The organism is Lamprobacter sp., assembly GCF_034860625.1.
Classification (GTDB): domain Bacteria; phylum Pseudomonadota; class Gammaproteobacteria; order Chromatiales; family Chromatiaceae; genus Lamprobacter.
On sequence record NZ_JAYESN010000030.1, the window covers coordinates 1 to 50,067 of the forward strand.

At 61.7% G+C, this 50,067-nt stretch carries 49 protein-coding genes; 17 read left to right on the forward strand and 32 right to left on the reverse strand.

Features of this window, described 5'->3' with window-relative positions:
• The 6 genes from VBE63_RS10030 to VBE63_RS10055 form a co-directional block, all read left to right on the forward strand.
• A partial coding sequence (locus tag VBE63_RS10030) for a ZrgA family zinc uptake protein (RefSeq protein WP_323682884.1) occupies window positions 1–236 on the forward strand: 236 nt, incomplete at its 5' end.
• A gap of 120 nt (window positions 237–356) precedes the next feature.
• The gene (locus tag VBE63_RS10035; protein WP_323682885.1) at window positions 357–1,160 is read left to right on the forward strand and encodes an ABC transporter ATP-binding protein; all 804 of its coding nucleotides are present in this window, start codon (window positions 357–359) and stop codon (window positions 1,158–1,160) included.
• A 36-nt stretch (window positions 1,161–1,196) separates the two neighbouring features.
• The gene (locus tag VBE63_RS10040) at window positions 1,197–2,456 is read left to right on the forward strand and encodes an ABC transporter permease (protein WP_323682886.1); all 1,260 of its coding nucleotides are present in this window, start codon (window positions 1,197–1,199) and stop codon (window positions 2,454–2,456) included.
• Between the two features lie 71 nt (window positions 2,457–2,527).
• Window positions 2,528–3,238 carry a DUF3299 domain-containing protein gene (locus tag VBE63_RS10045; protein WP_323682887.1) on the forward strand — a complete coding sequence of 237 codons (711 nt, stop codon included), beginning with the start codon at window positions 2,528–2,530 and terminating at the stop codon, window positions 3,236–3,238.
• 4 nt (window positions 3,239–3,242) lie between these two features.
• Window positions 3,243–4,397 (forward strand): YcjF family protein, encoded by a 1,155-nt coding sequence (locus VBE63_RS10050; protein ID WP_323682888.1) that lies wholly within the window; start codon window positions 3,243–3,245, stop codon window positions 4,395–4,397.
• Window positions 4,394–6,145: a GTPase family protein gene (locus VBE63_RS10055; RefSeq protein WP_323682889.1), complete on the forward strand. Its 1,752-nt coding sequence runs from the start codon at window positions 4,394–4,396 to the stop codon at window positions 6,143–6,145. Before VBE63_RS10050 ends, VBE63_RS10055 begins: the two co-directional genes overlap by 4 nt.
• Window positions 6,146–6,238: 93 nt before the next feature.
• Here the strand turns inward: VBE63_RS10055 and VBE63_RS10060 are convergent, their stop codons facing one another.
• The 8 genes from VBE63_RS10060 to VBE63_RS10095 form a co-directional block, all read right to left on the reverse strand.
• The gene (locus VBE63_RS10060) at window positions 6,239–6,715 is read right to left on the reverse strand and encodes a DUF6790 family protein (protein ID WP_323682890.1); all 477 of its coding nucleotides are present in this window, start codon (window positions 6,713–6,715) and stop codon (window positions 6,239–6,241) included.
• A gap of 3 nt (window positions 6,716–6,718) precedes the next feature.
• Entirely contained in the window at window positions 6,719–7,195 is a 477-nt protein-coding gene (gene nudB, locus VBE63_RS10065; protein WP_323682891.1) for a dihydroneopterin triphosphate diphosphatase, read from the reverse strand.
• A 68-nt stretch (window positions 7,196–7,263) separates the two neighbouring features.
• Window positions 7,264–9,042, reverse strand: a complete 1,779-nt coding sequence (aspS, locus tag VBE63_RS10070; RefSeq protein ID WP_323682892.1) for an aspartate--tRNA ligase — start codon at window positions 9,040–9,042, stop codon at window positions 7,264–7,266.
• Between the two features lie 208 nt (window positions 9,043–9,250).
• Window positions 9,251–9,613: an FmdB family zinc ribbon protein gene (locus VBE63_RS10075; RefSeq protein ID WP_323682928.1), complete on the reverse strand. Its 363-nt coding sequence runs from the start codon at window positions 9,611–9,613 to the stop codon at window positions 9,251–9,253.
• 29 nt (window positions 9,614–9,642) lie between these two features.
• Window positions 9,643–10,245, reverse strand: a complete 603-nt coding sequence (gene yjgA / locus VBE63_RS10080) for a ribosome biogenesis factor YjgA (protein WP_323682893.1) — start codon at window positions 10,243–10,245, stop codon at window positions 9,643–9,645.
• Window positions 10,246–10,387: 142 nt separating this feature from the next.
• Complete coding sequence (locus VBE63_RS10085) at window positions 10,388–13,705, reverse strand: 7TM diverse intracellular signaling domain-containing protein (protein WP_323682894.1); 3,318 nt, start codon at window positions 13,703–13,705, stop codon at window positions 10,388–10,390.
• A 148-nt stretch (window positions 13,706–13,853) separates the two neighbouring features.
• Window positions 13,854–14,816 carry a response regulator gene (locus tag VBE63_RS10090; RefSeq protein WP_323682895.1) on the reverse strand — a complete coding sequence of 321 codons (963 nt, stop codon included), beginning with the start codon at window positions 14,814–14,816 and terminating at the stop codon, window positions 13,854–13,856.
• A gap of 73 nt (window positions 14,817–14,889) precedes the next feature.
• The gene (locus tag VBE63_RS10095; protein WP_323682896.1) at window positions 14,890–15,348 is read right to left on the reverse strand and encodes a hypothetical protein; all 459 of its coding nucleotides are present in this window, start codon (window positions 15,346–15,348) and stop codon (window positions 14,890–14,892) included.
• Between the two features lie 419 nt (window positions 15,349–15,767).
• Between VBE63_RS10095 and lapB the strand changes: the two genes are divergently transcribed.
• The 4 genes from lapB (at window position 15,768) to VBE63_RS10115 (ending at window position 19,136) form a co-directional block, all read left to right on the forward strand.
• Complete coding sequence (gene lapB, locus VBE63_RS10100) at window positions 15,768–17,024, forward strand: lipopolysaccharide assembly protein LapB (RefSeq protein WP_323682897.1); 1,257 nt, start codon at window positions 15,768–15,770, stop codon at window positions 17,022–17,024.
• Window positions 17,025–17,084: 60 nt separating this feature from the next.
• A complete protein-coding gene (gene pyrF, locus VBE63_RS10105) occupies window positions 17,085–17,819 on the forward strand; it encodes an orotidine-5'-phosphate decarboxylase (RefSeq protein WP_323682898.1) in 735 nt (244 codons plus the stop codon).
• 96 nt (window positions 17,820–17,915) lie between these two features.
• A complete protein-coding gene (galU, locus tag VBE63_RS10110) occupies window positions 17,916–18,788 on the forward strand; it encodes a UTP--glucose-1-phosphate uridylyltransferase GalU (RefSeq protein WP_323682899.1) in 873 nt (290 codons plus the stop codon).
• Between the two features lie 207 nt (window positions 18,789–18,995).
• The gene (locus VBE63_RS10115; protein WP_323682900.1) at window positions 18,996–19,136 is read left to right on the forward strand and encodes a hypothetical protein; all 141 of its coding nucleotides are present in this window, start codon (window positions 18,996–18,998) and stop codon (window positions 19,134–19,136) included.
• Window positions 19,137–19,188: 52 nt separating this feature from the next.
• On the opposite strand, the gene VBE63_RS10120 is transcribed toward VBE63_RS10115, so the two are convergent.
• Window positions 19,189–19,887 carry an alpha/beta hydrolase gene (locus tag VBE63_RS10120; RefSeq protein ID WP_323682901.1) on the reverse strand — a complete coding sequence of 233 codons (699 nt, stop codon included), beginning with the start codon at window positions 19,885–19,887 and terminating at the stop codon, window positions 19,189–19,191.
• A gap of 19 nt (window positions 19,888–19,906) precedes the next feature.
• Here VBE63_RS10120 and VBE63_RS10125 point away from each other — a divergent pair, with 19 nt between their 5' ends.
• Entirely contained in the window at window positions 19,907–20,029 is a 123-nt protein-coding gene (locus tag VBE63_RS10125) for a hypothetical protein (protein WP_323682902.1), read from the forward strand.
• A gap of 256 nt (window positions 20,030–20,285) precedes the next feature.
• Here the strand turns inward: VBE63_RS10125 and VBE63_RS10130 are convergent, their stop codons facing one another.
• Window positions 20,286–20,810, reverse strand: a complete 525-nt coding sequence (locus tag VBE63_RS10130) for a ferritin (protein ID WP_323682903.1) — start codon at window positions 20,808–20,810, stop codon at window positions 20,286–20,288.
• A 359-nt stretch (window positions 20,811–21,169) separates the two neighbouring features.
• Between VBE63_RS10130 and VBE63_RS10135 the strand changes: the two genes are divergently transcribed.
• Entirely contained in the window at window positions 21,170–22,591 is a 1,422-nt protein-coding gene (locus VBE63_RS10135) for an NAD-dependent epimerase/dehydratase family protein (protein ID WP_323682904.1), read from the forward strand.
• Window positions 22,592–23,223: 632 nt separating this feature from the next.
• Entirely contained in the window at window positions 23,224–24,063 is an 840-nt protein-coding gene (locus VBE63_RS10140; protein ID WP_323682905.1) for an OmpA family protein, read from the forward strand.
• Window positions 24,064–24,091: 28 nt separating this feature from the next.
• Here VBE63_RS10140 and VBE63_RS10145 read toward each other — a convergent pair whose 3' ends face one another.
• Together VBE63_RS10145 and VBE63_RS10150 are read right to left on the reverse strand one after the other, a co-directional pair.
• Window positions 24,092–25,201, reverse strand: a complete 1,110-nt coding sequence (locus VBE63_RS10145; protein ID WP_323682906.1) for an adenylate/guanylate cyclase domain-containing protein — start codon at window positions 25,199–25,201, stop codon at window positions 24,092–24,094.
• A complete protein-coding gene (locus VBE63_RS10150) occupies window positions 25,188–26,918 on the reverse strand; it encodes an AAA family ATPase (RefSeq protein ID WP_323682907.1) in 1,731 nt (576 codons plus the stop codon). Before VBE63_RS10150 ends, VBE63_RS10145 begins: the two co-directional genes overlap by 14 nt.
• 152 nt (window positions 26,919–27,070) lie before the next feature.
• Between VBE63_RS10150 and VBE63_RS10155 the strand changes: the two genes are divergently transcribed.
• On the forward strand, window positions 27,071–27,271 hold the full coding sequence (locus VBE63_RS10155) for a DUF2892 domain-containing protein (protein WP_323682908.1): 201 nt from the start codon (window positions 27,071–27,073) through the stop codon (window positions 27,269–27,271).
• 9 nt (window positions 27,272–27,280) lie between these two features.
• Here VBE63_RS10155 and pgl read toward each other — a convergent pair whose 3' ends face one another.
• The gene (gene pgl, locus VBE63_RS10160) at window positions 27,281–27,988 is read right to left on the reverse strand and encodes a 6-phosphogluconolactonase (RefSeq protein ID WP_323682909.1); all 708 of its coding nucleotides are present in this window, start codon (window positions 27,986–27,988) and stop codon (window positions 27,281–27,283) included.
• A 189-nt stretch (window positions 27,989–28,177) separates the two neighbouring features.
• On the opposite strand from pgl, the gene VBE63_RS10165 reads away from it, so the two are divergent.
• Window positions 28,178–28,537, forward strand: coding sequence for a TusE/DsrC/DsvC family sulfur relay protein (locus tag VBE63_RS10165; protein ID WP_323682910.1), 360 nt, complete (start codon window positions 28,178–28,180; stop codon window positions 28,535–28,537).
• A gap of 107 nt (window positions 28,538–28,644) precedes the next feature.
• Here the strand turns inward: VBE63_RS10165 and ccoS are convergent, their stop codons facing one another.
• From ccoS to surE, 13 genes are all read right to left on the reverse strand, one after another.
• The gene (ccoS, locus tag VBE63_RS10170) at window positions 28,645–28,890 is read right to left on the reverse strand and encodes a cbb3-type cytochrome oxidase assembly protein CcoS (protein ID WP_323682911.1); all 246 of its coding nucleotides are present in this window, start codon (window positions 28,888–28,890) and stop codon (window positions 28,645–28,647) included.
• Window positions 28,891–28,893: 3 nt separating this feature from the next.
• Complete coding sequence (locus tag VBE63_RS10175) at window positions 28,894–31,599, reverse strand: heavy metal translocating P-type ATPase (RefSeq protein ID WP_323682912.1); 2,706 nt, start codon at window positions 31,597–31,599, stop codon at window positions 28,894–28,896.
• A 56-nt stretch (window positions 31,600–31,655) separates the two neighbouring features.
• Complete coding sequence (locus VBE63_RS10180) at window positions 31,656–32,177, reverse strand: FixH family protein (RefSeq protein WP_323682913.1); 522 nt, start codon at window positions 32,175–32,177, stop codon at window positions 31,656–31,658.
• 64 nt (window positions 32,178–32,241) lie between these two features.
• Window positions 32,242–33,675, reverse strand: a complete 1,434-nt coding sequence (gene ccoG / locus VBE63_RS10185; RefSeq protein WP_323682914.1) for a cytochrome c oxidase accessory protein CcoG — start codon at window positions 33,673–33,675, stop codon at window positions 32,242–32,244.
• 225 nt (window positions 33,676–33,900) lie between these two features.
• Window positions 33,901–34,035: a hypothetical protein gene (locus VBE63_RS10190; RefSeq protein WP_323682915.1), complete on the reverse strand. Its 135-nt coding sequence runs from the start codon at window positions 34,033–34,035 to the stop codon at window positions 33,901–33,903.
• Window positions 34,036–34,179: 144 nt separating this feature from the next.
• Complete coding sequence (gene ccoP, locus VBE63_RS10195; protein WP_323682916.1) at window positions 34,180–35,106, reverse strand: cytochrome-c oxidase, cbb3-type subunit III; 927 nt, start codon at window positions 35,104–35,106, stop codon at window positions 34,180–34,182.
• Window positions 35,093–35,308, reverse strand: coding sequence for a cbb3-type cytochrome c oxidase subunit 3 (locus tag VBE63_RS10200; protein ID WP_323682917.1), 216 nt, complete (start codon window positions 35,306–35,308; stop codon window positions 35,093–35,095). The genes ccoP and VBE63_RS10200 overlap by 14 nt, the downstream gene beginning before the upstream one ends.
• Complete coding sequence (gene ccoO / locus VBE63_RS10205; RefSeq protein WP_323682918.1) at window positions 35,301–36,158, reverse strand: cytochrome-c oxidase, cbb3-type subunit II; 858 nt, start codon at window positions 36,156–36,158, stop codon at window positions 35,301–35,303. The genes VBE63_RS10200 and ccoO overlap by 8 nt, the downstream gene beginning before the upstream one ends.
• Before the next feature lie 40 nt (window positions 36,159–36,198).
• A complete protein-coding gene (gene ccoN / locus VBE63_RS10210) occupies window positions 36,199–37,650 on the reverse strand; it encodes a cytochrome-c oxidase, cbb3-type subunit I (RefSeq protein ID WP_323682919.1) in 1,452 nt (483 codons plus the stop codon).
• A gap of 363 nt (window positions 37,651–38,013) precedes the next feature.
• A complete protein-coding gene (rpoS, locus tag VBE63_RS10215) occupies window positions 38,014–39,060 on the reverse strand; it encodes an RNA polymerase sigma factor RpoS (protein ID WP_323682920.1) in 1,047 nt (348 codons plus the stop codon).
• Window positions 39,061–39,088: 28 nt separating this feature from the next.
• Entirely contained in the window at window positions 39,089–39,934 is an 846-nt protein-coding gene (locus VBE63_RS10220) for a peptidoglycan DD-metalloendopeptidase family protein (protein WP_323682921.1), read from the reverse strand.
• Window positions 39,935–40,208: 274 nt separating this feature from the next.
• A complete protein-coding gene (locus VBE63_RS10225) occupies window positions 40,209–40,853 on the reverse strand; it encodes a protein-L-isoaspartate(D-aspartate) O-methyltransferase (RefSeq protein WP_323682929.1) in 645 nt (214 codons plus the stop codon).
• Between the two features lie 44 nt (window positions 40,854–40,897).
• A complete protein-coding gene (surE, locus tag VBE63_RS10230; RefSeq protein WP_323682930.1) occupies window positions 40,898–41,644 on the reverse strand; it encodes a 5'/3'-nucleotidase SurE in 747 nt (248 codons plus the stop codon).
• Between the two features lie 78 nt (window positions 41,645–41,722).
• Between surE and VBE63_RS10235 the strand changes: the two genes are divergently transcribed.
• The gene (locus VBE63_RS10235; RefSeq protein ID WP_323682922.1) at window positions 41,723–42,268 is read left to right on the forward strand and encodes a Smr/MutS family protein; all 546 of its coding nucleotides are present in this window, start codon (window positions 41,723–41,725) and stop codon (window positions 42,266–42,268) included.
• A gap of 110 nt (window positions 42,269–42,378) precedes the next feature.
• Here VBE63_RS10235 and soxB read toward each other — a convergent pair whose 3' ends face one another.
• From soxB to soxA, 3 genes are all read right to left on the reverse strand, one after another.
• Complete coding sequence (soxB, locus tag VBE63_RS10240; protein WP_323682923.1) at window positions 42,379–44,166, reverse strand: thiosulfohydrolase SoxB; 1,788 nt, start codon at window positions 44,164–44,166, stop codon at window positions 42,379–42,381.
• Window positions 44,167–44,393: 227 nt separating this feature from the next.
• Complete coding sequence (gene soxX, locus VBE63_RS10245; protein WP_323682931.1) at window positions 44,394–45,068, reverse strand: sulfur oxidation c-type cytochrome SoxX; 675 nt, start codon at window positions 45,066–45,068, stop codon at window positions 44,394–44,396.
• Window positions 45,069–45,096: 28 nt separating this feature from the next.
• Window positions 45,097–45,939: a sulfur oxidation c-type cytochrome SoxA gene (soxA, locus tag VBE63_RS10250; protein WP_323682932.1), complete on the reverse strand. Its 843-nt coding sequence runs from the start codon at window positions 45,937–45,939 to the stop codon at window positions 45,097–45,099.
• 675 nt (window positions 45,940–46,614) lie between these two features.
• On the opposite strand from soxA, the gene VBE63_RS10255 reads away from it, so the two are divergent.
• Entirely contained in the window at window positions 46,615–47,280 is a 666-nt protein-coding gene (locus tag VBE63_RS10255; protein WP_323682924.1) for a rhodanese-like domain-containing protein, read from the forward strand.
• A gap of 211 nt (window positions 47,281–47,491) precedes the next feature.
• Here the strand turns inward: VBE63_RS10255 and VBE63_RS10260 are convergent, their stop codons facing one another.
• The 3 genes from VBE63_RS10260 to tnpC all read right to left on the reverse strand — a co-directional run bounded on the left by VBE63_RS10260 (window position 47,492) and on the right by tnpC (window position 49,962).
• The gene (locus VBE63_RS10260) at window positions 47,492–47,755 is read right to left on the reverse strand and encodes a hypothetical protein (RefSeq protein WP_323682925.1); all 264 of its coding nucleotides are present in this window, start codon (window positions 47,753–47,755) and stop codon (window positions 47,492–47,494) included.
• Window positions 47,718–48,197 (reverse strand): hypothetical protein, encoded by a 480-nt coding sequence (locus VBE63_RS10265; RefSeq protein WP_323682926.1) that lies wholly within the window; start codon window positions 48,195–48,197, stop codon window positions 47,718–47,720. The genes VBE63_RS10260 and VBE63_RS10265 overlap by 38 nt, the downstream gene beginning before the upstream one ends.
• Window positions 48,198–48,294: 97 nt before the next feature.
• The gene (gene tnpC, locus VBE63_RS10270) at window positions 48,295–49,962 is read right to left on the reverse strand and encodes an IS66 family transposase (RefSeq protein ID WP_323682927.1); all 1,668 of its coding nucleotides are present in this window, start codon (window positions 49,960–49,962) and stop codon (window positions 48,295–48,297) included.
• Window positions 49,963–50,067 lie beyond the last annotated feature (105 nt).

Genomic DNA, 50,067 nt, shown 5'->3' on the forward strand with positions numbered 1-50,067 from the left:
ACGAGCACGAGCACGAGCACGAGCACGAGCACGAGCACGCGGATGATCATGACTCACATGCCGACGTCTACGCCAGCTATGTGTTCGAGTGCCGCCAGCCACTCAAGCTCAACGCGCTCGCGATTGGCTACTTCGATGCCTTTCCGCGCGCCCAGAAGCTCCAGGTTCAGCTGATTTCGGAAACACGGCAGGAATCATTCGAGCTCACCCGAACCGACCAGCGTTTGACATTTTGACCCCCATGGCTCACTGCATCCAGGGACTGACCGCACAACATCGCCAAGCCGCTCGGCAACAGGGCCAGGCCCCACCCAGCGGCGAGCTGAACCCACCCCATAGAACCCGACTTGTCTGCGATGAACCCGATCCTCTCACTGCACGAGCTGCGCTTTCGCTGGCGCGCCCAGGGGCCAGATATCCTCGCGATCGATGCGCTTGAGGTCGCCACCGGTGAGCGGCTCTTCGTCGAAGGACCGAGCGGCAGCGGCAAGAGCACGCTGCTTGGCCTGCTGGCCGGCGTCAATCAGCCACAACAGGGGCGTATCCAGGTGCTTGGCGAGCGACTCGAACAGCTCAGCTCGGCGCTTCGCGATCGCTTCCGCGCCGACCACATCGGTTACATCTTCCAGCTGTTCAATCTGATCCCCTATCTGGGTATCCTCGACAATGTGACCCTGCCGGCCCGTTTCTCGCGCCGCCGCCGCGAACGAGCCCTCGCCCGCTCGCCGAGTCTGGCCGCCGAGGCGAAGCGTCTGCTCGGTCATCTCGACCTCGACCAACCGGCCCTGCTGCGGCAACCGGTCAACGAGCTCAGCATCGGCCAGCAACAACGGGTGGCCGCTGCGCGGGCGCTGCTCGGCTCGCCAGAACTGCTGATCGCCGACGAGCCAACCTCGTCGCTGGACACCGATCGCCGCCAAGCCTTCCTCGAACTGCTCTTCGCTGAATGCGCCGCGATGGGCTCGACGCTGGTCTTCGTCAGCCATGACCCCAGCCTCGAAGGGCTGTTCGATCGCAGCCTGCGGCTGCCGGAACTGAATCGGGCCGCTGACAAGCGACCCGTTTCCCGACCAAACGCGACGTCAACCGACAAGACCATGGCAACGCCAAGGCCAGTAGTGACAGTGACGAAGCCAGACCGGTACCCGCCCTGCCCCTAAGCAGTCGCCTGCACTCCAAACCGCAACCACCCGCCTATGGCCATCCTTCGACTCGCGCTGCAAAGCCTGCTCAACCGACGCTTCACGGCCTTGCTGACGCTGCTCTCAATCGCGCTGAGCGTCGCGCTGTTGCTTGGCGTCGAGCGCATCCGCACCGAGGCGCGCGCCAGCTTCGCCAACACCCTCTCCGGCACCGATCTCATTGTCGGCGCGCGCAGCGGGCCGGTGCAGCTGATGCTGTATGCGGTGTTTCGCATCGGTCACGCCACCAACAACATCTCCTGGCAGAGCTATCAAGAGATCGCTGCGATGCCGCGCGTGGCCTGGACTGTACCGATGTCGCTCGGCGATTCCCATCGCGGCTTCCCGGTCCTCGGCACCAGTACGGCCTATTTCGACCACTATCGCTACGGGCGCGACAAACCGCTGGTGCTGGCCAAAGGCGAGCGCTTCGCCGATCTCTACGATGCGGTGCTCGGCGCCGAGGTCGCCGCCAAACTCGGCTATCGGCTCGGCGATGAGATCGTCATCGCGCATGGCGCCGGCGATGTGAGCTTTACCCGGCATGAAGACAAGCCGTTTCGGGTCGTCGGCATCCTCGAGCGCACCGGCACGCCGGTCGATCGCAGCGTCCATGTCAGCCTAGAGGCGATCGAGGCGATCCACCTCGGTTGGGAGGGCGGTGCGCCGATGCGGGGACTCGAGATCGATGCGGAGCGCGCGCGTCGCATGGATCTGACGCCAAAGTCGATCACCGCCGTGCTGGTCGGATTGGATTCACGCATCGCCACCTTTGCGCTGCAGCGCCGCATCAACGAGTATCCGCAAGAGCCCTTGCTCGCGGTCCTGCCCGGCGTCGCGCTCTCCGAGCTCTGGTCGGTGATCGGACTGGCCGAAAACGCGTTGCTGGTGGTCTCGGCCTTTGTCGTCCTGGTCGGACTGATCGGTATGCTGACCGCCCTGCTGATCGGGCTCGAGGGCCGCCGACGCGAGCTGGCCATTCTGCGCTCGCTCGGCGCGCGACCGGCCCAGATCCTTGGGCTCATCATCGGCGAGGCGCTGCTGCTGACCCTTATCGGTATGCTCACCGGCGTTGGGCTCTTGGTCATCCTCTTCGCGCTCGGCCAGCCGCTGATCGAAGCGCAGCTCGGTTTGCATCTCGGCCTCGGTCTGCCCAAGCTACGCGAATGGCTGCTGTTAGCCGCAGTGCTCATCACCGGTTTGCTCGTCGGCCTCGTTCCTGGCTGGCGCGCCTACCGGATGTCATTGAGCACGGGTCTCTCATTGCGACTCTAATTATTGCGACTCCAATTATTGCGACTCTAGGCCCATCATGCCCCACTCGTTTTGGCCAAAGGCATCGAAGAATGATCCGATCTCTGTGTAGCGCACGCCAATCCTGCCCCATCAATGCCTTCGATGCGAGCGCCCTCGCGGCGAGCAGAAGCAGCAAAGAGGGCCGATCTCAATCGCGACCTGCTGCCCATCGACGCATCGGCGTCGCAAGCCTCAGCGGGATACTCTACATCGTCTTCAGCTTGCTGCTCAGCAGCTGCGGTGACGAGGGTCGAGAGACGGGCCTGAGTGACAAAGAACTGGCCTTGGAGGCGCCGGATGGTCACGCGGTAGAGCTCTCCTGGGACGACCTGATCCCGGCCGATTGGCAGCCAGAGGCCCTGATGGAAGAGTACGACGCCGATAACCTGCATGACGAGGATCCACGCGCTCAGGAACTCATGGACAAACTCAAGGCACTCTGGGCCGAAGCGCCGGTCGTCGAGGCGCTGGATAAGCGCCAGGTACGCCTGCCCGGCTTCGTCGTGCCACTGGAGATCGATACCGACAGCATTAGCGAATTCCTCCTCGTGCCCTATTTCGGCGCCTGCATCCATGTGCCACCACCCCCGGCGAACCAGACCATCCTGGTCACGACGCCGGCGGACCAGCCTTATGTCGGCGCGCTCTTCGACACCGTCTGGGTCGAAGGCCGCATGCGGGTCGAGCCGTTCAGCGATGAGCTGGGCGATGCCGGTTATCGGATCGAAGCGGCCGAGGTCAGCCTCTACGAGGAGCTGTGATCGGATGAAGCAGCGCAGGCGCATCACTCAGGCCCAGGCTTGGGCCGAGGCCGAAGCACCCACCATCTGGCTGCTCGGCAAGACCCAGGCCGGCAAGACCAGCATCGTCGCCGAAATCGTCGGCCAGGCGCATGACCAGATCGGCAACGGCTTCATGCCGATGACGAAGGACGTGCGCCTGTACGCCTTTCCCGAGGAACGCCCGGTGCTGCGCTTTCTCGATACCCGCGGTCTGAGCGATGTCGCCGATGATGAGCCGGCGGTTGATCTCCACCAACAGACCAGCGCCCAGGCGCAAGTGATCATGGTGGTGGCACGGGTCGATGATCTGGCGCTGGAAGACGTGCTCGCGGTCCTCAAGCCGCTGCGCGCCGAGCATCCCGACTGGCCGGTACTGGTCGCGCAGACCTGCCTGCATCATGGCTATCGCCGCCACGACTACCACCTGCTGCCCTATCCCTTCACCGGCGACGACAACGATTGGGCGCTACCCGGCCTGCCCGATGAGCTCCGGCAGTCCATGCTGGCGCAACGGCACCTGTTCGCCGATCTGCTGGGCCATCACCCGCCGCTGTTCGTGCCACTGGATTTCACGCGCCCGGAACAGGGCCTGCCACCCAGCGACTATGGTGCCCAACGCCTGTGGGAGATACTGGAGCAGGTCTTGCCGGAGACGGTGATGCGCCTGCGCGCGTCCGTCAGCCTCTCGCAAGCGGAACAGGTGCGCACCAAGGTGATCCTGCCCTGGACGATGGCGGCGGTGGCGGCCAATGCGATCCCGGCACCGATCATCGGCGGCTTGGGCTCGGCCAGTCTGCAAGCCACCATGGTCAATCAGATCGCCCGCCGCTATGGGCAGCCGGCCACCCGCGATCAATGGAGCGAGCTGGTCGCCGCGCTGGGCACCGGATTCGTGCTCGGTTTTGGCGGCCGTTGGCTTGTCCAGCAGGGGCTCAAGCTCGGGCTGGGCTGGGGCACCGCGGTGGTGGCCGCTTGGACCTTCGCCATCACCTGGGCAATTGGCGAGGCGGCGCTGTATTACTTCAGCGAGCGCGCGGCGGGGCGCGAACCGGATCATGAGGTACTGCGCGAGCGTTATCAGCAGGCCTTGCGCGATGCGCGTCGGCGTTACGAGGAGCGCAAGGAGCAAGGGCGTTGAAGCGGTTGAAACAGCTCACACAGATGATCCGCAGTCTTCGTCCCTATTGGCGCGAGTTCCTGGTGATCCTTCTGGTGCCGGCGCCCTTTGTGCTGATGCTGCCGCTGGGGCTGGCGTTTCTCTGGCAGCAGGGCTGGTTCTGGTATTGGCCGATCAGCCTTGTGGCGCTGAGCTTGATCCCGCTGGTGTTGGTGCGGCATGGCTGGGGAGCGCATGCGCATGGGGTCGGCGCGCATGAGATCCAGGTCGCGCCCGGTGATCCGCATGCCGCGCCGGGCGAGCAGCACGCGCGCGCTGCACTCGAGCGGATTGTCGCTGGAGCCACGGCGGAGGATCTGCAGACGGTGGAGAGGATTCGTACCCTGCTGCTGCGCACCGTCAACGCCGTTGCCATCGCCTATACGCCGGAAGGCGCGCAAGCGCTGCAACAGAACAGACAGCAAGCCGAAAAACAAGCCGAGCAACAGCCCGAAGCGCAGGCTGAGGGGCAGACCCGGAAACAGGCAAGCGAGCCGATCGCCGAAGCCAAGTCGACGGGCGAATCAATCGATGAGCCCATGGGCGACTCGGCAGGCGACTCGGCGGACGCCTGGGCGGGCAACCCAGCGAGCGACCCGACTGGCGAACAAGGCGTTCCGGGGCTCTCGAAAGCCGCGCTGCGCTTCACGCTCGCGGAAGTCTTGCTGATGAACGAGGAGTTGGCGCGATCGTTGCGCGAGACCTTGACCCGGAATTTCCCGCTGATGCGCCACCTCAAGGTCGACTTGATGCTGGATGTCTATCAAACCAGCAACAGTACCCTGCCGCCGTTGTTGGGGCTAGCGCGCGCATTACGCTGGGTCAACCCGCTCTCAGCCATCCTCTACGAGGTGCGCGGGCTGGCCGTCTCCAAGGCCGTGGATGTGCTCGGCACGGCGGCCAAGGCGCGGATCGCGGCGATTCTCGCACGCGAGGTCGGCGAGGTGTTCATTCGTCTCTATGCCGGCCACTACCGACGCCGCGCCGATGAACTGCTCGCGACCGCGCCGCCCGCCAAGTCGCCACAAGCGCCCGCGCCCTTGACCATTGTGCTGGCTGGCCAACGCAATGTGGGCAAATCCAGCCTGTTGAACGCGCTGCTGGGTATCGCCCAGGTGCCGGTTGGCTTGACGCGGCCTTCGGCGACCTTTGTCCACTATCATCTGCAACAGCCCAGCATCGGCGATCTGGTGTTGGTGGACAGTCCCGGGTTGGAGCAAACCCCGCGCGAAGCCTGGCTGAAACAGGTCCGCGAGAGCGATCTGATCCTCTGGGTGACATCGGCCAACCGTGCCGATCGTGCCGCCGATCAGCGCGGCCTGGCGGCCCTGCGCGCCCTAACCGCCACTGATCCACGCCTGAGTGCCATTCCGCTGCTGCTGGTCGCGACCCATGCCGATCGGCTCGACCCACCGCTGGAATGGTCGCCACCCTATGATCCAATCACGGGGGTGCGACCGAAGGAGACCAACATGCGTGCGGCGCTGGAGGCCGCCGCGCAAGCCCTGACGATCCCCACTGGGCGAAGCCTGATCGTTGCCGTCCCACCAGACGAGCCGCCATGGAATCTGGATGGCTTATGGGCGACTGTCGCTGCGGCCTTGCCCGCCGCTCGACAAAAACAGCTCGAGCGCGGCCTGAGCGAGGAAGGCTGGTTCAAATGGGTCGTTGATGGTGTCCGCACCCTGCCGGGCGCCCTGCGCCAGATAGGGGCATGGATCAAGCGTTGATATGGCTTGCCTTGGCTTTCCGGATGAGGCTGCCGCCATCGTCGCGCGCCTGCGCGACGGCCTCATCCAGCTTGGTGCCTTGTTTGAAAAAGGTCACCCTATCTGCCCAAGCAGATACACCGCCATCAGCAGAGCAATCAGCAGATCCGTCACCATCGCGACCCATTCGTTGGCGGTCGCCGGCTTCTTGATGACGTGATAGACACCGGCGAAGCCCATATACAGGCCGCCAACGAGCGCGGCACCTAAGCGGAATTCGGGGAATGGCAGCGAGAGGATGGCGAGCAGGCCCATGCTGAACGTCGCGAAACCCAACTCGCGAACGAAGTGATAGCTCGCGGGGTTATCGATGCCAAACATCTTCTTCACCGTGAACTCGGGCTGCCGCACCTGCACGACGCCCGCCATCGCCAGCCGAATGCCAAGCGCCCAGAAGACGAACCACTTGCCGATCAACGCCAGCAGGCTATCGGCTTCAGCAAACAAGGCCGCGTCGATGCCAACCGAAAGCAACGGCAGCACCAACATCAGGGTCAGAATCAGGATGAGGTAGCGATGGTTTTGTTTCATTGTCTAGGTCGCGCTGCAGGGAATGGCGTCGCGCTGGCAGAGCATCGCCAGCAACCGCATCGCCTCACGATTAGTCCAAGAGCCCGCCAGCTCCAAGGCCTTTTCGAGCGGCAGCCAGAGCACCTCGCTATGCTCGGCCGCATTGAGGCGAATGTGGCGACGATAGGGCAGCCGCAGCGCGAACCAGTGCTCGCGATTGAAGCAGATGCCCTGTGCATAGCGTTGGCGCCAGGGCTGGATGATCGGGAACAGGCGCGATTGGCGCAGATTGATCAGACCGGAGGCGCCGAGCAGCCCGGTCTCCTCCTTCAGCTCGCGCAGCGCGGCATTGCGCGGCGACTCACCCGGCATCAGGCTGCCGGTCACCGACTGCCAGAAGCCGCTCGGCTTGACGCGATTGAGCAGCATGAACTCACCGGCGGTGTTAAACACAACCACCAGGACTGAGATCGGACGTTTCAAGGTCTCTTTCGCGCTCATGGCCGGTTGCTCTCACAGCGTTGAAGGGAAGGCGCGACCTTATTGCCTGCGGCAGCAGCAGCTAGACATCAAGCCCGCAGCTTGATCCGCAGCGCCAGTTCCTTCAGCTGCGCCTCGTCCACCGCCGATGGCGCATCGGTGAGCAGACAGGAAGCGGTCTGCGTCTTCGGGAAGGCCATCACATCGCGGATCGAGTGGCTGCCGGTCATCAGCATCACCAACCGATCCAGGCCGAAGGCAATCCCGCCATGCGGCGGGCAGCCAAACTTGAGCGCATTGAGCAGGAAGCCGAAGCGATCGTTGGCGTCCTCATCGCTGATCTTCAGCAGTCGGAAGATGCTGCGCTGGACGTCTTCGCGATGGATACGGATCGAGCCGCCGCCCAACTCGGTGCCATTCAGCACCAGGTCATAGGCGCGCGACAGGCAGGCGCCCGGAGCGGACTCGAGGCTATCGAGTTGGTCTTCCTTCGGTGCCGTGAAGGGATGATGCAGCGCGGTCCAGCGCCCGGTGTGCGGTTCCTTCTCGAACATCGGGAAGTCGACCACCCAGAGTGGCTGCCAATCGCCTTCGAGCAGACCGCGATCCTGGCCAAGCTTGACCCGCAGCGCGCCGAGCGCTTCATTGACCACAGTGGCCTTGTCGGCGCCGAAGAACACCAGATCGCCATCTTCAGCCCCGGTGCGCATCATGATGCCCTCGACCGCGCTATCGGGCAGGAACTTCAGGATTGGCGATTGCAGCCCTTCTCGGCCCTTGCTGGACCAGTCGTTGACCTTAATGTAGGCCAGCCCCTTGGCGCCATAGATGCCAACGAACTTGGTGTACTCATCGATCTCCTTACGCGTCAGCTCACCGCCCTTGGGCAGCCGCAGCGCCGCGACGCGGCCCTCTGGATCAGCCGCCGGCCCGGCAAACACCTTGAACTCGACCTCGCCCATCAGATCGGCGACATCGATCAGCTCCAGCGGCACGCGCAGATCGGGCCGGTCGGAGCCGAAGCGGCGCATGGCCTCGGCATAGGTCATGCGCGGGAAGGGCTCGGGCAGCTCGACCTCGAGCACGCTCGCAAACAGCTCGCGCACCATCTGCTCCATCAGCGACGTGAGCTGCGCCTCGTCCATAAACGACATCTCGATGTCGAGCTGGGTGAACTCGGGCTGGCGATCGGCGCGCAGATCCTCGTCGCGGAAGCAGCGCGCGATCTGATAGTAGCGATCCATCCCCGACATCATCAGCAACTGCTTGAACAGCTGCGGCGACTGCGGCAGCGCGTAGAACTCGCCGGGGTGCACGCGGCTCGGAACCAGATAGTCGCGAGCGCCCTCGGGGGTCGACTTGGTCAGGATCGGCGTCTCGATGTCGAGGAAGCCATGCGCATCGAGGAAGTTGCGCAAGGTCTGGGTAATGCGGCTGCGCAGACGTAGACGCTGCTGCATCTCCGGGCGGCGCAGATCGATGTAGCGATAACGCAGCCGGACCTCCTCAGAGGTCTCGGCGCCATGCTCGTCGAGCTGGAACGGGGGCGTCTCGGCGGCGTTCAGCACCTGTAGTGAGAGACCCAGTACCTCGACCTCGCCGGTGGCAAGCTCTGCGTTCTCGGTGCCCTCGGGGCGGCGACGCACGCGGCCAGTCACGGCCAGCACGAACTCGCTGCGCACCTGCTCGGCGAGCGCGAAGATTTCGGCGCGGTCCGGGTCGAAGACGACCTGAACCAGGCCGCCGCGGTCACGCAGGTCGATAAAGATGACGCCGCCGTGATCACGCCGGCGATGAACCCAACCGCAGAGGCTGACCTCGTGGTCGATGAGGCTGCTCTCAAGCTCACCGCAATAATGACTGCGCATGCCGTTCAATCCTCGTTAACTGCCTGCCAGCCGGTGAGCCCCAGCCAGCGAAAGACGGGCGGCAATCGCCACCCGAAAAAACCGCTCAAGATAACGGCACCCGACCCCCTACGCAAGCAAGGGACCGGGCGCCCGCGGAAGGCCGCTTGAACGGGCGCTGGATCGCAACACCGACAGCCGTTTTACCGCGGCCTCTGTGCAGCTGGTATCAGGAACCCGCTGCCGCCGCTTTCGGCTTCGGTGGCTCCTTTGCGACGGGCTTAGCCGCAGGCGCGTCGGAGTGAGGCTTGGGCTTGGCATCTGCCGCAGGCTTTTCCGTCGCCTTATCACCCGCAGGCTTGTCCTTCGCCGGCTCGGCATCCTGATGCAGATTCTTGCGCTTATCCTTGTCGTTCTTGAAGTCGGTCTCGTACCAGCCGCTGCCCTTGAGCCGGAAGGCGGCGGCCGTGATCTGTTTGGTCAGGGCTGAGGCGCCACAAGCCGGGCAGTCGGTCAACGGCGGATCACTGATCTTTTGCAGTGCGTCCAGCTCGTGGCCACATTCCTCGCAGCGATAGGCATAGATGGGCATGGTCTCATTCACCAAGCTAGGTTTGATCATCAGGTTCGATAACCGCGCGAGTATGGGGTTTTCACCGCGGTTTTCAAAGTAGCGTTTAGCAGCTCGCGGAGATGTCGAAACAGCCGCCGCTGCGCTTCGGGTCGGCCGCGCTCGCTATCGCGTTGAGCCGCGCGTATTAGGCTGCGTAGCTGTTGGCGATCAACCTCTGGATAGGCTGCGATGAACTGGGCGAGGGCCTCATCGCCCTCTTGGATCAGGCGTTCACGCCAGCGCTCGACCTCATGTTGGCGAGCCGTCGCGGCGCGCGCCTGCGCCTCACGCTGGTCCAGCAGTGCTTGCAGCGGCTCGGTGTTCTCGCGCGCTAAACAATTGGCGATGCGCTTGTAATGGCGGCGCAAGGCGCGTTGGTCCTTGATCCGGGCCGTCTCGTTGATCGCAACCCAGGTCGCCTCGCTGAGCGAAAGCTCCTCGAGCAGCCTGCGTGGCAAGACGAGGAGCTGTTCGGCTAGGCTCTGCAAAGCCAGATGCTCGCGCTTGAGCTGGCTTCGGCTTGGCTCCGCGGTGTCGGCGCTGGAGTCGGCATCGGCCTCCGCGTTCGCATCGCGCTCATCGATCGCGCGGCTGGTGGGAAAGGGGCTCATCGATTCAGGGGCTCCTCAGAGACAGGTCGCGCCGACACCTCGGACGATGACGCTCGCCACTCCGAACGATGGGGCGCTTGTTTCATGGAAAGATTCACGCGAGTCGACGGGTCAGGGCTTGCAGCAGGGACGCACAGGGGGGTTACAACCCTGTCGTTCGCTTGAGCTCATCATGGATTTCCGAGACATCCGCACGCGCTGCTTTAAAGTCGAAGCGACGAACTGCTTGCAGCACCGCATCCAGGGCGTTGCGCAGTCGCGGATCAGCCACCCGCCGAGCGAGCACCTCAACCTCAGCGCGGGCACGCAGATTGTGCGCTGCCAACAGCCGATCGAGCCGCTTTAGCTCCAGCTCAAGGCCAGCCCTATCAAGCGGCTCGGAATCGCCATGCTCGGTTGTCGCAGCCTCAAAGCTAGTGCTGGACTCAGGATGTGCGGCCAGCGCCCGGATCGAGCTCAACGCCTCCGCCAAGGCCGACTCGAGTGCTTCAAGCTGCGCATCAAGCGGTTCTGCAAGCGGCTCTGCAAGCGACGCTAAAGGCTGCAATGATCTCGCGCCAGCAGGCTGCAGGATGCTGCGCTCGATCGCCTTCGCTGTCGCACCAACCCGCGGCATGCCGAGCGTCAGCGCAACGCCACTCAAGGCATGCGCCGCGTCCCTCGCCTGCTCCCAGTCGCGCGCAGCGAGTCGCGCGCGGATCTCAGCAGGATAACTGGAAAATCGCTCGGCAAAACGGTGCAGACGATCGAGATGACCGACGATGTCCTCGTCGACCGGAGCCAAGCCCGGGCCAAGCGCGGTCATCGGCTCGGAGCTGGGCATCCGCCTGCTCGACGCATCAGCGACTGACCGAGTGGCTGCCGTTTCCATAGCACCCATTTGGCCGCTCTCTGCGAACCCCACTGGATCGCGCTCGGCAGGCGCCTCCTGGCCCGCTCGCTTAGTAACCGATGACGGCCGCAGCCCCTGCAAGGCCGCGATCAACCGCGAGCGCTCAATCGGCTTATTGAGGTGTCCATCCAGCCCCGCCGCGCGACAGCGCCTGCGCTCGGCATCGGTAGCATGAGCGGTCATCGCAATGATCGGCTGCGCCTCGCAACCTGGCAACGCACGAACCGCTCGCGCGGTCTCGTAGCCATCCATCTCGGGCATCTGCAGGTCCATCAGGATGACGTCGACCCCCTGGCAGCCGCGCTCGCCAAGCAGCTCAAGCGCCGCGACACCGGACTCTCTGACCAAGACCTCGGCACCTGCTTGCCGGAGGATTGCCGCGGCGACCTCATGGTTCAGCGGCTGATCCTCGACCAGCAGCACCCGCAGCCCCGATAAGGCGTTATCGGCAGGCCGCTCGATCGGCGCCGCCTGGGAGCGCTGGCCCGGCGCGGCTGCTTCAAGCCGGAGGCTGAACGCAAAGCGGCTGCCGACGCCGAGCTGGCTGCTCAGCTCGATCTCTCCCCCCATCTGATTGACCAACCGTCGACAGATGGCAAGGCCGAGTCCGGTCCCGCCAAAGCGCCGGGTGATGGAGGCATCGGCTTGGGTAAAGGGCCGAAATAACTGCTCGCGCTGATCATCGCGAATGCCAATACCGGTATCGGTGACGGCCATCGCAAGCTGAACCAAGCCAGGCGTCAGGGGCTCACAGCTCAGCTCGAGCTTGACCTTGCCCGCTTCGGTGAACTTGATCGCGTTATTGAGCAGGTTCACCAGCACCTGCCGCAGACGCGCCTGATCGCCAAACACCCAGCAATCCTCACTGCCCTGTTGCTCGATTTCCAACGCTAGGCCCTTATTCACGGCACTCAGCGCGACCAGGTCACACGCCTCGTCAACCAAGGCGGTGACGCTGAAGACACTGTGCTCCAGCTCAAGCCGCCCGGCTTCGATCTTGGAGAAATCGAGCAGATCTCGAATCAGATCCATCAGCACCCGCGCGGCGCGCTCAGCCTTGGCAACATAGTCACGCTGGGCCGAATTCAGCGCACTGCTCTCGAGCAGATGAATGAATCCAATGATCGCGTTCATCGGCGTTCGGATCTCATGGCTCATGTTGGCCAAGAACTCCGATTTAGCGCGGTTGGCGGCCTCGGCCTTTTCTTCCGCACGCCGCCGCACCTCGGCCTCGGCGCGCAGCTTCAGATTGGTTTCGTTGAGTCCTTTCAGGCCCTCCTGCACGCGTCGCTCGAGATCCAGGTTGGACTGAGCAATCGCATCGGCATAGCGGGTCTGCAGCTCGCGACGCTCCTCCTCGAGCAGATAGAAGCGGTCAGTGATTGCAAAGGCTAGAATCACCGCATCCAGGGCTGAGCCGATCTGCGTTGCCCAGATGGTGACGAAGTTGGTCGGCAGCAGGCCAAAGGCATTAAGCGCATAGATGACCATGAAGCCGAGCAAGACCATCCAGCCGAGTGAGTAATAACGCGCCGGCCGAAACCCCTGCAAGCTCACCTTGAAGCCAGCCACGATGAATAAGACAACGCTAAAGACCAAGGCAACCGCATAGCGGACGGCGATCTCATAGGGCCCTAACAAGGCTAGCAGCATGCCAGCCAGGGCAAACCAACGCAAACCACCGAGCAGGCGATCGATGACTGGCGCGTTGGTCGCGGTATCGAGGATGGAGCGGGTAAAGGCGATACCGGCGAGATAGGCTGCTGAGAGAAAGAAAGGTAGGCTGACGTTGCCCCACCAGGGGGACTCAGGCCAAAAAAATTGGAATGCGATGCCATTCAGCGTGAGCTGAAATGCAACATAGAGACTAACGAACATCGCGTAATAGAGGGCATTGACATCGCTCAGGCGCCAAAAGTGGTAAATGTTATAGACCACCAGCATCAGTAGCGCCCCATAGTAGAGCGCAAGCACGCTGTACTCGGTTGCGATGCGCTCAAAGGCGCCATTGCGCGAGAGGATGTCGATTGGCAGGTTTAGCGAACCGGTTGTTTCGACCCGAAGATAGAGAGTCAGCAGCTGCCCCGGCTGCAGTTCGAGTGGAAAAAGGAAGTTGCGAGCAATCACCGGGCGCGTTGCAAAAGGCTCGCGATCGCCGGTTTGGTATCGCGTCACGCCATCCGGACCCTCGATATAGGCAATGACCGAATCGAGCAGGGGATAGGCCAGCTCGAGATAGTAGGTCTGAGGGCGCTCGAGCTGGTTGTCGATCCGCAAGCGCGCCCAATGCACGCGGCGATCAAAACCGAGATTATCCATTTCAGAGCGCACCGGTGCGAAGGCCATGGACGCATCCAGAGCGCGGACATCCTCGATCCCAAGCTCCCCACCCGGATCAGCCAATAGCTGCAGGTGTCCGACGGTGCTGTACTGGGTCTTTTCCCCCGCGATGAGTAATGGCGAGGCCCGCTGTTCTGCCGTTCGATCAGCAGGCTGCAGCTGGACTGCCCAACTGAGCGCGGCCATCAGCAGGCCCATGGCTGCCAAGGCGACCTGAATCCGGATCATCTTGAAGTCCCTCTCTCCGGTGCAAAGGAACCAAGGTTAGCAAGCAGCTGGATGCAGCAAGCACCTGGATGCGCCAAGCAAACCTTGACCAAGTTGCCGTGCGATATGCGAGCGCCGCGTGTGGGGTGGCAACGCCGCGCCTTGCGCGTTAGACCGCGCCCTCCCAACGCTGAAGCCAAAGCTGACCGCGTCCACTGCCCGCGGCCTGCTCAAGCGCTTGTGACGCCGCGAGCGCCAATTCATAAGAGCCAATGCGCTCATCCGGATCAAGCAGCGCAAAATCCACCGTGATGCCCCCCACACTCGCCGTCACTGCCTGCCGGGGGTCGACCCCCTTGAGTCCGAGCTGCGCCACGGCATCGACCAAGTCGGCAGCGCGAATTAGCGCCGTCTCGGCACCCTGCTGGGGCAAGAGCATCGCAAACTGATGGCCACCAAAGTGCGCGCAGAAATCCAGCGCCCCCCGCACATGATCAGCCAACCCTTGGCCAACGTGCTCCAGCAATGCTTGAATTTGCAGGTGCCCTTTACTATCCACCAAGGCATCGAAGTCGTCGATGCCAATCAGCAGCAGCGTCAGCGGCACCTGCTCGAGCTCGGCGCGTCTCGTCTCGCGCTCGAGCAGACTATCGAAGGTTGCGCGATTGGCAATGCCAGCGATGCTATCCAGATGGGCAAGGGCTCGCAAACGGTCGCGACTCGCCTTCAACTGCAGATGGGTGCTGACACGGGCCCTCACCCGCAGCCGTTTGATCGGTTTGGTGATGTAATCAACACCGCCGACCTCGAAACCTTTTGCCTCGTCTTCGATATCGGTCTTCGCAGTGACAAAGATCACCGGAATCTCAGCCAGCCGCGGATCGAGCTTGAGCAGGCGGCAGACCTCGTAACCGTCAACGTCCGGCATCATGATATCGAGCAGGATCAGGTCGATCCGAAAGCTCGAGGCAATCTCAATCGCCTCGTCGCCGGACATCGCGAAGAACACTTCATAATCCGCTCCGAGCGCTGCGGCGAGAACCTCAATATTCTCAGAGACATCATCGACGATCAACACATGCGGGCGTTCTTCCGAAGGCCGTTCTTCCAGATCAGGACCAATCGTCGCCATCGCGTCTGCTCTCAGTCTCAAGGGGCTGGACCGCGGGATGCGCGGGTCCGCATCGCCTGCGGGTACGCGTCACCTAAGGAAACGCCTCGAGCTCAGCCATCGTCCGCTCGTAGCGCTCGCGCAGTGCATCGCGCAGCTTGGCCTCCTTGGCACCAGCACAACCACCTAGCTCGCGCAAGCGGGTGACAAAGGCCTGGGTCATGCGCGCCTGGGCATCACGATAGTAGCGCTCTGGGAAGAGATCGTCCTGCGCATCGAGCACCGTCATCCGAAAGCCGCTCGCCAGAACCTTATTTAGGTTCTCGGTCCGACGTCCAGAGCGATCTTGCCGACAACGATTGTTGTAGAGGTCGAGCTCGAATGCAGCCTCGACCGCATCCACGATGAGCTGCTGCGTCTGCGCATCGAGTGTGGCCTGCGCCGCTTGGACCTGCAGCGAGTTGATCAGCGCTGGCATCAACGCCAGCACCAGCATCGCTGAAGAAGCCGCCGAACCGAGTAGTCGCTTCAATATCAGGAAGGATCGTTGCATCAACCCCTAGCTCCGGCCACAGACCGGTACCGCAGCCCCCCGAGGCAGCAAGCGGCAAGGGTGCGGGCCTGGCGGAGGTTATCAGCCACACCGGCGACCAGCGCGACCTTTTCGTTAAAGGGTCCCATACTGTTACTCCTAGGACATCGACTGCAAAGTGGATGGAGACCAAACCTTGGGACGTGATGAGGGCGTTTAATCTTCAGGTTCTGATAGTTGGACATCTAATATGTGGACGTCTCGGGGACAAGCCGAGGACTCGAGGGCATCCTCCGCCCGATCCCTGACAACCCTAAGGCCATCGAGCCGAGCTGTAAACATTGCCGAGACCGACAGCGGCGGTCGCGACGGCTGGCCGGCAAGAGTCATCATGCGGCCCTGCGTGGTTCTCTGTATCATTAGCGGTTGTTCAAGTCACCATGAAGAGGCCTGGCTTTGCCGAGAACGCTGACAGCAGCTGGCATCTGATGCAATGGCTTTTCCTATTGTTACCGATCGCAGCCGCTTCTGGCTGGCTCGTTGCTCGGCGGAGCGGCACGCGCCGTCGCGCCGAGATCAGCTGCGGTAGCGGAGATCCGGTCTTTTTTCGCGGTCTCAACTATCTGCTCAACGAGCAACCAGACAAGGCGATCGACGTCTTTCTGAGACTCGCGGAGGTCGATGGCGAGACCGCTGAGACCCATCTTGCGCTCGGCGCACTGTTTCAGCGTCGTGGCGAGGTTGACCGCGCCATCCGCATCCACCAGAACCTGGTCGCCCGCGAAAACCTGAGCAGCGCCCAGCGCGGCTATGCACTCTACGAGCTCGGGCGCGACTATATGCTCGCCGGCTTGTTCGATCGGGCCGAGAGCCTGTTCCTCGAGTTGGTCGAGCAAGGGCTGCAAGATCGGCGCGCATTGCGCAGCCTAATCGAGATCTATCAGGCAGAGAAGGATTGGCGGCGCTGCCTGGACACAGCGGATCAACTGCGGCGGCGCTCCGACCGCCCGATGCGAACCGAGATCGCGCATTATCACTGCGAGCTCGCCGATGAATGCCTTCGACATGCCCGCCGCGACGAGGCACGCGCGCATCTACTCGACGCCCAGGCAGTAGACCCCAATTGCATTCGCGCGACCATGATCCAGGCTCAGATGGAGATGGAGGGTGGCGACCCGGCCTCGGCGTTGATGCTATATCGGCACCTCGTGCGGCGCGGCCCTGATTACCTACCTGCCATGCTGCCGGCACTGCTGCGCTGCTGCGAGCGGCTCGGCCGCCAGGGCCTGGCCAAGGAGCTCGGCGACCTGTTCGCCTCACACCCTTCGCCGCCGCTAATGCTTGAGCTCTCACGCGCCATCGAACGCGAACAGGGTCCCCAGGAGGCCCTGAGCTTCCTGAACGACTATCTCGGCGGTTACGCCGACTTAGCGGGCGCTGAGCGCTTGCTAGCGCTGCGCCTGTCCCGGTTTCCGCAGCAGGCCGCCGAGGGCGACGCCCAGTTGCTTGAGGTGATCCGGCACTTGGTCGCCGCGCAGCCAAGCTACCGCTGCGACCAATGCGGCTTCGAGGCCCGCGCCCTGCATTGGCAATGCCCGAGCTGTAAACATTGGGGCAGTATCAAGGCCGTTGCCCCGCAGCCATTCACATCGCCTGGCGTCTTGGCGCCGAGCCCAACCGCCAGCGTGACCGGCTAGCCGAACCAGCCCCCATACCCATCAGCAAAGCGCGGACTCGCGCGTTTCAACGGATCATCGATGCCAGCCCTTCCAGATACCCGCATCATCGTCGCACTCGACTACGCATCCGCCGACACAGCCCTCGCGCTTGCCGCGCAGCTCGACCCTCAGCACTGCCGGGTCAAGGTCGGCAAGGAGCTGTTCACTCGCGCCGGCCCGGCCCTGGTCGAGCAATTAGTCGCGCGCGGCTTCGATGTCTTTCTCGATCTGAAATATCACGACATCCCGAACACGGTCGCTGCCGCCTGCGCTGCCGCTGCCACACTCGGAGTCTGGATGCTCAACGTTCATGCCTCCGGCGGCCTCTCCATGATGCAGGCCGCGCGCGAGCGTCTCGCGCGCGCGCCCAAGCCGCCCTTGCTGATCGCCGTGACCCTGCTGACAAGCCTCGATGACAACGACCTCGCGGACATCGGTTGCCCCGGCACAACACTCCAGCAGGTCGAACGCCTCGCTGCACTCAGCGTCAAGGCGGGCCTCGACGGCCTGGTCTGCTCTCCCCTCGAAGCCGCGGCACTCCGCCAGCAACTCGGCCGGCAGTACCTGTTGGTCACGCCCGGCGTGCGCCCGGCCCAGGATCGGCGCGGCGATCAGAAGCGGATCATGACCCCCAGCCAGGCCATCGCTGCTGGCGCCGATCATCTGGTCATCGGGCGCCCCATCACCGCTGCGGATGACCCCATGGCCGCACTGATCGCGATCCAAGATGAGATCTCCGAGCAACTGCACGGCGCGTCAGCTACCGCAAGATGAGGCCTCTGCTGCAGGGCCGGTCACCCTTCTGCCCCGCGCTGACTTCAGTGCTGGGGCGTTCATTGCACAGTCACCAACAACAGAACAGGAATCCCCATGGCCAAGATCAATAAAGCCGTTTTCCCCGTTGCTGGCCTCGGCACACGTTTCCTCCCCGTGACCAAGGCCAGCCCAAAAGAGATGCTGCCCATCGTCGACAAACCACTGATCCAATACGCCGCCGAGGAGGCCGAGCAAGCTGGTGCAACACAACTGGTGTTCGTCACCGGTCGTCACAAACGCTCGATCGAGGATCATTTTGACAAGTCACCCGAGCTCGAATCCGAGCTTGAGGCGGCCGGCAAGGACAAACTGCTCCGTATCGTGCGCACCATCTTGCCCGACCATGTCAGCTGCATCTACCTGCGCCAAGCCGAGGCGCTTGGGCTCGGACATGCGGTGCTCTGCGCCAAACCCGTGGTTGGCAATGAGCCGTTCGCGATCCTGCTTGCCGACGACCTCATCGACAACACCGCCCAGGGCGTCTGCGAGCAGATGGCCGAGCTGCATGAGCGCACCGGCGCCAGCATCCTTAGTGTCGAAGAGGTGCCGCCGAACGAAACCCATAAATACGGCATCGTCGAAACCGAAAAGCAGCCCGATGGCACACTGCGAGTCACCTCCATCGTGGAGAAGCCAAAGCCCGAAGATGCTCCCTCGAACCTCGCTGTCGTCGGCCGTTATCTGCTCACGCCTACCATCTTTAGCAAGCTCGAGCAGACCAAAGCCGGCGCCGGCGGAGAAATCCAGCTGACCGATGCGATCGCGGCATTGCTTGAGGAAGAAACCGTGATTGCCCATCCGTTCGAGGGCAAGCGCTACGACTGCGGCAGCAAAGAGGGTTACCTTGAGGCGACCGTGGAACTGGCGCTGAAGCATCCAGAGCTTGGCGATGCGTTCCGCGATTATCTGAGATCGCTTGTGCTCTGAGGCCGAATGCGTCCACCAGAAGCGGCCGAACGAATAAAACCTGATGCCGACACTTCGGCATCAGGGATGGCGATGGATGGCGTTAGGAAATGAAGCAAAAGGCGTTAGGAGATGAAGCAAAACATGCGTGCCATAAAAGATTTTGCTTGCTAAGACCGACGCGATCAGTAGGATGTGCAGCCTGCCATCACGAGGAGATGACGCACGTTGAGAAACTGCAAACTCTGTCGACTGAGCCGCCACTGCAACGACCTGCCCGGCGTCTGCATTCTGATCCCCTACCTGACCATCGCAGTGCTGACGGTCTCCATCGCCTATCTGTTCGTGACCCAAGAGCTGCTGGCCTAGGGCGCATTTCACGGCCACTCGCATTTCACGCCCCTTAGGAAGCCGCTCAGCATCAATCCTGAGCAGCCGATGATGGATCTGCTTGGGTGACGCAGTCTGGAGCCATGTCACCACAGGAATCATCGTCCCGCTCACAGAAATCGAAACAGGTCACCAGCCGACCCTCAAAGGTCGCATCCACCTGTAGTCTGTTCTGGGTGTGATCGACGCTGAAGCCCTCCTGATTCTCCGGGGCTTGGCCGACGAGACGCAGACGTTGCCCTGGATAATCGATGCTCAGCGCAACGCGCATCGGGTAGTAGCCATCCAAGAAACGGCGCATGTAGGGACCATTGCGGAGTCTGAAGAGGCCATCGCCAAGCGACTGCAGGGCCCGACTCTGAGCCCGAATACAGAGTTCGGCGTCGGCGCCAACATCCTCGAGTTGAACACTATGGCCCTCGACCCAAGCGCGCCCGATGTTCCGACTGCGCTCGATGGCGAGGTCGCGGATGCCATCAACGCGAAACAGGATCTGCGCGGCATGCACCGGGTCGATGTTCTCGTGGCATTGAGTCAGCCCGACCCAACCGAGATCAAGACTATCCTCAGTGATCGCGATGCGATTGCGATGGTAGTGGGCGCCATCGGCCTTCACCCTTGGGATGAAGGCGAGCTCGCCCTCATTGACCGAGGCGACCTGAGCAGCAAGGTCAAACTCCTCAGGCCAGTCTTCCGACCAATCGTCAGCCGACCTTTCCGTTACCGCCATCGCGGGCGCAGAAGACACCATGGCAGCGACGAGCAAGATCCACAAGCGGACCTTGAGCCCAAGCCAAGACGCCACTGTTCGCCGCCAGGTGGAGGCGACCGAGGCGCCAGAGTCTCTGGCCAACCGCCCCCGCGAGCAGTGAAGCCATGGCTCCAAGATCCTCAGATCGGCCCTCAGATTGATGGCGCGTCGCCCATCCGAAAGCGGATATGCGTATTTCAAGGCGGAGGTCGGATCAAGACAACGCGCTGAAATCATGTCACCTTATCTCCAGTGCCGAGAAGCCATGGCTAGCTGCCTTTAGCCGCTTTGGGGCAGTTTTTGCAGCGCTTACCCTCTTTATACTTTTTGCAACATTTACCGTTCTTTTTGGGCATGATCAGCGTCTTGGCAAAGTCTTAGGCAACCGCCGCTGGCGCTGCTGAGCTGATCTTCTTGGCCGCGGCTGCAAGCTCATTATCGATCATCAGCAGTCCCTGACCCTGATCTCCGAACAGTCTGAGACGGCCCAAGATGTCGTTGACGGTCGCCTCTTCCTCGATCTGTTCGGTCACGAACCACTGCAGAAAGATGTGTGTCGCATGATCCTTTTCCTGCGCCGCATGATCGACCAAGTCGTTGATCGCGCTGGTCACGCTGCGCTCATGGCTTAGGGTCCGCTCAAACATGTCCATGATCCCGGAAGTCTGCGACGGGGGCGCTGATACTGCCTCCAGCTGAACCCTGGCATCCTGATCGAGCAGGTACCGATACATTTTCAAGGCATGCGCCATCTCTTCGCCATGCTTTGCCATGAACCAGGCCGCCGTCCCAGTCAGATTGCTGCTGTCGGCCTGTGCGGACAGACCGAGGTAAAAATAGGCAGAGAACAGCTCTCGGTTGATCTGCGCATTGATGCGCGAGGCCATCTCATTAGAAATCATCGGCGGGTCTCCAGTACTTGCTTACCCAGTATGTTTAGACGGTTGGTTCAGACGGTTGGTTCGGATGCTTGGTTCAGAGGTCTTATAAGGCCTGATCGAAACGTAGCGCGCCGTCGCCTGACTCTGAGGTTGCGAGTCGAACGCCGTTTTCAAGCTCCAACCCCCATCCTTGGCAGTGACCAGCCAGCGCCTGGTGTTCTTGCTTGGCCTGGCCGCCCAGCCTTGTTGCTTGGCCTTGTTCTTGTTGCTTGGCCTTGTTGCTACGCCCTGCGCAGGGCCAATGCTAGACTCGAGAGTGCTGGGATGATGCCCAGTGCTCGCACCCGACCGCAAAAGTCGCTCATTCTTATCTCTCGTTCATGACTGATCATCCTCCCAAACCCCGTGTTGCCATTGCCGGCGCCAGCGGCTTTATCGGCACCGCCCTCTGTCCGCTGCTCGCTGAGCGCTTCGAGGTCGTTGCGCTGACGCGATCACCAGCCAGAGCGCGCTCGCCCGATCCAGCCGGACTCATCCAGTGGCGCCATTGCGACCTCTTTTGTTCGAGTGCGCTGATCAAGGGGCTCGCCGATATCGACTATGCGGTCTATCTCGTCCACTCACTCGCGCCCTCCTCTCGGCTCACACAGGCTAGCCCGCGAGACATGGACCTGGTTTTGGCCGACAACTTCGCGCATGCTGCTGCCGCCAACGCTGTCAAGCAGATCGTCTTCGTCAGCGGCGTGATGCCGGAGAGCTTCCGCTTCTCACCGCTACTGTGGAGCCGTCGCGAGGTCGAGATGGTGCTCGGCTCTCGAGGCACACCCGTAACGGCCCTGCGCGCAAGTCTGGTCATGGGGCCCGGCGGCACCGGGCCTCGACTGCTGCTCGATCTTGTCCGGCGCCTCCCCCTGCTCCTGCTGCCCCCAGCGGCGAACTCCTCGACGCGCCCGATCGCGCTATCTGACCTGCTGCGGGCCATCCTCCATTGCCTGGAAGAGCCCGAGCGCTTTCGCGGAGCCTTTGACATCGGCGGCGCCGAGTCGCTCAGCTATGAGGCGATGCTGCGCGAAACCACGGATGCCTTGGGTCTCCGGCGGCACTTCATCAAGGTGCCAGCACTGCCAGTCGGGCTTGCCTCCTTGACGGCGCGGGCAATCAGCGGCGCACCAGCGGCGATGGTCGGCGCCATCGTCGAGAGCTTGCCGCAGGATACCCGAATGCGCGACAACCCGGTGCAACAGGCGATCGAACCCCAGGCCTTGGGTTTTCGCGCGGCACTCGAGGCGAGTATCGACCCGACCACCGGCCGTCTGCTGCCGAGCCCGCGCCAACACCTCAAGGAGCAGGATCGCGAGGTCATGCGCGAGCAATCGCTGGTGCGTTCGATCCAACGCGCCATCCTGCCGCCCGGCCAGAGCGCCGCCTGGCTGGCCGGTAACTATTTTCGCTGGCTTGGCGACTGCTGTTGGCCACTGGTCCACAGTCAGGTCCATGACAATGGCGATGTCGAGGTCTGGTCACGACTCCCTCGCCTGCAGTTGCTCAGGCTCCGCCACATGGCCGCTGAAAGCACAACCGAGCGCCAGATCTACGAGATCGTCGATGGACTGCTCGTCCGTCCTGGCGAGGGTCGCGCCCGCTTCGAATTCCAGACCCTGCTGGATGGGCGCTACACCATGACCGCCATCCATGATTACGCTCCGGCCATCCCCTGGTCTCTCTACCGGCTCACGCAGGCCGTCGCCCACCTGCTGGTGATGCGACGCTACCAATCGCGTCTCGCGCGCTTGGCCCGTTAATCTCGGCCTAGCCCGCTGCCGCAACCTGCCGTTCGCCCACTCACTCTGACTCACGAACCTCAGCCGGCCCTGCTAGCACCTGCACTGCTCGCCAACGGTGGGCATGACGCGTCGATGACTCAGCGGCGTCTTCACCTCATCACATCGAGTCGATCAATGCCCGATCCCGCAGAAAACGGCATAATAGCTGCGGCTCTGGCTCTGGCCCCAAGCCAGCGTTTGTAGCGGCAGGCATGCTCAACCCCATGAAGAGTCTTTCAACTGCGGATCTCGTAGATTAACGCAGAGATTTCAATACGCGGCCGGTCATCACTGCCTCACCTGTTGGGCGACCTTGCTAAACCTGCTAGGGCCTTGTTTTATAATATTTTCATCTGCGCGCATCTGCGCCATCTGCGGTTTAGAAGCTCAAGCACTCCAGCCAATTCCTGCGCGCCTTGGGGCGAGCTTAACATTCTCGACAAGCCATTGTTTTTAATGACTTTAGTTCGCTTCAATCTGCGCTGTCTGCGGTTCATCGGCGCAATGCCAGACGTGCTCGACTCGCGGCGGTCGCCTGGCCCGGTTCTCAGCTGCTAAGCCAACAAGATCGCGCCAGCGTCAGAGGGCGACGAATCCGGGAGGATGTTGACGTGTCGGGATCATCTCAATCGATCTGGAAGCCCTTGTTTTGGCTCCTATTCGCAGCGTTTATTACGGTTTATCTGCTCTCCAATCATCATTGCCAGCAACTGCAACAGGCGATCGGCCTCAAGCATCCGACCCAGCCCAGCGTCAACCGCAATCTCGATACGCCCACAGACCACCTTTCCCGGGCATTGGATGCGGCACAAGCCGAGATCAAAGCCCTCAAGAACAGCCATGACGCCCTGGTTGCCACAAAAGAGGCCGCCATCCTCGAGTTGCAGGACAAGCTGATCGCGACCATCCAAAGCCGCGCCGAGGTCGAACGGCTGTTGGCAGCCAGACATGATCCACCAGCGACCTCAGACAAGGCGCTCGCCAATACCGAAGCCAGTGCGCAAGCCGCGGATGCGATAGCGCAAGCCTCCGAGCAGGTGCAAGACTTCCACGCGCCATTTGCAGCGCTCGGCGCTCAGCTAACGGATGCTGGTCTCTTGATCAACCTGAGCGGCGACAACATCCGCTTTTCCAGCGGCAGCGCCCAACTACCCACCGAGGCCGAGCCTATCCTCTCCCACATTGCCGAGATCCTGGATCAGCATCCGGATCTCAGAGTGCAGATTAAAGGCCATACGGATAGCTCTGGAAGCACCGACACCAACCTTCGGATCTCAGCGCAACGGGCCATCGCCGTTCGCGAGGCGCTGATCGCGCGCGGGATTGAACCGGAGCGACTGAGCACAACAGGCTTGGGCTCGACCACCCCCGTCGCCTCCAATGACAGCGAGGCTGGCCGACAACGCAACCGCCGAGTCGAACTCTATCTGCTGCGCGAGAACCAGGACTAGACAGGGCTCACCAGCCCGAGCCAGCGCATCAGTGGCGCCAGAGCGACTCGTCAATCAGATCCTTGAGGCGCTGCAGCGATGAGGCATCCGAGGCGCTGAGCTCTAAGCTGGTGCGGAAACGGCCGGCCCAAGGAGCTGTCTGCACCACCCTTGCATAGAGATCACCGACATCAGGCAATCCCTGCTGAGGCGACAGACTGATCAGCACGTCTGATGCATCTGGGAGACCGAACGGAAGATCGGCACGCAGACCAAAGTAGCCGATATCGTTGATCAGACCCGGGATCGGCTCCGGGTGGATGAAGTGCCCGTCGACCTGGCGGAAGATCGCATCTAGGCTCACGCGGATGCGTGGTGAACGGCGCACCTCAATCGGCGGTACCACCAATCGATGTTCCGGAGCATCGACACCGAGCAGCTCATAGAGCTGGACCGGATGGCGAATCCCTTTGAAGCGCACGACGTTGACGTTACCAACCTCGATCAGATCTCCCGCGGCGGCACGGGTTGCCTCACTCATCAGCACCTGTCCGCGCAGCGCAAAGGATTCCATGCGCGATGCCAGATTCACCACATCACCGATTACCGTATATTCGCTATGCGCTGTTGCGCCGAAACTCCCTGCCACCAAGCTGCCGGTATTCACCGCAATGCCCGCGAAGATCTCGGGCAGTCCACGCTCCCGCGAATCCTGATTCAGCATCAACATGGCCCGCTGCATCTCTGCCGCACAGGCCAACGCCCGCACCGCATCATCAGCACGCGCCTGTGGAAGCCCGAACAGGGCCATCACGGCATCACCAATGAATTTATCAACCGCACCATCGAACCGCTGGATAATCTCGGTCATCGACGCGAACCAGCGATTCAGAACCTCGAGCATGGTCGCCATCGGCAGCGACGACATCAGCGCAGTAAACCCGCGAATATCGGCAATCAATACCGTCGCGTAGGCCTCAACCTGAGGTTGCGACTCGAGCAGAAAGGCATCGAGCAACGGATTGAGACGCTTCTCGAGCAGCTCACGCATCGCCTCTGGCCGCTCAGGCTGCGCGAGGCTTAGCAAGCCATCGGCCTCGAGTGCTCGAAGCAGCTGCTCAAAGCCGATGAAGAGCTGGCTCCGATTACGACCCTGCATGAGAACCAACCCTCAAGGGTGAGCCCCCCGAGCCCCTGCGCCCCTGATCGCCCGCAACATGCGCGAGCAAGGCCTCGATCTGCATCGGCGCTTCACTATTGAGAAACACAGCCTGTTGGTGCTCGGCATCGGTCAATGGCTCACGGCTCGCGATCTGCAAGCTGAGGACATCGATATCAGCATCCGAGGCATCAGCACCTTCATGGCTACGAGCATTGATTCGCTCGCGCAGGAGGTGCATCGGTGCCTGCATCACGAGGATGCGGAAAGGACAGTTCAATCTCTGCGCAAGGACGCGGAAAGCGGCTCGCTGCTGATACTGCAGGAAGGTCGCATCGACTAGGATACTGAACCCGGCCTCGACCAACTCCCTTGCGAGCGCAAGCAGCCGCGCATAGGTCTGCTCACTGACCTCAGCAGTGTAAAGTTGTGCGCGCTGCTGCACCGAAGGTTGCCCCTGGGGCGCCACTCCGCACAACCGTTTCCGCTCGACATCCGAGCGAATTTGGATGATCGGCAGATGCTCGCGCAAGCGATTGCCGATCCAGGTCTTGCCACTCCCAGAGAAGCCATGGGTGATAAAGAGCTTGGGCTGATGGCGACCCGTGCAGGTTTGGGCAAGCGCGAGATAGTGGCACAGAGCGGCCCGCGCACTGGGATCGCCCGCACGGGGATCGCACTCACGCGGATCAGATGAGCCATCCGGTGAAGCACTCGAAGCGCCAGCCGCGTCGGAAGGCGTTGATCCGCAGGGCGAGCTGGGCCTGGTTGTCTGCGCCGGATCAGCCTGCAGGATTCGGATCGCGCAGACCTTGGCCCGCACCAGCGCGCGGTAGACCTGATAAAAACGCAACAGACGCAGACCCGCGTAATCGCCGCTGACTTCGAGGTAGCCGTTGAGCAGCCGTCTCGCAAAACTGCTGTCGCCACTCTCAGCCAAGTCCATGGTCAAAAAGGCAACCTCGCTCATGGTGTCGATCCATCGCAGGCTCGCATTGAACTCGATGCAATCGAAGATGACCGGCTGCCCATCGAGCACGACAACATTGCCGCGATGCATATCGCCATGACATTCACGAATGAAGCCCTCGCGCCGTCGCTGCTCGATCACCGGACGTAGAAAGGCAAAGCGTTTTTGCGTCCAGCGCTCCAATCGCTGCAAGCGGTGACTGAGCACGCCTTGAGGATCATCGCAGCGCGCAAGCGCTGCGCGCAACGGCGCAAAGTTGTCACGCATCGGAGCCAAGATGGCGAGCGGATCGCCGTATGGGGTGTTTGGCGGCGCTGGAGCTAAACTGGCATGGAAGCGAGCAACGCGCTCAGCCAGACGATCGATCAGCACCTCATTGAGCGGATATTCAGTAAGCAACGCCTGCTGAGGGAAACGACGCATCCGGACGGCATAGTCGATCACCTCGCCCTGCCCATCGATGCGTATCCGATCGCCAACGCGCACCACGGCCACCACCCCGAGATAGAGCTGCGGCGCAAGCCGCCGATTGAGCCGCAGCTCCTCTTCGCAGTAGAAACGCCGCCGTCCCAGGGTCGAGAAATCGACAAACCCAAGCGATACAGGCCGCTTGAGCTTGTAGACAAAGTCGCCAGCCAAGAACAGCTGCGAGATATGCGTCGACAGGCCTTCGACTCGATCAACCGGATGCGGATAGGCAGCGGGGTCGAGCAGATCCGCCAGCGGCGATAATTCGGTTGCCAACATCGGCTTCAGACAGGGCTCAAACGAGCAGATGCCCGCCAGTGCCATCCACAGTGGCAACAGCCTGGATGCTTGCGGGCTTGCGGGAACAAACCCCGCTTCAATAGACTACGGCTCAATGCCTGAATCACGCTGTCCCTCTGAGGTTCATTAAGATGAGTATCGAACGTATTGTCTTCGCAGTCGCTGGCGCCTTTGTGCTGATTTCCGCCATCCTGGCTGCAACGCTCAGCCCACTGTGGCTCTGGTTCACTGGCTTCGTTGGGCTCAACCTGCTGCAGTCAGCCTTCACCGGCTTTTGCCCGCTCGCGGTCATCCTGAAAAAGCTCGGCAAGGAGCCTGGCCCCGCCTTCTAACCCCCTTGGTCAGATCAGCGCGGCCGCCGCCGCGCGATCGATCAACAGCCGACTTGTCGCTGCCGCCGCCACCTGGGCGATCGGCAGTGGCTTCGCCTCTGACCAAGCCTCGATCGCATCCGCTTTACCAGCCCCGGTCACCAGGATCAACAACTGTTCGCTCTGTGACAAGGCGCGCATGGTCAGCGAAACGCGCTCTGGTGGCGGCTTGGGCGCCTCATGCACGGGCATGGCGAGTCGCTCTTCAGGCATCGTTCGGCCGGGAAACAGGCTCGCGGTATGGCCGTCCTCGCCCATGCCAAGCAGTGTCAGATCAAACGGCAGTGACGACTTCAGGATGCGCTCATAGGCCTCGGCAGCCACTTCGGCTCCAAGCTCAGCAGGGATGGCGAAGACCTGCGCTCGGGGCACCGGCACCCGAGCTAACCAAGCCTGGTCGGCCGCAAGGCTATTGCGCTCCGGGTCTGCAACCGGAAGGCAACGTTCATCGCCGTGGTAGATCCACCAGCGGGACCAATCCGCTCCTGCATCCGCCAACAACGCATAGGCTGCCGTCGGCGTGGTGCCACCGGCCAAACAAAGCCGGAATCGGCCATGGCGCTGAATAGCGACCTGAGCAGCCGCCAGAATGTGTTCGGCCGCTGCCTTGGCGACCGCCGCTTTATCAGCGAAGAGCGCCACCTCAGCACCGGGCAAGACAAGGTTCTTAGAATCCATACGGCTCTCCGTCTATGGTCGGCTTCTCCGTGACGCACCCGCGTCCTCTGGGGAAGATGGTAAGCCGGAATCATGCAGAGGCACTAGCCCCGAACCCAAGAGAAGCGACAGAAGACGACTTGACCTGCGCCAAGGCATCGCGTAGATGTCGACAGACAACACTCTCAGCAGCGATGAGGAGAACCACCGATGGCAGAGACAATGCGCGACATCATGAATCCAGGTGCGGCCAACCATGACCCGCGCTTCCCGCAGGCTCCGACGGATTGGAGCCCTGAGGATGCCGAACGACAGGCCAGCAGCGAAGGGCTGACGCTGAGCGATGACATCTGGGAGCTTGTGCAAGCACTGCAGGCCTATTTCGCCAAAGACGAGCAGCCCAACACGCGCGCGCTCCATGACGCCCTTGATGAGCATTTTCACGAGCGCGGCGGCCTCAAACATCTCTACGAACTCTTGCCGGGCGGTCCCGTGGCGCAAGGTTGCCGGTTGGCTGGACTGAAGCCGCCGGCCGGCGCCGTCGACCACTCATTTGGTAGCGTCAAGTAGCCCTGTTGGTCAGGATACAGAGCGCTGTCGCCGCCGCCCGCGGGCGGCGAGGCGAGGGCTAAACCCGCAGGGATGCTGTGCCGCCAAAGACCCACCAAAAGGCAAGCTCACCCCTGTTCGCGCTGCCCGTCGACAGCCGATTGCCTCGCCGAACTGTGCCGATCGGTCTCCGCGTCTGGGAAGCGCCGTGCATCCTCGCTCTCCCCAACATCGGCATCCTCGTCCATGAGGATACGCTGGCCATCCCCCTCCAGATCATCGAACTGACCGCTGCGCGCGGCCCAGAACAGCACCCCCACCGCCACCAGCCCGAGTAGCAGCATGCCGGGAATCAGGCCATAAATGACTTCCATTGGCTAACCTCTGAGGTTGCTTCGAGACGGCAGCTGTCGGGTCCCCTGCTTGAACAGGCCCCGCAAGCGCGCCGAGTTACCAATCACCGCCAGCGAACTCAGCGGCATCGAGATCGCCGCAACCAGGGGCGTGATCAACGCCGCCATCGCCAAGGGCACCATGATCAGATTGTAGAGAATCGAGAGCCCGATGTTCTGCCGAATGGTCCTTAGGGTGCGTCGAGACAGCGCAGCGGCATCGCGCACGCGCATGAGCTCAGCGCTCATTAAGACGATGTCGGCACTCGCGATTGACACATCGGTGCCACTGCCAACGGCGATACCAACATCTGCACGGACGAGGGCTGGGGCGTCGTTGATGCCATCACCGACCATCGCCACCCGCTCGCCACGCCGTTGCAGGTCGGCGATCACTCGGTCCTTATCCTCGGGGCGAACATCGGCGATCACTTCAATCGTGCCCAGCTGCGCGGCGATGCGGCGCGCGACTGCCTCGCGATCACCGGTCAGCAGCGTGACGCGAATCCCATCGGCTTGCAACCGTTGCACAACCTCGACGGCATCCGCGCGCAAGCGATCGGCCGCCAGCAGCCGCAGGCGCTCGACCCCGTCGATGGCGCAGTGCAAGGTGGTGCCGAGAGGGGCGGCGGGATTCTCAGTTGCCGCCGGCGCCTGGCAGTCAATACCGTTCTCGCGCAGCCACTCGCCTGTCCCGATCACCAGCCGGCGCCCATCAACGTTGCCACTGATCCCCGCGCCAGGCTCAACCTGCACGCCGCGCACCTCAGCCGTTCCCAGCCCGATCCCAGCGCCTTTCGCCAGGCGCACCACCGCGCGCGCCAAGGGATGCTCGGAGACCCGCTCTAGCGCCGCCACCAGCCGCAATAATTCAGGTTGAGCATGAGCGAACGCCACAACGGCCGACCAACGCTGCCAGCCCGCCTCCAGTTCGGCCTGCTCACCTAGAGCGTCTAGCTCATCGCACTCAGCCGACTTTCCAAGCTCATCCAGCCCAGCTGGCTCAACAACCGCCCCGCGATCACTCGGCTTCGCCAATGCCGCTGGAGCGTCCGGCTCCGATGACCGAGCCTGCGCGCATGGCCCGACGGGGTCAGCCACCAAGGTCTGAACCTGAATGACTTCCGGGCGCCCCTCGGTCAGGGTGCCAGTCTTATCGAACACGAAATGGTCAATCGCGGAGAGTGTCTCCAGCACCGCGCCCTGTTTGATCAGGATGCCGTGTCGAGCACCGAGCCCGGAGGCTACCGCGATCGCCATCGGCGTCGCCAGTCCGAAGGCGCAGGGACAGGTGATGATCAGCACCGAGGTCGCCGCCATCAGCGCCGTCTCCAGATCACGGCCGATCCAGAGGCTAAAGGTGGTCAGGGCCAGACCGATGGTGAGCGCGACGAACCAGGGCACGATCCGATCGGCCAGTGACTGGATCGGCGCCTTACTCGACTGGGCATCCTCGACCAGCCGGATGATACGTCCGAGCGCGGTATCGCGCAGCAGACCGCTGACCCGCACCTCGAGCACGCCGGCGCCATTCAGGGTGCCCGCTGCGACCGCATCGCCGATGCCACGCTTGACCGGCTCGGACTCGCCAGTGAGCATGGCCTCGTTGACCTCGCTGCGCCCCTCACTGACCACGCCATCGGCGGGGATGGTCTCGCCGGGGCGCACCAGCAGGATATCGCCCCTGGAGACCGCCCGGATCGGTACCACGACTTCCTCGCCGTCGCGCAGGACGGTGGCGATCTTCGGTTGCAGATCCAATAGACGCTGGGTCGAGGCCATCGCCTGACGCTTAGACATCGCCTCCAGGAAACGCCCGACCAGGATCACGAACAGAAAGTTGACCACCGTATCCCAGTACACATGGCCTTGGCCGCCGACCGTCACATAGAGCGAGTACAGGTAGGTGATCGAGGCGCCGATCGCGATCGGCAGATCCATGGTCAGGGCGCCCTGCCGCAGACCAAGCCAGGCGCCGCGATAGAACGGCCAGCCAGAGTAGATCAGCGTCGGGGTGGCGATGGCGAAGCCGATCCAGTGGAAGAGACCGCGGAATTCACCCTCGTCGGCCCCCGCATAGAGCGCGATCGAGACCCACATCAGGTTCATCGCCGCGAAGGCGGCAAACGCCATGCGGAAGAGGAGCGCGCGGTTACCCCGCTTCAAAGCACCCTCGGCAGTCTCAGGATCGAAGGGCACCGCCGCGTAGCCGATCTCGCCCAGCCGGCCCAGTAGGCTCGACAACCGCTGGCGCGAGTTATCCCACTTCAGGCGCAGCCGGCGACCAGTGAGATTGACCCGCGCCTCCTCGACGCCAGGCATCTTGCTGAGCCCGGTCTCGATCAGCCAGACACAGGCCGCGCAGTGAATACCCTCGACATGCAGGTTGATCTCGCGCAGATCAGCGCTGGTATCGAGATAGGCGGACTGGACTGCATCCAGGTCGTAGAGCGCAAGCTGTTTCGGCGGCTCGGGCGGGGGTCCGAGCACCTCGCCTTGGGGCGTGCGCCGATAGAAGCCATCGAGGCCGGCGGCATAGATAGCCTCGCAGACCGACTTGCAGCCAATGCAACAGAAGCCGCGCTCGCCGCCGGCAACGCTTGCGGTCAGGGCTTCAGTGCCCGCAAGCGGCAGACCACAGTGGAAGCAGCGGTCCCCCGTCAGACCATCAGATCCAACCTGAACTGACATTGCCGAGACTGAGCCAACGATGGACCGCTGCCTCACCTCAATCACGGACGAGGCTGCTAATGATCAGCCACTCCAATGCGCTGGTCGAAAGCCACCTCCTGGCCATTGGTCTGGGCGGCAACCAAGGTATCCCAGAGACCCGCGAGCCCAAAGGTGACCTCCGCAGCGTAGCGTCCGGGCGCCTCTTCCACCATGGGCAAGGAGAAGTCGGCCGAAGGGTCCGAGGGGCGATAGGCGTAATAGGTCACCTGGTCCGGACGCACTGGCTGGCCGACCGAGTCAACGACATGGAAGCGCACCATCGTCGGCCTTTTTACCGCGACATCCGCCGGTGTATCCAAGCTCATCGTCCAGCCTGGCGCTTCCGCGCGCCTTGTCATCAGGCTGCGCTCCACATCACGCCCGCGCTCGTAATAATCGTCGACCACGAGACCGGGATTCGTCACGAATGCCAGTGTGATCATGGTTGCATTCACCACCAAGACAACCACGACCAGGCCAATCCAGCCCCTGAGCCAGGGGCTGCGCCAGGCCGACTCGGCACCCTGACCGACCGATGCCGTTGATACTTCACTCATTGTTTCGTCCACCGTTTCGGATGACATAAAACGCGCAGTTGGGGTCGGGCTCTCGGGCTCCAGCTCAGCGCGCAGGGCCGAAGAATGCACTCTCACGCTCTGCGGTAATCGCCGTGTTAGCGCCAAGCGTGGTTGTGGCATGGAAGGTAATCGGCAGGGTTTCTCCAGGGAGATCCGCGCGCTTGATCTTGACGAAGACGATCATGGGCGTCACCTCGCCAGACCGCGTGACTAAGGGCTCTTCAGCCCCCACCAAGGTGATCGGCACCGAAGTCTCCGCACTGATGCGCACGGTCAGATCCTGCTCGCTCTTGTTCAACACCTTCAGGGTGTACTTGTTTTGCACCGAACCATCTGAGAGTTGCACGAAGAGCGGAGCCCGCTCGTGCAAGACCTTGACCTCAATCGCCTCAAGACTGGAAAGACCGTACATGATCCCCGCCAGCGCCAGCGCCAAGATCCCCGTATAGACCCAAACTCGCGCTCGCATCAGCATCGGCTTGACCGGTTTACCCTCAATCTCATCGAGTGAGGCATAACGGACCAGACCCCGCGGCTTGCCGACCTTATCCATGACGGCATCGCAAGCATCGATACAAAGGCCACAGGTAATGCAGCCTTCCTGCTGCCCATTGCGGATGTCGACCCCAGTGGGGCAGACCGCAACGCACTGATTGCAGTCAACACAGTCGCCAACGGTCGGATTTGTGCCGGCCTGTCCCTTCTGCAGCCGTCCGCGAGGCTCACCACGCACCTCATCATAGGCCGGCACGATAGTGGACTTATCGAGCATCACGCCTTGGATGCGCGCATAGGGGCAGAGCCAAAAGCAGACCTGCTCTCGGAGCCAACCAGCCAATAGGTAGGTGCCAAAGGTGAACAGAGCCACTGAGGCGTAGACCGCAACATTAGCGTTGCCGACGAAGAAATCCCGCCATAAAGGCCAGGCACCATAGAACCAAGCAACAAAGCTGAAGCCTGTGAGAAACCCGATCAGCAGCCAAATCCCGTGCTTAACGACCTTGATCCGCAGCTTCCGTAAACCCATCGGCGCCTTGTCGAGCTTGCGCCGCTGCGGCGGGCTGCCCTCCAGCTTCTCTTCAATCCAGGTGAAGACATCTGTCCACACCGTTTGAAAACAGAAGTAGCCACAATAGGCTCGGCCCACCAATGCCGTGACCACGGCGAGCAGGATCGCGAAGAACAGCAACAGCAGCGAGAGCATCCAGAAGTCTTGCGGCAAGACGGTCACCCCGAACAAGTGATACTTCCGGTTCGGGATATCGAACAGCACCGCCTGACTGCCGTTCCAACGCAGATAGGGACCGAGGAAAAAGATCAGCCAGACCGAGGACGCGAGCCATTTGAAACGACGCCACCTGCCGGGCATGCGCTTTGCGTGGATGGTCTCCCCGCCGGTATTGACCTCCCAGTGATGGGCCTCGGCATAGAGTTCGTCCATCGCGGCGCGAGCGCCGCGCGCGGGAGTCTCATTCATAAGTACAACACCAGTTTCGCACGCGCTAGAACCTAGCCTTGCTGCCCTTACCCCTGATCATGGACGACTTCTCTTTCGGCAGAGTATCGCGCCATGAGCCTTAGCATCAGTATCGGGTCAGACCAACGCGCCAAGCTCGACATGACAGCAGAAAAAAGGGGGATGTCCTATCCCCCTTTTCCGGTCCCTTACCCTCCTCGACACCGATTAGGGCACAACCCAGCGTTACTGTTGCTCGCTCTTATGTCGTTCTGCATCTTCATGCATCAGCCTGATCACCTTAAAGACCAAATAGCCAATGATGATGATGGCGAGCCCCACGCTGATGATGGACCCCCAAAACACCGCATCTAGGTGCATGTCATCCTCCCTTTCATCTGATTTTAGTCGTTGCGTCAGAGCAGGCGATCACAGATCCCGCGCCTCGATCCACGTCGGCGTCATATCCACTGCGCAGAGCCATCCTTGGCACAGTAGATCAGGATGACAGATGACCTCGGGCTGCTACTGACCACCACCCAAGCTGTAGACGTAGACGGCCAGCTTTTTGATCTGGTCCGGCTCGAGCTTGCCTTCAAGATTTCCGACCGAGCCACCAAAGGCCGGCATCACCGCATCCCGGGTTTGCTCAACACCAGGTTGATTCACGCCGTAGCGAATCGTGTGCTTCGCACTCTCATAGCCACCAGGCTCAAAACGCCAAATGCTATCGGTCAGGTTTGCCGCCCCTACAGTGACGATGGTTCCATCCGGCAGCTCCGCCAGGATGCCGTCTGCCGCCTGGCCATGACAGGCCGTACAGCCTTTCTCGTTGAACAGCGCCCAGCCAGCCTCACTACCTTCGCCATCGTTGGCCAAGTCGACCGTGAATTGAGACAACTGATCGACTTCGGCCTCGGTCAAGATGTCTTTGTGGGCCGTCATCGCCCCCTTGCGGCCATTGGTGATGGTCTCAACGATCTTGTCGAGCGAGCCGCCGTAGAGCCAATCGTCATCGGCCAAGACCGGATAGCCTGGATTCCCCTGACCACCGCTGCCGTGACAAGCTGCGCAGTAATCGCCAAACAGAACCTTTGCCGATGCCAGGGTGTACTGCGTCAGACCCGGATCAGCCAGGATCTGTTCCGGCGTCATACTGGCAATTTGGGTCTCATACTGGGCGCGCACCTCCGCGACCTGTTCCATACCCTGCTCGAACTCCTTGATGGAGGTCCAGCCAAGAATACCCTTGGTAAACCCGCCGCCTTCTTGAGATTGCCAGGGCAAGACTGGGTACATCGGGTAGAGGATGCCGTAAAGGACAAACCAGGCGATCGACGCCCAAAGTGCAATCATCCACCACTTCGGCGGCGGATTGTTCAGCTCACGGATGTTGTCGTCCCAAAAGTGACCCGTGTTGTTTTCGCCTGGAAAGGGGTTATGGTCGGCCATCGTTATCTCCGAGGTCCTCGTGATCATCTTCAAACGGGATGTGCTTCCTGGCTTCGAGCTTGTCCCGATTTTTTGGCCGAAAGACCTGGAAGTAGGCCACGACCAAAAGCGCGAAGATCACAACCGTGAGAATCGTCCCGACCCAGTCGGTTGCCGTCATCGCTGCCCAATCGGTCTCGAAATAGTCCGAGAGGCTACTCACGATAGACCACTCCAGGATCGAGCTTTGCCATGGTGCCCAGGACTTGCAGGTAAGCCACCATGGCGTCCATACCCGTCTTGCCATGCAACAGCCCTGTAGCCGCCTCGATATCGGCATCGCTATAGGGTACGCCAATCGCACGTAGGCCCTTCATGTGACGCTGAATCTTACTCGGTTTAATGCGCTCCTCATCCAGCCAGGGATAACCGGGCATCACCGATTCTGGCACCACCGAGCGGGGATCACGCAGGTGCTGGCGTTGCCATTCATCGGAATACTTACCGCCTAGGCGGGCCATATCCGGCCCCGTGCGCTTGGAGCCCCATTGGAAGGGATGATCAAACATCGATTCCGATGCCAATGAATAATGGCCATAACGCTCGCGTTCATCACGGAATGGCCGCACCTGCTGTGAATGACAGAGATAACAGCCCTCGCGTTGGTAGATGTCTCGCCCGGCCAACTCCAAGGCCGTATAAGGGCGGATGCCATCACCGGGCTTCCAGTTCCAACTGGTTTCGATGGCTCGAGGGATACCACGACGCGGGTCTTGAACCAATTCGCCATTAGCTTTCCGCATGAAGTTGCCCTGCTCATCGGTCTTGAATCGCAGCGGATTACCCTGCTCATCGGTTTCGTAGGTCACCGACACAATAGGCGTACTCCCGGCCTCCTGCCAAACGATCTCAGGAAACCGGTTAGCTTCCTCAGTACTCTTCAAATAGAAGAGCGGGACGATCTCGACGATGCCACCCACCGAGAGCACGATCGCGGTCACGATCAGCAGCCCCCAGATGTTGCGCTCCAAGCGCTCCTGGATTCCTTTTGGTGGTGTGTTTTTATCAGCCATTTAACCTTTACTCCTCGGGATTCGGCGGTTGCGATTAGGCTTAGGCGGCAGCTACGGCTGGCGTGCCCCGCGCCTCACGCAGACTCCCCGCAGTCACGGATTTACGCACCGTCATCAGCACGTTAAACAACATGACAATCGCCCCGAACAGGAAGATGCCACCGCCAACCGCACGCATCGCGTAGTAGGGATGCATGGCGGCGACCGATTCGACAAAGGTGTAGGCCAGGGTGCCGTATTCGTCATAGGCACGCCACATCAGGCCTTGCATGATGCCGGATACCCACATGGCGACCACATAGATGACGGTGCCAATGGTGGCCGTCCAAAAGTGCAGGTTAACCAGCTTTTCGGACCACATCTCGGTATGCCACAAGCGCGTCATCAGATGGTAGATCGCACCGATCGAGATACCCGCAACCCAGCCCAAGGCGCCGGAATGAACATGACCGATGGTCCAATCGGTGTAGTGCGAGAGGGCGTTGACGGTCTTCAGTGACATCACCGGCCCTTCGAAGGTCGACATGGCATAGAAGGCCAGCGCGATGATCAGAAAGCGCATCACGTAGTCGGTGCGCAATTTATCCCAAGCGCCCGAGAGGGTCATCATGCCGTTCACCGCGCCACCCCAGGATGGGATGATCATTGCGAGCGACACCGCAGCACCCAGCGAACCGGTCCAGTCTGGTAGCGCGGTATATTGCAGATGGTGCGCGCCGAGCCAGACGTAACCGAACATCAGCGCCCAGAAATGGATGACGGACAACCGATAAGAGTAAATTGGGCGATTCGCCTGCTTCGGCACGAAGTAATACATGATGCCGAGGAAGCCAGCCGTGAGGTAGAAGCCGACCGCGTTATGGCCCCACCACCACTGGATCATCGCGTCCTGCACGCCGGAGAACAGACTGTAAGATTTCATCAGCCCGACCGGGATCGATAGGCTGTTGACGACGTGCAAATAGACGATCATCACCATCATGCCCAGGAAGAACCAGTTCGACACATAGATGTGCGATGACTTCCGGTTGGCGATGGTCATGATGAAGTTGAAGGTGAACGCCAGCCAGACCACGGCGATCAGGATATCGATCGGCCACTCAAGCTCGGCATACTCTTTCGACTGAGTGAAGCCCAGGGGCAGCGTGATCACCGCCAGGACGATGATGAGGTTCCAGCCCCAGAAGGTGAACCAGGCCAGCTTGTTGCTCCAGAGGCTGACGCCGCAGGTGCGCTGGACCGTGTAGAACGCAGTACCCATCAGGGTACAGCCGCCGAAGGCGAAGATCACCGCATTGGTGTGTACGGGCCGAAGCCGACCGAAAGAGATGTAAGGATTATCAAAATTCAGAAACGGCCAAGCGAGCTCGGACGCGATATAGACACCGACGCCGGCCCCTACCACCAGGTAGACGACGGCCATGATCGTAAACCAGCGGACGACCTCAAAGTCGTATTTTCGCTCCGCTGCATAGTCGGCTGTGGCTTCCATAGACCCCCCAAACAGGCTGGGAAAAAGAGAGGTGACTGGGCACTCCAGCCCGATATGTTGATGGTGTGCCGCCCCGTGGCACCTGACCGCGCAATAAGACTGGATCGATTGCGTAATGTCAAGGCAAAGCAGGCCAGCGGACAGGGCCGAGTGTGGCGTTTGACCCCGGTTTAGCTGATCTATGTCAACTCAGCAAGGCCAACGACCGCAATCCATAACCTTTTATTTTTTATGGATATTTAGCGCCAGAAGACCGATCAGCGGTAGGCACAACGGGCGTCCAAAACAGCCCAGCCAATAACTGAGAACGAGCCTTGGTCATGAGGTCATCCTGGGAGCTTGGGAGCACAGCCAACCCCCCGCTCACTTGAAAAACGACTCGAGCGAAAACCCTTCTTTCTCTAGGATATCGCGCAGCCGGCGCAACGCGTCCATCTGGATCTGCCGTACCCGCTCGCGCGTCACACCAAGCTCCTGCGCCACGCGCTCCAGCGTCGAATGCTCATAGCCATGCAAACCGAACCGACGCTCGACCACCTCACGCTGTTTCTCGTTGAGCTTCTCAAGCCAATGATCGAGGTTGGTATGGATATCGACGTCCTGGATGTCATCGCTGGGATCATGGGCCGCCTCATCCTGAAGCAGATCCACCAGCGGCTTGTCGGCGTCTTTGCCGTATGGGGTATCCACGGAAGTCGTTCGCTCGTTTAGGCCGAGCATGCGCTTGACCTCGGCGATCGGTTTGTCGAGCAGCTCTGCCACCTCCTCGGTGGTAGGCTCGTGGTCAAGCTGCTGGGAGAGCAGGCGCGTCGCCTTCAGGTAGACGTTGATCTCCTTCACGACATGGATCGGCAGGCGCACCGTGCGCGTCTGATTCATGATCGCGCGCTCGATGGTCTGGCGAATCCACCAGGTCGCATAAGTCGAGAAGCGAAAGCCGCGCTCCGGGTCGAACTTTTCGACGGCACGGATCAGACCGAGGTTACCTTCTTCGATCAGGTCGAGCAGCGGCAGCCCGCGATTGAGATAGCGGCGCGCAATCTTGACCACCAAGCGCAGATTGCTGACGATCATGCGCTGTCGCGCCGACTCGTCGCCCTGCTGAGCCAATCGCGCGTAGCGCACTTCCTCATCCGCCGAGAGCAGCTTCGACTCGCCAATCTCGTTCAGATATAGGCGCGTTGCATCGAGCTCGGTATCGCTAGCGGCATAACGCTTGTTCGGTGCATCCGATACCTGCGGCAACCCGGCCGCTGGATGATCAGCCTCTGACAGCTCATCCTCATCTGGCGTGTCGGTTTCCGGCAGGTCTGGATCGTCCTCATCAGCGTTCTCGCCGTCGATCAGGATCTCGTCCTCATCGGGAAGCGCGTCCCCGTCCGGATCCTCTTCCGGTGTCACCGCTGACATGAATCCCCCCTGGGTGCGGCCGCTAGGCTCATCGTGACGCTGGTAAGAACAGCAGCGGATCAACGGTTGCGCCGTCGCGACGGATCTCGAAGTGCAACATTGGTCGTCCATCGGCTGCCTGGCCAACCTCGGCGAGCTGTTGCCCGCGCTTAACCGAGGCTCCTTCACTGGCGAGCACAAGGCGGTTGAAGCCATAAGCGCTCAGATACCTTGGACTGTGCTTGACGATAATAAGATTGCCGTAACCGGCGAGTCCACTGCTACCGCTGTAGACCACCTCACCATCGGCGGCGGCAGTCACCGGCGTGCCAGCCGCTGCAGCAATCCGAATCCCCTGCCGGGTGCGATCATTCGATCGATATTCCTGCACCAACCGACCCGAGACAGGCCAAGCCCAAGTCACCCCCGAAGCGCGCGCCGCACTGCCAGGCTTCGCCGACGGACTCGCCAGGACACCGGTGTTGGCGCTCGCCTTGGACGCCGGCTTTGGACTTGGCGGCTTTGGACCAGTCTTTGGGCCTGCATTAGCGCTGCTGCGAGCAGCCACCTTGCGTGTGCCCCCCCCCGCCTTGACGCCACGCGGTGGCTCGATCCGGAGCAACTGACCGGCATAAATCGGATAAGGCGCACCGAGATTATTCCAGGCCGCGAGCTTGCGCATGCTGATGCGCTTATCCTCAGCGATCTCGCTCAGGGTATCGCCGGAGCGGACGCGATAGAAACCCGGTGGCGCCGGTCCATAGACGCGATCCTCAACCGGTGCGAAGCCGCGACCAGCACAACCGTCCAGCATGAGTACGAGCACGAGCAACAGGGCCGCCGAACGTGCCCAGAACCGACCAAAACGTCGCAGAAAGCACAGCGGAGCGACCACAACGCACACCAGAGTCAATGCAACAGTAGCACCAGGCCAAGCCAGTACCCGAGCAGCCCGCCAGCGGCCAAGGTCAGTGTTGTCAGAAGCGCAAACCGCCTGCCTTTCGTTAGCTGCGCCCGACCTATCGGAGCGAGCATCACATCCGGCATCACATCCGGCAAGAGGGCAAAGAACCTAAACTCGGCCAATCGCAATGCTCTCAGATGCCTAGCGGCATCGGGAGGGCACGACCAGACCATCACCGGGTGGAACATGGCCGAGAAGAAACGCATCAGGCAAGCCCCCCGAGTAAAGGCACAAAGGACACAGGCTCCAGCACCTCGTGCTGATACCCGGAACGCTGGCCGCGACGCTTCTTGAGCAAACGCACCAGCACCTGGCCGCGCCCACAATCGATCGGCAGCACCATGCGCCCGCCGGGCGCCAACTGCTCGGCCAGTCGGCGCGGAATGCCGCTGGCAGCGGCCGTCACCAGAATCCCGTCGAACGGAGCATACTCCGCCCAACCTGTACTGCCATCAGCATGGCGCAGCCGCACGTTGCGCAGCTTCAGCGCCCGCAATCGCTGCTCGGCACGGGCCTGCAGCGAGCTGATCCGCTCAATGCTGTAGACCCGCCGCACCAGCGCCGCAAGCACCGCGGTTTGATAGCCAGAGCCAGTCCCCACCTCCAACACCGTCTGCACGGGACCGGCGGCGAGCAACGCCTGGGTCATGCGCGCGACCATGTATGGCTGCGAGATGGTCTGTCCCCAGCCAATCGGCAATGCCGAATCCTCATAAGCGTGGCTTGCCAGCGCCTCTTCGACGAACAGATGGCGCGGCAACTGACGCAGCACCGCGATCACCAGATCGTCCTCAAGACCAGCCGCCAGAAGCCGCTGCACCAGCCGCTCCCGGGTCCGTAGCGAGGTCATGCCGCTACCCGCAGCCGTTGAGTCGCGCGCCCGCGCAAGCTCGCTCACAGCGTCTCCAACCATCGCCCCAACGGCTCAACCGCCTCGTGGCGGGTCAGATCGATCTTCAAGGGGGTCACCGAGACATAGCCCTGGCGAACCGCATAAAAGTCGGTGCCCTCGCCTGCATCCTGCTCCGGCCCAGCCGGACCGACCCAGAACATAGGTCGCCCGCGAGGATCGAGGATGCGCTCGATCGGCTCGGCCTTATGCCGATGACCCAGCCGCGTCGACCGGATGCCGCGCAGCTCCGACAGGGGCAGATCGGGAACATTGATGTTCAAGATGGTGCTCCCTGTCATCGCATGATGACTGAGTCCAGCAATCAGCCGCGTCGCCACCGCAGCAGCGGTGTCCAGGTACTGCGGCTCATGCGAGTCGATGGAAATGGCCAAGGCCGGCAGGCCCAGAAAGCGACCCTCGGTCGCTGCCGCAACGGTGCCGGAGTAGATCACATCGTCACCCAGATTTGGGCCGTGATTGATCCCCGCGACGACCAGGTCAGGCTCCTCCTCGAGCAGACCGGTAATAGCCAGATGCACACAGTCCGTTGGGGTGCCATTGACACGGATGAAGCCGTTCTCGAGCCGCTCGGCGCGAATCGGCACATCGAGCGTGAGCGAGTTGCTGGCGCCACTGCGATCACGGTCTGGCGCCACCACCGTCAGCTCACCGAAGCGCAATAGCGCATTCGCCAGGGCTTGGAGACCGGGTGAGCGATAGCCATCATCGTTACTGAGGAGAATCTTCATAGGCATCGGGCGAACAACCAGCACTTGCGCCAGTTTGCTACATTCTCGAATCGGCACGGCGACAACGCGAGAAAAAAAGTGAAAAACCGTCTTCAGGATGCTGATTATGCGCTCTTTCGCGCCGAAGTCGAAGATGCGATTCCGCTCGACAAGGAGATTGCCGAGCCATTCCGCGAACGGCCCAAGCCGATTCCGCGCCCGCGCGTCGAAGAGGCGCCAGTCGAAGACCCACAGCACCTGCCTGAGTCGGATGTCGAAACCCACGACTATCTGGAATTTATGCGCCCGGGCCTACAGAAGCGGGTCTTCCTCTCATTGCAACGCGGTCAGATTGAGCCGAGCCTCGAGCTCGATCTGCACGGACTCACCCTGCGCTACGCCGGTGCTCTGCTGCAAGACTTTCTGGCCGATTGCGCCGCTCGGCATCTGCGCTGCGCAAAGATCATCCACGGCAAAGGCCGCGGCTCGGCACAACGCCAACCGGTGCTGAAGTGCAAGGTCAACTACTGGCTGCGGTTGCGTCCAGACGTGCTCGCCTTCTGCTCCGCCCCTCGATTTGACGGCGGGACCGGCGCCGTTTATGTGCTGTTGCGCAATCCAGAAAAGGCAAAACGACGGCGCTAGCCGTCGCTGATATCCAGGGTCATGCGGAGCCCAACGGGCAGAACCCAAGGGTCGCGAGCAGGCACCAGGTAAAGTCGTGCGGGCACAAGCCCGCACCCAGCGCAAAGAGATTAGCTCAGGATCTCACCGTCGTAGTCGGCGATGCCAGGGTTACCCTTGACGTTCTTCAGCTTGGGCGTGTTGAGCTTCTCAAGCTTGACCGTCTTCACATCGCGCAGATAGGTCGCGACCGTCTCCCAGATCGGCTCACCCGGCGACTGACTGCCAACGGTAGCCCAACCGGCGACCACATAGGTCTTATCGGCCTCGATCTTGGTACCATCGTCAAGCTGCATCTCGGTGATGCGATTCCCCATGCCAGCCGTCGGATCGCAGACATAGTCAAGCCCTCCGACACGGACCATGTCACCACCCTGCTGCACATAGGGGTCCTTGTTGAACAGATTGTCGCAGACGTCTTCCAGGATGATCTTGATCTCAGCACCGGTCATCTCCCGGCGATAGGTCTCCGGATAGGTGATGCAGGTCTGATCCATCACATGATCCATGGTGATCTTCTGCCCAGGCAGCACGCTAGTGCCCCAGCGGAAGCCGGGCGAGAGGCTGATCTGGGCATCATTCACCTTGCGCAGCGCGTCGCAGATCACCTGGTCGAAGGTGCCATTGAAGTTACCGCGGCGGTAGAGCACCTCTTCGGCCGTCGCCAGCTCCTCGGTCAATGTCTCCAGATGAGGCGCACGCTGCTCCTCGATGTACTTGACCATCTCGGCGTTCGGCTCAAGCAGATTCGAGAACACTGGCAGCAGCCGATAGCGATAGTCGCGGAGCTTGCCGTTCTTGACGTCGAGATCCATGACGCCGAGGTACTTGGTGTTGGAGCCGGCATTGGTGACCAAGGTTTTGCCGCTGGCGTTCTCGATGATCGAGGGTGCCGGCATGCCATCGTGGGTATGACCGCCAAAGATCACATCAATACCCGTAACGCGCGAGGCCATCTTCAGATCCACGTCCATGCCGTTGTGCGAGATCACGACCACCAGATCCGGCGATTCCTCGTCGCGCACCTTGTCGACGAGCGCCTGCATGCGCTGATCTTGGATACCGAAGGTCCAGTCTGGAATGAAGCGCTGCGGGTTGGCGATCGGCGTATAAGGGAAGGCTTGACCGATCACCGCAACGCGCGAGCCGCCCACCTCCTTGATCACATAAGGATTGAAGGCAAGCCCGGCTTCCTCCTGGAAGCCACTGAAGTCCTCGAAGCGATAATCAAACAGGGCCTCCTCCCGCACCGCCACGTTCTGCGCCACGAAGTCGCCATTGAAAGCCTCGATGTTCTTGATCACCTCCTCATCCAGGTAGGTGAACTCCCAGTGACCGGTCATCACATCAACGCCGAGCCGATTAGTCGCCCCAACCATATCCATGCCGCGCGTCCAGTAAGCAGTGCCCGAGCCCTGCCAGGTATCGCCGCCGTCCATCAGCAGGGTATTCCCGTCGCCGCGCTCGGCGCGGATGCGATCGACTAGGGTCTTCATGTGCGCAAAGCCACCGATGGTGCCGTATTTCTCAGCGGCCTCGGCGAAATTGAGATAAGAAAAGGCATGCGCCTGAAGGGTGCCGGGCTCGATGCCGAAGTGCTGCAACAGCGCATCGCCAACCAGATGCGGAGCCTTACCAAAGGCCGGACCGAAGCCCAGGTTGACGTTCGGCTCGCGAAAGTAGACCGGGTTCAGCTGCGCATGACAATCGGTCATGTGCAGCAGCGTCAGATTGCCAAACTTGGGCACCTCATACAGATCGCTCGGCTGCTTGGCCTCGGCGAACACCGAGCGCGGCAACAGGCCAGCGGCACCGGCCAGGCTCAACAGACGGACGAATTCACGGCGAGAAATAGTCATTGGGGTACGATCTCCTCCTAATACTGCTTTGCTTATCGACTCGCCGCTATCCGCACAGGCTGATGGCCCACCCGGGACGACTGATAGCGGCCATAGTATGCGCGTGGGCTACGCCGGATTGCCATTCAGCAAAGCCCTCCCCCAGACTAGGGACTTTCTGCTCGAGGCCGTTCACCATGCCTTGAGCGTTGATGAACATCGCCGTGCCCATGCGCTACAACGCGACATCACTGGTTGACCGGTGACTCCGGATCGAGCAGATAGGCCATGATGTCGGCGATCGACTGCTGATCTAGGTAGCCGCTGGGACCGAACCTCGGCATATTGGTGCAGGGGAAGGCCGAGTGCGAGTTGTAGATCACGTCATAGGTGTACTTCTTGATCGCCTCGCTATCGCCGCGAATCCTTCCGTAGCCCACCAGGCTTGGGCCAATACTGCCGCCGGTGCGATCGGTTCCGATCTGATGGCAGTTATAGCAGTTGCCGCCAACATCGTTGTTCTCGTGATCATCCATGCGGTGTCCAATTCGGAAGCCATAGCCGGACCAAGCCAGATCACGACCGCGCTTCCAGTCACCAAGCTGGATGCCCTCTTCTGGATAAACGATGGTCTCGCGCGCCTGCTTGCTGACCTCGAGCAGGGTTTCCATGTCTGGCCGAACTCCACCGATACTTGAGCAGGTGTTCTGTATCTCGTCCTGCACCATACGCTGGCGCGCTGTCCCGCCTTCCTGAACCTCTTGATCGAGCTTGAAACCGCCGGCCTCGAAGATCAGGTACTCGGCAAGCTCCTCGGGGGTCATCTTGGTGTAATCAACCTCCTCAGCAACGAGCGCACCGAGGGGGATTGAGAGCGCGGCAAGGCCGATGACCATGCACCCTAGAATCATCTTGTTAGGCATCATTAGAATCTCCTCTTGGCGTCGATGATCAACGCTTCATATCTGACAGGATCGCGGGCTGCCCGCGGGCCGCGTCGGTCCAGTAGCTCAGCATGGCGATGCTTGCGTCAGAGCCGGCAACCGGGCTTGCTTGACGCATCTGCCAGTAGCAACCGCGTAGGCGGTGTTGGCTGCTGCGGACATGGTCGTGGCCGACGCGGAACGCTGGCCAGGAGATGGCCTTGGTCCATTCCTCTGGAATGTTCTTATTCGGCAACACCGAGGCACGGATGCGCTTTCCAGTCTCGGCATGGCAGGTGCTGCAGGCAAAGTCTGCCTTGCCGGCACGGCGGTAGAACATGACCTCGCCAGCATCGCGCAAGGCCTTCTCCAGCGGATGATCCATCGGTGGATTCCAGGCGAAGCCACTCGACTGGCTGGCAATATAGGTCTGCAGCTTCATATGATCAGTATCACTGCCATGACGCTTTGTCACCGCAGGATCATCCGCAGCAAAGCCTTGCAGCGTGATCATGCAATGCACCAGGCGCGTCTCGAGATCCATCACCTTGCCGGTGTCTTCAAAATAACGCGGCAGCTCGGCATAGGCCCCTTCCAACACGCCAGGTCCCTTGCCAAAATCGCACTCCTCGAGCGAAACAGTGTTCGGCCCCCGAGGCTCGGTAAATAGGGCTTCGCCATCCTCTGCGGTCCAGATCGCTGGGCTATCAGCCATCATCATCAGGTTCTGGTCGCTCTGCGCTAGATAATCCGAGCCGGTGCGATTGATCAGCCCTTGCAGCACATCGAGCGGTTCTTGATAACTGCCCACGGCGGCTTTCGCTGCCTCGCCCGCCGCCTTGCGCGCCTCTTGCTTGGCGAGTAACTCCATCGCCATCGCATCCTGACGCTTGGCCCAATTCGCGTATTGCAACGCCCGTGTGTACTGACGCGAGGGCAACACCGACTCGGCCTGCTCGATCATCTCGTTGGTAGGACTTTCGGCGACACCTGCGGCGATCGCCTCCTCGCGCATCTGCTTGGCCTCGGAGATTGCGGATTCGGCCTCTTCACGCGTCGTCGCCCAGACCGTCAGCGGGATCAACGCCACGAGCAGTAGCACCAACGCCGCCCGCCCTAGACGCCGTGCGCGCCCGCCCGGCAGATGCAACTGTTGATCTTGATTCGCAGCCTGACCGGAGACTTGGTGACGCGACCGGAGCGGCATTGGCAGTAACTTTCGTAACATTGAAACCTCGTATCCACTGAATGGTCTTTCTTGATCTCAGCTCGGGTAGAGCACCCTGAACGCCGCGCTATCCTGCAAATACCCAAGTGCGCATGTCAAGAAATAACAGAACATTAGAATGTTATCAATCAATGATCCACTGCGGACTTGACCGCCCTGATCACCTATAATTGCTTGTTATCTGAAAGCTTACCCAGGTTGCCACAGTCCTAAAGCAAGCGGTCTCAGTCTAAACTGTCATCCCCTGAAACACGCGCTTCATCGTCCGGGGTGGCGACGCGCCATGTACGTCAGACTCAACTTAAAGGAGCACGCGCCTTGATCATCCGTCCCACCTTCGCCCTCGCCTCGCTGCTACTCATCGGCCAGTTCGCCCAAGCGGAGGACAACAAGATCACGCCAACGCTTGAGCGCGTCGACGTCAGCCACCAGGGCACAACCCTAACGGTCACCCGCGGCGCGGACCGCCACGCGACCCTGCCGGAGATGTTCCAAAAGACCGAGCGCGGCTGTCCGCCTTTCTGTGTGCAGCCGATGCAAGCGCTCCCTGGCGTCGAGACCATCGGCGAGCTCGAGGTTCTGGACTACCTGAGCCGCATCCACCAGGGCGACGACTCCATCCTCGTCATCGATTCACGCACGCCAGATTGGGTGATGCGCGGCACCATTCCGGGCGTGGTCAACATCCCTTGGAACAGACTCAACACCGATCCTAGCGGCAGCCTGCAACAGGCCGGCGAGGCCGAGGACCTCGGACAAATCCTGACCGAGCAATTTGGCGCCAGCCAAGACCCAAGCAGCGGTCAATGGCGATTCGAGAACGCCAAGACCCTGGTCCTTTTCTGCAACGGCATCTGGTGCGCACAATCGACCGCCAACCTCAAGACCCTGGCCGGATTCGGCTACCCGGTCGACAAGCTCAAATGGTACCGGGGTGGAATGCAGGACTGGCTCAGCGTTGGCTTGACCGCCGTCAAGCCTTAGCTCGGATCGAGTCTAGGCAGACGCTGAGCTGAACCCCCAGCTCGCTTCCAACATCAACCGGCTAGGTGCTGCTTGCGGCGGCTGCCGCAAGACCAGAAGGCGCCGAAGGAAAGCGCCCAACGTCTTCAACCCAAAAGATGTCTGAGTCCAGGCATCGCGCATCGCCCTTTCAAAGCGCCGATGTCCTCATCGGCGCTTTTTTGATGCTGCTCTATCCACTCCACCCCTTGCGCATCAGATTCTCCACATCCCGCCGAGCCAGCACCGTCGCGCAGTCACGCCAGGCATCCTCGCTGGGTTGGAGGCTGTCGTTGTAGCGCAGGTCGAAGCCGGTCGCTTGGCGGCGTTCTTCGATGTACTGGTCCATCTTCTCGCCCAGGGTCTCGATGTCGTCGATCCAGTCATCACGGATGGTGTCGGGCAGACCGCCGAAGAGGTCATAGCGGTTGCGCATGCGCTCGGAGAGCGCGGGCATAGACCACATCATCGACGGTGCCCTGGTGGACCAGGTTCAGCATATCCACGCTGGAGGCCATGGTCGGGAGCGGCGAGCGCAGCAGTCGCCAGCCGAACTCGAGCCCCTCGACCTGCATCTCGCCACAAAGAATCGGCAGCACATCACTCGCGCTGTGCCAGGGCGCAAAGTCATGACCGAGGACGAAGCCGTTGCTCCCCCGGTGCAACACGCGCATCAGATCCCAGAGATCCTCGGCGCGGGTCTGAATCGGCGTCGCGGTGCCGAGCAGGACATGCTCAGCGCGGTTGGCGACCGCGAACATGAAGGTCAGCAAGGCATTCGGCTCGCCGGCCTTGGCGCCGATGCCCTGGCGCGAGCGCGCCTTGTGCGCCTCATCGAGGATCACCAGCGTGAAGCTGATCCCGAGCAGCACCTCCTTCTCGCGCGACGGCTGGATCATCAGGCCGGTGGAGACGATGCCGATGCGTAACGGACAGCGGGCGATCTGCTCCGGTCCGCTGGGGGAGATGGCCCGCTCCTCGTAAGCGTCCGGCGAACTACCGGATTGACGGCTGCTGATTGAGGTCGTCCATTTTTAGATTGTGCGGCAGCAGCGCCGCGATGGCCTCGGGCGTTTTCGCCGCGGGCAGATGCTCGAAGAGATGGTTCAGGTACGCCCAAGGCTCGAGGCCATTCGCCTTAGCCGTTTCGACCAAGCTGTAGAGCAGCGCACTGGTCTCCGCCCCCTTCGGACTGCCGGCGAAGAGCCAATTCTTGCGGCCAACGACAAACGGCCGGATCGCGTTCTCGGCGCGGTTATTGTCGACCTCCAGATGCCCATCCTCGAGGAAGGTGATCAGGATCGGCCATTGGCCGAGCGAATAGTGGATCGCCTGCCCAAGCAAACTCTTCGGTGCCGCGCGCGCGGCGGCCTTGTCCAGCCAGCGGCGGATACGCATCAGGATCGGGCGGCTGTGCGCGTTGCGCTCACGCTGGCGGGTCGCGGCATCGGACTCGCGCACGCGCCGCTCCACGGCATAGAGCTCACCGATCAGCGCCACCATCTGCTGGGCGGCACTGGTATTGCGGCCACTGGCGGCCTCGACGAATTTGCGGCGCACATGCGCCCAACAGCCCGCGTGATCGATGATCTCCGGCGCCGTGGCCAAGACCTGATAGGCACTGTAGCCATCGGATTGCAGATAAAACGGCGACGCTGGATCGGCATCGCTTGGGAACAACACCCGCCGCGGGACCTCAGCGCCGCGGCTCGGCGCGTACTCGAACCAGCGGATCGCGATCCCGGGTGGCCCGCCACAGAAGGCCCACATGTAGGACGGTTGCGTCGGGTCGCGTCCGGGCTCATCGAGCACCTGCAGCGGGGTCTCATCGATGTGAACCACCGGCCCCTGGGTGAGCAGCCCTTTGAGCGCTGCGGCCACCGGCTGGAGCGGGTCGTTGAGCCCGATCAGCAGCCCGGCCATGGTCTGGCGGCTGAGCTCAATGCCCTCGCGCGCGAACAGCTGCTCCTGGCGATACAGCGGTAGCGCATCGACAAACTGATGGGTGACGATCTGCGCGATCAGCGAGCTGTGGGCGAGCGACTTGGGGATGATCGACGCGGGACGTGGAGCGATCTTCACTCCCACCTCAGCGCCGGGCACCGCATCGTTGATCGGCACGTATTTGGCCCGCTTGTACTCAATGACGTCGTACTGACGGGGAATCACGGCCAGCTGCTCGGCGCTGTCATAACCGATGAAGCGCCAGTCCTCACCCATCGCCGCTTTGATCGCCTCGGGCAGATCGAGGAGGCGCTCCACCCGCGGTAGATGGCTGGGTAAGCGCCGACGCACGGGTTTGCGCTTTGCCTTGGTCTTTGGGGGCTCGTCGGTGTCGTGGGTCTCGGGTGGCGTCTCGCGGGCGAGCGCCTCTTCGAGCTCACCGATCAGCGCTTCGAGCTCGGTCTCATCGAACAGGGCGAGCTGGCTGTCGGGAATCTGATCGGTGCTAGGGCCGAAGCGCTTGCGGCGCAGCAGTTCGATGGTCTCGAGCAGCTGATCGATGTACGTGCGGTGTTGCGCCAGGGTGGTGGCTTGCTGCTCCAGCCGCTCAGTTTGCTCGGCGCGCTGCTGCTCGGACTGGGCGAGTTGTTCGACCAGTTGGTGGATGATCCCGTGCAGCTGGGAGGGCTCATCGGGCAGCGTGTGGGCGACCGTTTGCATGGTCGTTATTATACTGGTTTTGCCCGATAAAACGAAGACTTATCGCACTCAAATCAGGTCAAACTGAGCCCGTTTGTGGGCCTGCACACGGCCCGGCTCGAGCCC

Bases quoted from the DNA above. Each gene is read 5' to 3' on its own strand.
- VBE63_RS10190 (WP_323682915.1), bottom strand. From the start codon at position 34,035: ATGCACCTAGATGCGGTGTTTTGGGGGTCCATCATCAGCGTGGGGCTC.
- ccoP (WP_323682916.1), bottom strand. From the start codon at position 35,106: ATGGCCGACCATAACCCCTTTCCAGGCGAAAACAACACGGGTCACTTT.
- VBE63_RS10175 (WP_323682912.1), bottom strand. From the start codon at position 31,599: ATGTCAGTTCAGGTTGGATCTGATGGTCTGACGGGGGACCGCTGCTTC.
- VBE63_RS10135 (WP_323682904.1), top strand. From the start codon at position 21,170: ATGACTGATCATCCTCCCAAACCCCGTGTTGCCATTGCCGGCGCCAGC.
- VBE63_RS10120 (WP_323682901.1), bottom strand. From the start codon at position 19,887: ATGGCGGTAACGGAAAGGTCGGCTGACGATTGGTCGGAAGACTGGCCT.
- galU (WP_323682899.1), top strand. From the start codon at position 17,916: ATGGCCAAGATCAATAAAGCCGTTTTCCCCGTTGCTGGCCTCGGCACA.
- VBE63_RS10260 (WP_323682925.1), bottom strand. From the start codon at position 47,755: ATGCCCGCGCTCTCCGAGCGCATGCGCAACCGCTATGACCTCTTCGGC.
- pgl (WP_323682909.1), bottom strand. From the start codon at position 27,988: ATGGATTCTAAGAACCTTGTCTTGCCCGGTGCTGAGGTGGCGCTCTTC.
- VBE63_RS10090 (WP_323682895.1), bottom strand. From the start codon at position 14,816: ATGGCGACGATTGGTCCTGATCTGGAAGAACGGCCTTCGGAAGAACGC.
- VBE63_RS10125 (WP_323682902.1), top strand. From the start codon at position 19,907: ATGGCAGCGACGAGCAAGATCCACAAGCGGACCTTGAGCCCAAGCCAA.
- VBE63_RS10040 (WP_323682886.1), top strand. From the start codon at position 1,197: ATGGCCATCCTTCGACTCGCGCTGCAAAGCCTGCTCAACCGACGCTTC.
- VBE63_RS10085 (WP_323682894.1), bottom strand. From the start codon at position 13,705: ATGATCCGGATTCAGGTCGCCTTGGCAGCCATGGGCCTGCTGATGGCC.
- aspS (WP_323682892.1), bottom strand. From the start codon at position 9,042: ATGCGCAGTCATTATTGCGGTGAGCTTGAGAGCAGCCTCATCGACCAC.
- pyrF (WP_323682898.1), top strand. From the start codon at position 17,085: ATGCCAGCCCTTCCAGATACCCGCATCATCGTCGCACTCGACTACGCA.
- yjgA (WP_323682893.1), bottom strand. From the start codon at position 10,245: ATGAGCCCCTTTCCCACCAGCCGCGCGATCGATGAGCGCGATGCGAAC.
- VBE63_RS10035 (WP_323682885.1), top strand. From the start codon at position 357: ATGAACCCGATCCTCTCACTGCACGAGCTGCGCTTTCGCTGGCGCGCC.
- soxB (WP_323682923.1), bottom strand. From the start codon at position 44,166: ATGACTATTTCTCGCCGTGAATTCGTCCGTCTGTTGAGCCTGGCCGGT.
- rpoS (WP_323682920.1), bottom strand. From the start codon at position 39,060: ATGTCAGCGGTGACACCGGAAGAGGATCCGGACGGGGACGCGCTTCCC.
- VBE63_RS10045 (WP_323682887.1), top strand. From the start codon at position 2,528: ATGATCCGATCTCTGTGTAGCGCACGCCAATCCTGCCCCATCAATGCC.
- soxX (WP_323682931.1), bottom strand. From the start codon at position 45,068: ATGCCTAACAAGATGATTCTAGGGTGCATGGTCATCGGCCTTGCCGCG.
- VBE63_RS10225 (WP_323682929.1), bottom strand. From the start codon at position 40,853: ATGACCTCGCTACGGACCCGGGAGCGGCTGGTGCAGCGGCTTCTGGCG.
- surE (WP_323682930.1), bottom strand. From the start codon at position 41,644: ATGAAGATTCTCCTCAGTAACGATGATGGCTATCGCTCACCCGGTCTC.
- VBE63_RS10150 (WP_323682907.1), bottom strand. From the start codon at position 26,918: ATGTTGGCAACCGAATTATCGCCGCTGGCGGATCTGCTCGACCCCGCT.
- VBE63_RS10130 (WP_323682903.1), bottom strand. From the start codon at position 20,810: ATGATTTCTAATGAGATGGCCTCGCGCATCAATGCGCAGATCAACCGA.
- VBE63_RS10095 (WP_323682896.1), bottom strand. From the start codon at position 15,348: ATGCAACGATCCTTCCTGATATTGAAGCGACTACTCGGTTCGGCGGCT.
- VBE63_RS10265 (WP_323682926.1), bottom strand. From the start codon at position 48,197: ATGATCCAGCCGTCGCGCGAGAAGGAGGTGCTGCTCGGGATCAGCTTC.
- ccoO (WP_323682918.1), bottom strand. From the start codon at position 36,158: ATGGCTGATAAAAACACACCACCAAAAGGAATCCAGGAGCGCTTGGAG.
- VBE63_RS10075 (WP_323682928.1), bottom strand. From the start codon at position 9,613: ATGCCCATCTATGCCTATCGCTGCGAGGAATGTGGCCACGAGCTGGAC.
- VBE63_RS10165 (WP_323682910.1), top strand. From the start codon at position 28,178: ATGGCAGAGACAATGCGCGACATCATGAATCCAGGTGCGGCCAACCAT.
- nudB (WP_323682891.1), bottom strand. From the start codon at position 7,195: ATGAGCGCGAAAGAGACCTTGAAACGTCCGATCTCAGTCCTGGTGGTT.
- VBE63_RS10180 (WP_323682913.1), bottom strand. From the start codon at position 32,177: ATGAGTGAAGTATCAACGGCATCGGTCGGTCAGGGTGCCGAGTCGGCC.
- VBE63_RS10145 (WP_323682906.1), bottom strand. From the start codon at position 25,201: ATGCAGGGTCGTAATCGGAGCCAGCTCTTCATCGGCTTTGAGCAGCTG.
- ccoS (WP_323682911.1), bottom strand. From the start codon at position 28,890: ATGGAAGTCATTTATGGCCTGATTCCCGGCATGCTGCTACTCGGGCTG.
- VBE63_RS10050 (WP_323682888.1), top strand. From the start codon at position 3,243: ATGAAGCAGCGCAGGCGCATCACTCAGGCCCAGGCTTGGGCCGAGGCC.
- tnpC (WP_323682927.1), bottom strand. From the start codon at position 49,962: ATGCAAACGGTCGCCCACACGCTGCCCGATGAGCCCTCCCAGCTGCAC.
- ccoG (WP_323682914.1), bottom strand. From the start codon at position 33,675: ATGAATGAGACTCCCGCGCGCGGCGCTCGCGCCGCGATGGACGAACTC.
- VBE63_RS10155 (WP_323682908.1), top strand. From the start codon at position 27,071: ATGAGTATCGAACGTATTGTCTTCGCAGTCGCTGGCGCCTTTGTGCTG.
- ccoN (WP_323682919.1), bottom strand. From the start codon at position 37,650: ATGGAAGCCACAGCCGACTATGCAGCGGAGCGAAAATACGACTTTGAG.
- VBE63_RS10060 (WP_323682890.1), bottom strand. From the start codon at position 6,715: ATGAAACAAAACCATCGCTACCTCATCCTGATTCTGACCCTGATGTTG.
- soxA (WP_323682932.1), bottom strand. From the start codon at position 45,939: ATGGAGTTACTCGCCAAGCAAGAGGCGCGCAAGGCGGCGGGCGAGGCA.
- lapB (WP_323682897.1), top strand. From the start codon at position 15,768: ATGAAGAGGCCTGGCTTTGCCGAGAACGCTGACAGCAGCTGGCATCTG.